This is a genomic window from Sciscionella sediminilitoris, assembly GCF_000737195.2.
GTDB classification, from domain to species: Bacteria; Actinomycetota; Actinomycetes; order Mycobacteriales; family Pseudonocardiaceae; genus Sciscionella; species Sciscionella sediminilitoris.
In genome coordinates this window covers 1-45,728 of record NZ_JALM01000099.1, presented here as the reverse complement: position 1 = coordinate 45,728, position 45,728 = coordinate 1, and the positions used below count along the sequence as shown (strand labels likewise).

The 45,728-nt window shown below is 67.8% G+C and carries 37 protein-coding genes, 2 tRNA genes and 1 other RNA gene; 23 read left to right on the top strand and 17 right to left on the bottom strand.

Features of this window, described 5'->3' with window-relative positions:
* Nucleotides 1-59 precede the first annotated feature (59 nt).
* A complete protein-coding gene (locus AD72_RS30025) occupies nucleotides 60-548 on the top strand; it encodes an FxsA family protein (RefSeq protein ID WP_031470000.1) in 489 nt (162 codons plus the stop codon).
* 5 nt (nucleotides 549-553) lie between these two features.
* Here AD72_RS30025 and AD72_RS30020 read toward each other — a convergent pair whose 3' ends face one another.
* On the bottom strand, nucleotides 554-1,231 hold the full coding sequence (locus AD72_RS30020; RefSeq protein WP_031469999.1) for an SCP2 sterol-binding domain-containing protein: 678 nt from the start codon (nucleotides 1,229-1,231) through the stop codon (nucleotides 554-556).
* A gap of 93 nt (nucleotides 1,232-1,324) precedes the next feature.
* On the opposite strand from AD72_RS30020, the gene AD72_RS30015 reads away from it, so the two are divergent.
* The 3 genes from AD72_RS30015 (at nucleotide 1,325) to AD72_RS30005 (ending at nucleotide 4,261) form a co-directional block, all read left to right on the top strand.
* Nucleotides 1,325-2,002: a TetR/AcrR family transcriptional regulator gene (locus AD72_RS30015; RefSeq protein WP_031469998.1), complete on the top strand. Its 678-nt coding sequence runs from the start codon at nucleotides 1,325-1,327 to the stop codon at nucleotides 2,000-2,002.
* Nucleotides 2,003-2,217: 215 nt separating this feature from the next.
* Nucleotides 2,218-2,421: a cold-shock protein gene (locus AD72_RS30010; protein WP_020499410.1), complete on the top strand. Its 204-nt coding sequence runs from the start codon at nucleotides 2,218-2,220 to the stop codon at nucleotides 2,419-2,421.
* Between the two features lie 13 nt (nucleotides 2,422-2,434).
* Nucleotides 2,435-4,261, top strand: a complete 1,827-nt coding sequence (locus AD72_RS30005; RefSeq protein ID WP_031469997.1) for an endonuclease/exonuclease/phosphatase family protein — start codon at nucleotides 2,435-2,437, stop codon at nucleotides 4,259-4,261.
* On the opposite strand, the gene AD72_RS30000 is transcribed toward AD72_RS30005, so the two are convergent.
* The gene (locus AD72_RS30000; protein WP_031469996.1) at nucleotides 4,258-5,046 is read right to left on the bottom strand and encodes a VOC family protein; all 789 of its coding nucleotides are present in this window, start codon (nucleotides 5,044-5,046) and stop codon (nucleotides 4,258-4,260) included. The genes AD72_RS30005 and AD72_RS30000 overlap by 4 nt on opposite strands.
* Nucleotides 5,047-5,205: 159 nt before the next feature.
* Nucleotides 5,206-5,290, bottom strand: a tRNA-Ser gene (locus AD72_RS29995).
* Between the two features lie 71 nt (nucleotides 5,291-5,361).
* Between AD72_RS29995 and ffs the strand changes: the two genes are divergently transcribed.
* The 3 genes from ffs (at nucleotide 5,362) to AD72_RS29985 (ending at nucleotide 8,982) form a co-directional block, all read left to right on the top strand.
* Nucleotides 5,362-5,456, top strand: an RNA gene (gene ffs / locus AD72_RS35295) — signal recognition particle sRNA small type.
* A gap of 24 nt (nucleotides 5,457-5,480) precedes the next feature.
* Nucleotides 5,481-6,890, top strand: a complete 1,410-nt coding sequence (locus tag AD72_RS29990; protein WP_031469995.1) for an aminopeptidase P family protein — start codon at nucleotides 5,481-5,483, stop codon at nucleotides 6,888-6,890.
* 10 nt (nucleotides 6,891-6,900) lie between these two features.
* A complete protein-coding gene (locus AD72_RS29985) occupies nucleotides 6,901-8,982 on the top strand; it encodes a DNA polymerase III subunit gamma and tau (protein WP_156365425.1) in 2,082 nt (693 codons plus the stop codon).
* A 4-nt stretch (nucleotides 8,983-8,986) separates the two neighbouring features.
* On the opposite strand, the gene AD72_RS29980 is transcribed toward AD72_RS29985, so the two are convergent.
* Nucleotides 8,987-10,171 carry an ROK family transcriptional regulator gene (locus AD72_RS29980; RefSeq protein WP_031469993.1) on the bottom strand — a complete coding sequence of 395 codons (1,185 nt, stop codon included), beginning with the start codon at nucleotides 10,169-10,171 and terminating at the stop codon, nucleotides 8,987-8,989.
* A 155-nt stretch (nucleotides 10,172-10,326) separates the two neighbouring features.
* On the opposite strand from AD72_RS29980, the gene AD72_RS29975 reads away from it, so the two are divergent.
* Genes AD72_RS29975 through AD72_RS29965 form a run of 3 tightly spaced genes read left to right on the top strand, consistent with a single transcriptional unit; the run spans nucleotide 10,327 to nucleotide 13,498 of the window.
* Nucleotides 10,327-11,364, top strand: coding sequence for a Gfo/Idh/MocA family protein (locus tag AD72_RS29975; protein WP_082469229.1), 1,038 nt, complete (start codon nucleotides 10,327-10,329; stop codon nucleotides 11,362-11,364).
* The gene (locus AD72_RS29970; RefSeq protein ID WP_082469228.1) at nucleotides 11,357-12,742 is read left to right on the top strand and encodes a sugar porter family MFS transporter; all 1,386 of its coding nucleotides are present in this window, start codon (nucleotides 11,357-11,359) and stop codon (nucleotides 12,740-12,742) included. The genes AD72_RS29975 and AD72_RS29970 overlap by 8 nt, the downstream gene beginning before the upstream one ends.
* Nucleotides 12,743-12,793: 51 nt before the next feature.
* A complete protein-coding gene (locus AD72_RS29965) occupies nucleotides 12,794-13,498 on the top strand; it encodes a TetR/AcrR family transcriptional regulator (protein ID WP_031469990.1) in 705 nt (234 codons plus the stop codon).
* Between the two features lie 6 nt (nucleotides 13,499-13,504).
* On the opposite strand, the gene AD72_RS29960 is transcribed toward AD72_RS29965, so the two are convergent.
* From AD72_RS29960 to msrA, 5 genes are all read right to left on the bottom strand, one after another.
* On the bottom strand, nucleotides 13,505-13,939 hold the full coding sequence (locus AD72_RS29960; RefSeq protein WP_156365424.1) for a signal peptidase II: 435 nt from the start codon (nucleotides 13,937-13,939) through the stop codon (nucleotides 13,505-13,507).
* Nucleotides 13,940-13,996: 57 nt separating this feature from the next.
* Nucleotides 13,997-14,899: a hypothetical protein gene (locus AD72_RS29955; protein ID WP_231645036.1), complete on the bottom strand. Its 903-nt coding sequence runs from the start codon at nucleotides 14,897-14,899 to the stop codon at nucleotides 13,997-13,999.
* Between the two features lie 393 nt (nucleotides 14,900-15,292).
* The gene (locus AD72_RS36015) at nucleotides 15,293-15,904 is read right to left on the bottom strand and encodes an LppA family lipoprotein (protein WP_156365423.1); all 612 of its coding nucleotides are present in this window, start codon (nucleotides 15,902-15,904) and stop codon (nucleotides 15,293-15,295) included.
* Nucleotides 15,885-17,594, bottom strand: a complete 1,710-nt coding sequence (locus AD72_RS29950; protein WP_031469987.1) for an alpha/beta hydrolase — start codon at nucleotides 17,592-17,594, stop codon at nucleotides 15,885-15,887. The genes AD72_RS36015 and AD72_RS29950 overlap by 20 nt, the downstream gene beginning before the upstream one ends.
* A gap of 607 nt (nucleotides 17,595-18,201) precedes the next feature.
* A complete protein-coding gene (gene msrA / locus AD72_RS29945) occupies nucleotides 18,202-18,879 on the bottom strand; it encodes a peptide-methionine (S)-S-oxide reductase MsrA (RefSeq protein WP_031469986.1) in 678 nt (225 codons plus the stop codon).
* 24 nt (nucleotides 18,880-18,903) lie between these two features.
* On the opposite strand from msrA, the gene AD72_RS29940 reads away from it, so the two are divergent.
* From AD72_RS29940 to AD72_RS29920, 5 genes are all read left to right on the top strand, one after another.
* Complete coding sequence (locus AD72_RS29940) at nucleotides 18,904-19,965, top strand: class I SAM-dependent methyltransferase (RefSeq protein ID WP_051899156.1); 1,062 nt, start codon at nucleotides 18,904-18,906, stop codon at nucleotides 19,963-19,965.
* 40 nt (nucleotides 19,966-20,005) lie between these two features.
* Nucleotides 20,006-21,124: a hypothetical protein gene (locus AD72_RS29935; protein WP_037347828.1), complete on the top strand. Its 1,119-nt coding sequence runs from the start codon at nucleotides 20,006-20,008 to the stop codon at nucleotides 21,122-21,124.
* Nucleotides 21,125-21,212: 88 nt separating this feature from the next.
* Nucleotides 21,213-22,307: a hypothetical protein gene (locus AD72_RS29930; RefSeq protein ID WP_051899155.1), complete on the top strand. Its 1,095-nt coding sequence runs from the start codon at nucleotides 21,213-21,215 to the stop codon at nucleotides 22,305-22,307.
* On the top strand, nucleotides 22,300-26,010 hold the full coding sequence (locus AD72_RS29925; protein WP_031469983.1) for an FkbM family methyltransferase: 3,711 nt from the start codon (nucleotides 22,300-22,302) through the stop codon (nucleotides 26,008-26,010). Before AD72_RS29930 ends, AD72_RS29925 begins: the two co-directional genes overlap by 8 nt.
* Nucleotides 26,007-26,561: a sugar O-acetyltransferase gene (locus tag AD72_RS29920; protein WP_031469982.1), complete on the top strand. Its 555-nt coding sequence runs from the start codon at nucleotides 26,007-26,009 to the stop codon at nucleotides 26,559-26,561. Before AD72_RS29925 ends, AD72_RS29920 begins: the two co-directional genes overlap by 4 nt.
* Before the next feature lie 2 nt (nucleotides 26,562-26,563).
* Here the strand turns inward: AD72_RS29920 and AD72_RS29915 are convergent, their stop codons facing one another.
* The gene (locus AD72_RS29915; protein WP_156365422.1) at nucleotides 26,564-27,886 is read right to left on the bottom strand and encodes an alginate O-acetyltransferase AlgX-related protein; all 1,323 of its coding nucleotides are present in this window, start codon (nucleotides 27,884-27,886) and stop codon (nucleotides 26,564-26,566) included.
* A gap of 120 nt (nucleotides 27,887-28,006) precedes the next feature.
* Here AD72_RS29915 and AD72_RS29910 point away from each other — a divergent pair, with 120 nt between their 5' ends.
* On the top strand, nucleotides 28,007-28,840 hold the full coding sequence (locus tag AD72_RS29910; RefSeq protein ID WP_031469980.1) for a phosphoribosylaminoimidazolesuccinocarboxamide synthase: 834 nt from the start codon (nucleotides 28,007-28,009) through the stop codon (nucleotides 28,838-28,840).
* Here the strand turns inward: AD72_RS29910 and AD72_RS29905 are convergent.
* The 7 genes from AD72_RS29905 to AD72_RS29875 all read right to left on the bottom strand — a co-directional run bounded on the left by AD72_RS29905 (nucleotide 28,837) and on the right by AD72_RS29875 (nucleotide 35,817).
* The gene (locus AD72_RS29905) at nucleotides 28,837-30,102 is read right to left on the bottom strand and encodes a hypothetical protein (RefSeq protein ID WP_051899154.1); all 1,266 of its coding nucleotides are present in this window, start codon (nucleotides 30,100-30,102) and stop codon (nucleotides 28,837-28,839) included. The genes AD72_RS29910 and AD72_RS29905 overlap by 4 nt on opposite strands.
* Nucleotides 30,099-31,241 carry an AAA family ATPase gene (locus AD72_RS29900; protein ID WP_051899153.1) on the bottom strand — a complete coding sequence of 381 codons (1,143 nt, stop codon included), beginning with the start codon at nucleotides 31,239-31,241 and terminating at the stop codon, nucleotides 30,099-30,101. Before AD72_RS29900 ends, AD72_RS29905 begins: the two co-directional genes overlap by 4 nt.
* On the bottom strand, nucleotides 31,234-31,971 hold the full coding sequence (locus AD72_RS29895) for a hypothetical protein (RefSeq protein WP_031469977.1): 738 nt from the start codon (nucleotides 31,969-31,971) through the stop codon (nucleotides 31,234-31,236). The genes AD72_RS29900 and AD72_RS29895 overlap by 8 nt, the downstream gene beginning before the upstream one ends.
* The gene (locus AD72_RS29890) at nucleotides 31,925-33,304 is read right to left on the bottom strand and encodes a DNA adenine methylase (protein WP_082469226.1); all 1,380 of its coding nucleotides are present in this window, start codon (nucleotides 33,302-33,304) and stop codon (nucleotides 31,925-31,927) included. The genes AD72_RS29895 and AD72_RS29890 overlap by 47 nt, the downstream gene beginning before the upstream one ends.
* Nucleotides 33,240-34,544 (bottom strand): DNA adenine methylase, encoded by a 1,305-nt coding sequence (locus AD72_RS29885; RefSeq protein WP_082469225.1) that lies wholly within the window; start codon nucleotides 34,542-34,544, stop codon nucleotides 33,240-33,242. The genes AD72_RS29890 and AD72_RS29885 overlap by 65 nt, the downstream gene beginning before the upstream one ends.
* Nucleotides 34,545-34,722: 178 nt before the next feature.
* Complete coding sequence (locus AD72_RS29880) at nucleotides 34,723-35,469, bottom strand: DUF3800 domain-containing protein (protein ID WP_031469974.1); 747 nt, start codon at nucleotides 35,467-35,469, stop codon at nucleotides 34,723-34,725.
* Nucleotides 35,470-35,734: 265 nt separating this feature from the next.
* Nucleotides 35,735-35,817, bottom strand: a tRNA-Leu gene (locus AD72_RS29875).
* 110 nt (nucleotides 35,818-35,927) lie between these two features.
* On the opposite strand from AD72_RS29875, the gene AD72_RS29870 reads away from it, so the two are divergent.
* The 7 genes from AD72_RS29870 (at nucleotide 35,928) to pknB (ending at nucleotide 45,686) form a co-directional block, all read left to right on the top strand.
* Nucleotides 35,928-37,253, top strand: coding sequence for an FhaA domain-containing protein (locus AD72_RS29870; RefSeq protein WP_031469973.1), 1,326 nt, complete (start codon nucleotides 35,928-35,930; stop codon nucleotides 37,251-37,253).
* 128 nt (nucleotides 37,254-37,381) lie between these two features.
* Entirely contained in the window at nucleotides 37,382-37,855 is a 474-nt protein-coding gene (locus tag AD72_RS29865; RefSeq protein WP_020499435.1) for an FHA domain-containing protein FhaB/FipA, read from the top strand.
* Complete coding sequence (locus AD72_RS29860) at nucleotides 37,852-39,180, top strand: PP2C family protein-serine/threonine phosphatase (protein ID WP_031469972.1); 1,329 nt, start codon at nucleotides 37,852-37,854, stop codon at nucleotides 39,178-39,180. The genes AD72_RS29865 and AD72_RS29860 overlap by 4 nt, the downstream gene beginning before the upstream one ends.
* Nucleotides 39,181-40,650 (top strand): FtsW/RodA/SpoVE family cell cycle protein, encoded by a 1,470-nt coding sequence (locus tag AD72_RS29855; RefSeq protein WP_037347824.1) that lies wholly within the window; start codon nucleotides 39,181-39,183, stop codon nucleotides 40,648-40,650.
* Nucleotides 40,647-42,128 (top strand): peptidoglycan D,D-transpeptidase FtsI family protein, encoded by a 1,482-nt coding sequence (locus AD72_RS29850; protein WP_031469970.1) that lies wholly within the window; start codon nucleotides 40,647-40,649, stop codon nucleotides 42,126-42,128. The genes AD72_RS29855 and AD72_RS29850 overlap by 4 nt, the downstream gene beginning before the upstream one ends.
* Nucleotides 42,128-43,582: a serine/threonine-protein kinase gene (locus AD72_RS29845; protein ID WP_031469969.1), complete on the top strand. Its 1,455-nt coding sequence runs from the start codon at nucleotides 42,128-42,130 to the stop codon at nucleotides 43,580-43,582. Before AD72_RS29850 ends, AD72_RS29845 begins: the two co-directional genes overlap by 1 nt.
* A gap of 46 nt (nucleotides 43,583-43,628) precedes the next feature.
* The gene (gene pknB, locus AD72_RS29840) at nucleotides 43,629-45,686 is read left to right on the top strand and encodes a Stk1 family PASTA domain-containing Ser/Thr kinase (protein ID WP_037347821.1); all 2,058 of its coding nucleotides are present in this window, start codon (nucleotides 43,629-43,631) and stop codon (nucleotides 45,684-45,686) included.
* Nucleotides 45,687-45,728 lie beyond the last annotated feature (42 nt).

The following is a 45,728-nucleotide window of genomic DNA, read 5'->3' as shown; positions in this document are numbered from 1 at the left end:
CAACACAACCACTCACAAGGTCTCGGGAGCGATTTGGCCGGTTCGTTCGTTGACCGGATGTGGCCGTATTTCTGCTTGTCTATGTGGTGCTCGAACTGGCCGCGATCGCGGCGGTGAGCTGGGCGATCGGGTTCTGGTGGATGCTGCTCGCCCTGATCGTGGGCGCGCTGCTCGGTTCGTGGCTGGCCCGCCGGGAGGGGCGAAGGGCGTTCGCGGCGCTCGGCGCGGCGACCCGTTCGGGTGGCACGGGGCATGAGGAGCTGACCGATGGCGTGCTGATCGCGATCGGCGGGGTGGCGATCATGCTGCCCGGTTTCCTCAGCGATCTGCTCGGCTTCGCGTTCCTGCTGCCGCCGACCCGCAAGCTGCTGCGCGGGTACTGGCTGCGGCGGCTGGAACGGCGCTCCCCCGGTCTGCGCACCGCACGGATGCGGGGCACCGGGACCGTGGTGGACGGGGAGGTCGTGGACATGCCCGCGGACACTCCTGGCGAACGGAAGGACCGGCCCGCGGACAAGCACACGGTGATCGAGCTGCCGCCGAGCTGACCGGGTCAGTCGGCCTTGGGCAGGTCGAAAAGGCCCATCATCCCCGCCGCGAACGCGAGGTCGCCCTTGACCTTGAGCTTGCCGGTCACGAACAGCAGCGGGGCGGAGGCCTTCCCGGTGATCAGCTGGAGGAAGTCGGCGGGCGTGAGCGTGATGCTCACCCGCGGTGTCGCCCCCTTCCCGTGCGCATTCGGCGATTTCGTGACCGCACAGCTGCCGTTCTCGATGACCGTCTCGTACCTGTCGTAGCCGCCCTCTCCGGATCCGCCGGTGAAGCGCCAGTGCACGACGGCCCGGGTGTCCGCCGCCCGATCGGCCCGCAGGTGTTCACCCATTCGGCGGAAAATCTCGTCGAGGATGACCGTGCGAAGGCGCGGCTTTCCGAGTACGTCGGCCAGCTGGCCTTTACTTGCCCGGCCGATGAGCCTGGCAAAGGTGGCCGGCTGTACCTGGGTGACGTCCACGTTCCCGCCGCCGGAGCTCAGCCGGTCGATGGCGAGCAGCAGCCGGGTGAGGTCGCCTTTGCCCAGCGTGTTGGGGTCGATGTTGGCCGCGACGGCCTCGGTGTCGAGCGCAGCGAGCTCCGGGCTCTCCGGTCCGAGCGTGTCCAGAAGGTCGAGTAGCTGCTTCGTGCGCAGCGACGCGGGGTTCGCCAGCGCCTCGGCACGGTCGTTGTTCGCCATGCCAATAAACTTACTGTCGAGTAGGTACGGCTTTCAAGGCGGTAAAGTACCGTGTTCACGCATCGGCCTGTGCAACTTGCGAGGGGTTGAGGAATGGAGCTGGTCAACGAGGAGGCCTCGGGGCGTCCGAAGCGGTTGCCGAGAGAGGTTCGGGAGCGCCAGATCCTCGACGCCGCGGTGAGTGTGTTCTCCGCGCATGGCTACCACGCGGCCTCGATGGACGAGGTGTCCGCGACCGCGGGGATCTCGAAGCCGATGATCTACTCCTACCTCGGTTCGAAGGAGGACCTGTTCGCCGCGTGCATCCGCCGCGAACTCGATCGCCTGCTCGTGGCGATCGCGGACCGGGCCAAGCCGGGACTGCCCGCCGATCAGCAACTCTGGTACGGGGTGCTGGCCTTCTTCGAGTTCATCGGGGCGAACAAGGACTCCTGGTCGGTGCTGCACCGGCAGGCGAGCGAGCACGGTGGCCCGTTCGCCGCGGAGCACCGCCTGCTGCGCACCAGGGCGATCGAGCTCGTCGCGGCACTGGTGATCAGTGCCGCCGGGCGTTCGGAGCACAGCGAGATCGGCGCGGCGGCACAGCGCACGGGTGAGTCGCTGGCGGCCGCGGTCGTCGGCGCGGGTGAGTCGCTCGCCGACTGGTGGCTGGACAATCCGCAGGAGTCGGCGCGGCATCTGGCCGAGCGCATGATGAATGTCGTCTGGGCCGGGTTCGGGAACCTGATGGACGGCAAGGTGTGGGCGCCCCCGCCGGAGGCGGATGAGTGAGCTCAGGGCGTGGCGAAACCCGCTGGCTCATGGTTAGATGGCCTTGGTCGTATCGGATCGCCGTGCACGCCATGTGCGGGGGTCCGAAAATATTGTGGTAAGTCGTAGCTTTCCTCCAGATGTCAATTCGGAGAAGTCGCGGTTTGACACTCCGACCAGGAAGCCGTAACCCTCGGCTTCTTATTGTTTCGCCGGCATGTTGTGAGGAGACAACAGTGGCACAGGGCACCGTGAAGTGGTTCAACGCGGAAAAGGGCTACGGCTTCATTTCCCCGGAGGGCGGCGGCTCGGACGTATTCGTGCACTACTCGGAGATCCAGGGCAGCGGCTTCCGCACCCTCGAGGAGAACCAGCGCGTTGAGTTCGAGGTCGGTCAGGGCCAGAAGGGTCCGCAGGCGCAGAACGTTCGCGCCCTCTGATACCGAACTTCGCATGATGAGAAACCCCCGGCGGATTCCGATTCGCCGGGGGTTTTTCGTGTGCGCCCTGCTGCTCGCCGGCACGGTGACCGCGGCACCTTCGGCGGTGGCGAGCGAGGCGCCGAGTATCCAGCAGATCCACGGCACGACCTTCCGTTCGCCCTATGACGGGCAGCGGGTCGCGAACGTGCGCGGAGTTGTGACTTCGGTCACCACACAGGGAAAGGCGCGGGGGTTCACCTTCGCGAACCCCGCCCGCGCCGCGCGGTCGAGCTCCGCGCTGTTCGTTCTCACCGGTGCGCAGACTCCTCGGGTGCGGACCGGGGACGTGGTCAGCGTGTCCGGCACGGTCACCGACTACTTCGCCGATGCGGCCCCGGAACGCAGCCTCGATCTGCCGCTCACCGAGATCACCGCGGCCTCCTGGACGGTGACCGGGAGCGCTCCGGTTCCTCCCCCGGTCCTGCTCGATCAGCACACGGTGCCCCGTGCGTTCACCGCGTCCGCCGGTGGCCGCAGCATCGAATACCACCAGCTGCGCCCCGATCGGTACGCGCTCGATTTCTACAAGGCGCACGAGAGCGAACTCGTCGCGGTGCGCGATGCGCGGGTGGTCGGGCCGACCAACTCACACGGCGAGTTGTGGGTGACCGCGCGCGAACGGGACAACCCGACCCCGCGCGGGGGTACCCGTTACGGGTCCTATGCGCGGCCCAATTCGGGACGGCTGCTGGTGAGCCCGCTCCCCGGAACCGCACCCTTGCCCGCGGCCGATATCGGTGACCGGCTCGGTGGCCTGACCGTCGGCCCGCTCGGCTACTCGCAGTTCGGCGGCTACGAGCTGCGCGCGGCACGGCTCGGCGCCTTACGGCACGGCGGCCTGGCGCGGGAGACGACCCGGGCGCAGGGCAGCGATGAGCTCGCGGTCGCCACCTACAACGTGGAAAACCTTTCCCCGCAAGATGATCCGGCCAAGTTCGACCGGCTGGCCGAGGGGATCGCAGGCAACCTCGCTGGGCCGGACATCGTCTCGCTCGAGGAGATCCAGGACGACGACGGACCGACCGATGACGGGGTCACCTCCGCCGGAGTCACCCTGGACAAGTTCACCGAGGCGATCGCGGCCGCCGGCGGCCCGCGCTACCGGTGGCGCCAGATCGATCCGGCCGACGGAGCCGATGGCGGCCAGCCGGGCGGGAACATCCGCAATGTGTTCCTCTACAACCCCGCGCGAGTGTCCTTTGTGGACCGTCCGGGTGGTTCGGCGACCGAACCCGTGCGGGTGCTCGGCAAGCCCGGAAGGCCGGAGCTCTCCGCTTCTCCCGGCCGGATCGCGCCGCGCGACTCGGCCTGGCTGGACAGCAGGAAACCGCTCGCCGGTGAGTTCCTCTTCCGCGGTCGACGCGTGTTCGTCGTCGGCAACCACTTCAACTCCAAGGGCGGCGACCAGCCGCTCGCCGGTCGCTACCAACCACCCCAGCGGTCCTCCGAATCGCAACGGCTCGCCCAGGCCGGGCTCGTGCGCGGGTTCGTCGGTGAGCTCGAGGCCAAGGATCCGCTCGCGAACATCGTCGTGCTCGGCGACCTGAACGACTACCAGTTCTCACCGGCCGTGCGCACCCTCACCACCGGCGGCGCCCTGACCGACCTGGTCGACACGCTGCCGCCCGCGCAGCGGTATTCCTATGTGTACCAAGGGAATTCGCAGGTCCTCGATCACATCCTCACCAGTCCGGGCCTTGGCAGGCCGGATTACGACATCGTGCACCTCAACGCGGAGTTCGCCGATCAGGTCTCCGATCACGATCCCCAGGTGGCCCGCCTGCGGCCGCGGCGCTAAGTGGTGGTCGCCCTGCTGGGATCGATGAGCCGGAACGCGGCGCCGGTCGGGTCGGCCACATCGGCGAGCCTGCCGTGCGGGCTGTCCGCGGCGGCGCTGAGCACCGTCCCGCCGAGCTCGGGAACCCGGGCCAGTGCGCCGTCCACGTCCTCGATGCCGAAGTAGTTCAGCCACCGCGAGGTGCGCGGATCGGGTTCCATGGTGCGCAGATCCGCCATACCCGCCACGATGTTCTCGCCGATACGCATGGTCGAGTAGCGGAACTCCTCGCTGTCGGCCATCGACTCGAACACGCCCCCGAGTACCTGGGCGTAGAAGTCCACGGACCGCTGGAAATCGGCGCTGTGGTACTCCGTCCACACCACCGACTGGTTCTCCGCCACCTTCTCGAAACCGTTGAAACTCCCCGGTTCCCAGAGGCCGAACGCCGCGCCGAGCGGATCGGTGAGCACCGCCATCTTGCCGAGGTCGCCGACCGGCATCGGTTCGACGGTCACCGTCGCCCCGTGCTCGCTCGCGGCCGCGGCGGACGCCCCGATGTCCGCGGTCGCGAAGTAGGTGCTCCAGGAGTCCGGGATACCGTCGCTGGGATCGTGCCCCATCAGACCGGCGACCTGAGCCCCGTCCGCGCGGGCGCTCGAGTACCCGCCGAACTCCTCGTTGTCCGGGTCCACCGCCCAGCCGAGCAGGCCCTCGTAGAACTGTCTCGCCCGTTGCTTGTCCGAGGTGAACAGGTCGATCCAACAGGGTGTCCCCGGTGCGAATACACGTTCGCCGATGGTCATCTTCTCGCTCCGTTGCGATACGCGCCCGGCTGCTCGCCGCCGGGCTGGTGTGTCGAAGATAGACCCGGGCACCGACGAAAACCGGCCGGTGAAGCAAGGGATGACTTTGGTCCCGGCCGGAAGGGCCCGGTGCTCGAGCACCGGGCCCTCGGCTCAGGGCGGAGGATGCGGGATTTGAACCCGCGAGGGTGTTAACCCAACACGCGTTCCAAGCGTGCGCCCTAGGCCACTAGGCGAATCCTCCGCGAAGAAGTATACGCGCCGGGTTTCGCGCACCCACATGGGCATCGACAGCCGATGGTGACTACACTTGATGGCGGACCTCGTGCGGCGTCCATCCTGTGAACCTCCCCAGGGCCGGAAGGCAGCAAGGATAAGCGGGCTCTGGCGGGTGCACGGGGTCCCCTTTTTTTGCCTACACACAGGGGGCACAGGTGAACCGTCCAGCACGCCGGGATCCGAGCAAGCTGACCGAGGCGGATGGGTTCCGCGAGTTCGTCGCGGGTGGCTGGGGCGCCGCCGACCGGACGCCGAGCGTGCTCGACGGGCAGGCCGCTGCGGCGGCCGAGCACCGGGCGCGCCTGTCCCACGAATTCGCCGGGCAGCGGATCGCGGTCGCGGCAGGGCGGGCGCCGGTCCGGGCGAACGACACCGACTTCGACTTCCGGCCGGACTCGGACTTCGTGTGGCTCACCGGCTGCCGCGCCGAGGGATCCGTGCTGGTCATGCACCCGAGCGGGGACCGCCACGACGCGGTGCTCTACCTGCGTGCCCCGGCGGGCCCGAGCGAGGCGGACTTCTTCGCCAGCGCCCGGGACGGCGAGCTGTGGATCGGTGCGGTTCCCGGGCTCGCCGAATGGGAACAGGCACTCGGCATCACCTGCCGCCCCATCGAGGAGCTGCCGAACGCGCTGCGCGGCAACTACCCGCCGGTGCTCGCGACCAGGGGCATCGAGCCGCTGCTGGACGCGCTGGTGCTCGGGGACGGCGCGGAGCTGCGCCAGGTGCTCGCCGAACTGCGCCGCATCAAGGACGACTGGGAGATCGGCCAGTTGCAGGCCGCCGTGGACGCGACCAATCTCGCGTTCGCGGATGTCGCCCGCGCGATCCCGGAGGCGCTGCGGCACGGCGGGGAGCGCTGGCTGCAGGGCACCTTCGACCGCAGGGCGCGCACCGAGGGCAACGGCGTCGGGTACGCCTCGATCGTCGCCGCCGGACCGCACGCGCCGGTGCTGCACTGGGTGCGCAACGACGGCGCGCTCACCGAGGACGCCGCGGTGCTGCTGGACGCCGGGGTGGAGATGAACTCCTTCTACACCGCCGATGTGACCCGCACCTTCCCCGTTTCCGGGACGTTCAGCGAGGCCCAGCGCAAGGTCTACGAACTCGTGCACGAGGCGCACGTGGCCGCGATGGCCGAGGTGAAACCGGGCGCGGAGTACCGGGCGTTCCAGCGCAAGGCCATGGAGGTGCTCGCCACCGGGCTGCACGACTGGGGATTGCTTCCGGTCAGCGTCGCCGAATCGCTCGAGGCGAAGGGGCAGCAGCACCGCCGCTACATCGTGTGCGGGGTCGGCCACTTCCTCGGCATCGACGTGCACGACTGCGCCCGCTCCAGCGCCGAGGCGTACCACGACGGCAAGCTCGAGGCCGGGATGGCGCTGACCGTGGAACCGGGGCTGTACTTCCACCCGAACGACCTCACCGTCCCCGAGGAACTGCGCGGGATCGGGGTGCGCATCGAGGACGACCTCGTGGTGACCGGGACCGGCAACCGGGTGCTCTCCGACGGGCTGCCGATTACCGCGAACGGCATCGAGGACTGGGTCAGCGGGCTTCGGTAGGCTCGCTGACGTGGTTCTGGCTCTCTACCGTAAGTATCGCCCGGCAACTTTCGCCCAGGTTGTCGGTCAGGAGCACGTCACCGAACCGCTGCGGGCCTCGCTGCGTGCCGGGCGGATCAATCACGCCTACCTGTTCTCCGGCCCGCGCGGCTGCGGGAAGACCTCGAGCGCGCGCATCCTCGCCCGCTCGCTGAACTGTGCGGCGGGCCCGACCGACGAGCCGTGCGGGGAGTGCAATTCCTGTATCGCGCTCGCCCCGAACGGTCCCGGTTCGGTGGATGTGGTCGAGCTCGACGCGGCCTCGCACGGCGGTGTGGACGATGCGCGCGAACTGCGGGACAAGGCTTTCTACGCGCCCGCCGAATCGCGCTACCGGGTGTTCGTCGTCGACGAGGCGCACATGGTCACCACGCAGGGATTCAACGCCCTGCTCAAGATCGTCGAGGAACCGCCGGAACACCTGATCTTCATCTTCGCGACCACCGAACCGGACAAGGTGCTCCCGACCATCCGTTCGCGGACGCACCACTATCCGTTCCGGCTGATCCCGCCGAAGCCGATGCGGGCGCTGCTCGAAAAGAACTGCGAGGCCGAGGGGATTCCGGTCGAACCGGCCGTGTACCCGCTGGTGATCCGCGCGGGCGGGGGCTCGGCACGGGACACCCAGTCGGTGCTCGACCAGCTGCTCGCCGGTGCCGGTCCGGACGGGGTCACCTACGAGCGCGCGGTCGCGCTGCTCGGGGTCACCGATGTCACGCTGCTCGACTCGCTGGTCGACGGGCTCGCCGCGACCGATGGTTCGAGCGTGTTCGGCACCGTGGAACGGGTCGTGGAGGCGGGGCACGATCCGCGCCGGTTCGCCTCCGATCTGCTCGACCGGTTCCGTGATCTGTTGCTGCTGCAGGCGGTGCCCGGTGCCGCGGAGCGCGGTCTGGTCGCGGTGCCCGAGGACCAGCTGGCCACCATGGACAAGCAGGCGCGTGACCTCGGGCAGGCCACCCTGACCAGGTACGCCGAGATCCTGCACACCGGGCTCACCGAGATGCGCGGGGCCACCGCTCCCCGGCTGCTGCTCGAGCTGCTGTGCTCACGGATGTTGCTGCCCTCCTCCAGTGACACGGAATCCGCTGTGCTGCAACGGGTCGAGCGTCTGGAGCGACGGGTCGCCGCCGGGGTTCCGGCCGCGGCGGCACAGCCGGGACAGGCGCAGGAGCAGGCCCCGCCGGAACGGCCCAAGTATCAGCGCCCGAGTGAGCGGGCGGCCGCGGCCCCCGCTCCGGAACCGGCTGCTGCTCCGGCGGCACCGGAACCTCCGGCACCGGAACCCGCGCCCGAACCCGCAGTATCCGAACCCGCCCCCGAGCCCGCAGCCCCAGAGTCCGCAGCGCCGGAACCCGCGGTGCCGCAGCCCGAGCCGGTGGCGGCGAGCACACCCGAGCCCGCCCCGGAGCCGCAACCCGAACCCGCACCACGCCCCGAACCCGCACCGGAACCCGAGCCGGTCCGGGCGCCCGATCCGGAACCGGTCGCCGGTCAGGTCCCGCCGACGAGCACCGGGACCATGGACGCGGCCGGGGTGCGCAGCGTGTGGTCCGAGGTGACCTCCGCGCTCCGTGAACGCAGCCGCCCCGTGCAGGCGATGCTCGCCGCGGCAACCGTGCAGTCCGTCGAGGGCAACACGATCGTGCTCGCCCATCCGGCGGCGCCGCTCGTACGACGGCTGTCCGAACCGCACAACGTGGAGGTCGTCGCCGCCGCGCTCACCGACGCGCTCGGCGGAACCTGGCAGGTGCGCTGGGTGCACGGTGATGCCGCGGCACCGGCTCAGCAGGCGGCGCCGCCGAAGCAGAAGCCGAGCTTCGAACCGCCCAAGCGCACCCAGCGCCGGGAACCCGATCCGGAACCCCCGCCGCCGGAGCCCGAGCCGGAACCGCCCGAGCCACCCGAACCGATGGACGACGAGTCCATGCTCGCCGAGGCCGCGCGCCCGATGACCGATGAGGAACGGGCGAACCAGCGGACCCCGGAGGACGAGGCGATCGATCTGCTCACCGAACATCTCGGCGCGCGCAAGATCGGCGGGGACGAATAAGCGCTCAGATCGCGATGTGCAGCGTGTGCGAGAGCACGAGCCCGGCCGCGCCGAGGAGCGTGGCGTGGTCATCGAGATTGGTGAACGCGACCTGAGGCGGTCCTGCCGGATGCGGCGGAATGCCGCGGTGCAGATGGTGCTCGATGCGACCGCGCAGGGTTTCGCCCGCGGCCACGGCGTCCCCGTGCAGGATGAACAGTCCCGGGGCGAAGGTCTGATGGAGATTCGCCATGCCGATGGCGAGATTGCGGGCGTACTCGTCGAGAAGTTCGGCGGCGTGCGGATGATCGCGTGCCGCGAGGCGGGCGAGCGGTCCCGCGGTGAGGGTGGCGGCTCCGGGCAGCCCCTTTTCCAGGGCCTCGGTGCGTAGCCAGGTGTGCGTGGCGATGGTCTCCCAACAGCCGGTTCGTCCGCAGTGGCACGGTTTCCCGTGCAGATCGACGGTGGTGTGGCCGACCTCGCCGCCCGTTCCGCCCGGTCCGCGGTGCACGCTGCCGCCAATGACCAGGCCGACGCCGAGTGCCTCGCCGGTGTAGAGGGAGGCGAAACCGGACCGGCCGCGTCCCTGGCCGAACCAGCGGTCCCCGAGCGCCTGTACCCGGGGATGCACGTCGATCCAGGTGGGCAGTCCAAGCGTGGTGCGCAGATGCTCGGCGACGGGCAGCCCGTCGAGCGCGGGAGCCAGCGCGATGTGCACGATGCTGCCGCTGTCGGTGTCGACCATGCCGCCGATCGCGACCCCGATCCCCATCGGTTCCGTGCTACCCGCCGCGCGGATCTCGGTGAGCGCCTCGGTGAGCGCTTCGAGCGCGGGCGTGCCGCCGGGAACCCGAACGTCGTACTCGCGCCGGGTGTGAGCGAGCAGGGTGCCCCCGGCGCTGATGAGCGCGGCCTCGACGGTGCCGGGCAACAGGTGTGCGCTCGCGATCGGCGGGGCGTTCTCGGCGAACCAGAGCGGCCGTGAGGGCTTGCCGCCCGCCGCGCTGCTCGGCCGGCTCTCCCCCTCGGCGAGCAAGCCGTTGTCGATCAGTTGCCCGGTGATACTGCCGATCGTGGCGCGGGAGACCCCGGTCAGCCGGGCGAGTTCGGCGCGGGAGAGCGGTCCGGTGTCGTAGAGGGCCTGCATGATCCGCGCCCGGTTGACCTCGCTGGCCACCGTGGGCGAGATCAACGGTGCCTCGGCTGCCATTCGACCCCTCGCCTCGCTGGTTTTGTTCCGTATTCAACATACAACGTAGCGAATTGGCTGGCCAGAGTCATTGTGAGTGAGCTCTTGACCTAGGTTAGTTCAGAGAGTAAACATACTGGGATCCAAGGCAATGTGGCTGTAGCGAGGTGGCTGTGATGAGGTTCGGCATCGTCGGAAGCGGGATTCGTGGCCGGATGTACGCCCGTTCGCTGGGTGAGGCACCCGGGGTCCGGGTGGCCGCGGTGTGCGACCTCGACGAGTCCAGCGCACGGCAGCTCGGCGAGGAGTTCGGCGCGGCCGCGTTCACCGATCATCGGCGGATGCTCGCGGACTCCGAACTGGACGCGGTGATCGTGGCGACTCCGGACTTCGCGCACCGGGATGTGGCGGTGGACAGCGCGCAGGCCGGTGCGCACCTGCTGATCGAGAAACCGCTCGCCACCACCCGCGAGGACATTCGCGCGATCCACGAGGCGGTGGAGGCGGCGGGCGTGCAGTGCCTCGTCGGGTTCGAGAACCGGTGGAACCCGGCGATCCGGCGGCTGCGCGAGCTCTCCGCTGCGGGGCGGTTCGGCGAGGTGCTCACCCAGAACATCCTGTTGTCCAATACCTATTACGTGCCAAGGGAAATGCTGTCCTGGGCGGCGAAGTCCTCGCCCGCGTGGTTCCTGATGAGCCACACCGTGGATGCCGCGGGCTGGGTCGCGGACAAGGCGATCACCTCGGTGGTCGCCCGTGGTTCGCGCGGCCGACTGGCCTCGCTCGGTATCGACACCTGGGATGTCATCCACGCCTTGCTGACCTTCGCCGACGGCACCACCGCGAACCTCACCTCGACCTGGGTGCTGCCCGATTCCGAACCGTCCATTGTGGACTTCAAGTACCAGGTCGTCGGCACCGAGGCCGCTGTGGATGTGGACCTGCAGGACCAGAGTGTGCGCCTGGCCGCCGAGGACTACAGCTGGCCGGGGCTGCTCGGCGGGGAACTCGACGGGCGGTTGCAGGGCCCGCCGACCTGGATGGTCCAGTCCTTCGCCGCGCGATTGCTGGATGGCGCTCCCGTCGGACCGGGGATTGCCGACGGCGCGATGGTGACCGACGTGGTGCTCGCGATCCTCGAATCGCTCGAAACCGGTGCGCCGACACCGATCACCCCGAGCCTGGCCGGAACGAGCGCGGTGTCCCATGCCTGAGATGCTCGCCGGAAACTCCCGCACCACAACGCGGCTGGGCACCCGGGTGGCGCTCATCGCCGCGGTCATCGGCGTGATCTACGGCTACGACAGCGGTTCCATCGGTGGTGCGCTTGTCGTGCTCAAGCAGCAGTACCAGCTGAGCACGCTGTGGGTTTCGGTGATCACCTCGATCGTCGTGGTGGGCAGCCTGTTCGGCGCGATCATCGGGCCACGTATGGCGAATTCGCTCGGCCGTAAACACACCATGGTCGTGATCACCATCGGGTTCGCCCTGTTCGCCGCGCTCAGTGCGGTGCCGTGGGGCATCGTGTGGCTGACCGTCGTGCGCCTGTTCCTCGGTGTCACGATCGGACTGTCCACTGTGGTCGCCCCGATCTTCATCTCCGAATTCGCCCAGGAACATCAGCGCGGCAAACTCGGTACCTCGTACCAGTTCTTCACCTCGGCGGGTGTGGTGATCTCGCTGCTCGTCGACTGGGGGCTGGCGGACAGCGGTTCCTGGGAGCTCATGCTCGGCCTCTCCGCGATTCCCGCGGTCGCCGTGCTCGCCGCGATCATCCGGTTCCCGGACAGCCCGCGCTGGTATGCCATGCGGGGCCGGTTCGAGGACGCGCTCGACACCTTGCGCCGCATCGATCCGGATGTCGCCGAGCAGCGCCTCGCCGATATCCGCGCCGATGTGGCGGGTGGGGAGACCGGGCGGTTCCGGGAGATCTTCACCCGTCAGTATGCGCGGGCAACCCTGTTCGTCATCGGTTTCGGTTTCTTCGTGCAGATCACCGGCACCAATACGATCCTGTACTACAGCCCGCTGATCTTCCAGCAGGCCGGAATCAGCAGCGCATCGAACTCCATCCTGGTGTCCGCGATCGTGCAGGTGTTCTCCATCGTCGGTGTCGTGCTTTCCATGCTCGTCGTCGATCGCTGGGGCCGCCGCAGGCCCCTGCTGCTCGGCGGCGCGGGCATGATCATCGGGCACGCGGTGATGATGATCGTGTTCGCCAGCGGACCGTCGGGGGCGATGGGATACGTTGCGGTGGGCGCGATCGGCCTGTTCTACGTCGGTTTCTACTTCGGTATCGGTTCGCTGATCTGGGTCTACTGCGGTGAGGCTTTCCCCGCCAAACTCCGCAGTGTCGGCGCCGCGGCACTGCTGATCACCGACTTCATCGCCAACCTCATCGCCACTTTCGCCTTCCCCGGAATGCTCGACGCGCTCGGTGGCGCCTGGGCGTTCGGTGTCTTCATGGTGCTCTCGGTCGCCGCGTGGATCTTCATGCACCGGATGGCACCGGAAACCAAACACCGCACCCTGGAGGAAATCCGCGACTACTGGAACAACAACGGGCAGTGGCCGAGCGCCGTGCAGCGCTGAGCCGTGTTCCGCCTGGTTGGAACGACGCTCCAGGTGTGTCAGACTGGTTGCATGGCAACGCGGGCGGGCCGGACGCAGCGGCGCACCGAAGCGCTCTCGCGCGAGCGCATCATCGAGGTCGCCGTCGAACTGCTCGATTCGGCAGGCGATGGCGGGCTGACCTTCCGGGCACTGACCGAGCGCCTCGCCACCGGTCCGGGGGCGATCTACTGGCATGTGGCGAACAAAGGCGAACTGCTCGAAGCCGCCACCGATGGGGTCATCACCGCCGCGCTTGCCGCGGAACCCGCTGAGCAGGCGGATTCACCGCGGGACCGGATCCGCGCCATCGCGCTCGGCCTGTTCGAGGCCATCGACCGGCACCCCTGGCTGGCCCCCCAGCTCGCCGCCCAGTTCTCCCGCAAACCATGGGGACCCGTCACCCCGCGAATCTTCGAAAGCATCGGCAGGCAAGTGCGGGAACTCGGTGTGCCCAAGGAAAACTGGTTCACCGCGACATCCGGGCTCGTGCACTACATACTCGGCGCCGCCGGACAGAACGCCGCCAACGCCGCAAGCGTCCGCCTCCTTCGAACCGAGGACGAACGCGCCGAATTCGTCGAAGCCGTAGCCAAGGCATGGGAAGAACTCGACCCCGAGGAATACCCCTTCACCCGCGCCGTCGCCGATCAGGCCCGCGAACACGACGACCGCGAACAGTTCCTCGCCGGAATCGATCTCGTGCTCGCCGGAATCACCGCTGTGCAGGGTCAATAAAGCGGGCTATCGGGTTCGGTATCGGCAGGCGTCACGGACATGACGATCGGACAGCGTGCCGAGGGTCGAGCCGAGAACCAGGTTGAGGATCAACGATGGCCATGCTCCTGCCTTCAAGCTCTGATACAGGGAAGCGATGGAGAGCAACGCCAGGATCCATAGCAGGATTCGGGCCCAGTTCGCGTGGGTGCGGTGCAACACGATCGCCGCGGGAATGGCCAGAACTGTTTGCACCGCGCTGATCCCCACCAGGATCCCGGTCAACGTGGCGTCCTGGATCAGGAGCGCACCGACGACAGCGGAGGTGAGGCCGATCACCGAGCCGACAATCCACACGATGGCGCTGTAGGTGATGTACTTGCGGACTCGATTAACGTCCCAGGCAACTTCGGCGGCATTCCCCATCCGGTTGCCGTGTTCCCTGCCATCCGGATTCGACATGTGGCTCTCCCCTGCGCGTTCGTCTGCGTATCCGCACGATAACCCGCCGAGGCCTGATTAGCTATTCAGTCGATCCAGGCCTTGCAACAGTGTGAAAAGCTCCGCGCTGCCGCGTGATTCGTCCGCGAGCAGTTCGGCCAAGGCAGCGTGGTCGCGGGCCGAACAGAGCTGGAGTCCGGTCGCTTCCCGGTTGGTTTGCAAGGCATTCCCGTATTGGCCCCAGAACTCCGGATCGTGAATCGCGGCGAGGGCGGTGAATTCGTAGTTTCCGTTGACGAGATCGATCCCGAAGCCGGTGCGTTCGATGTGCGGGGCACCGTGTTCGATCGGCCGGCGTATCGGTTCGGGGAGGTGATTCGGGTGCGCCAGCTGCTCTTCGAACTCGCGGCGTACCGTCTCCTCGATCGCGAAAGCGGCGTGCGGGTCGATCATCGGGCGGTGGAAACCGTTCGGGAGCACGAGCACATGGTCCGGTTCGGCCCGGCGCCGGGCGAACGCATACAGGGTTGCCACTCTGCCCACGCACGGACGGCCGCTGAGGTCGAGCACGGTCGCCAGGTCCGGAAGCCATCGATCCCGTAACGGCATATTCTCGTTGCGCGTCACACAATCCGCGAGCTCGGCCGCCAAGAGACCACTCGCGACCGCATACTCCGTGAGACGAGACGGACCGAAAACCGCCCTGTCTTGGGTGTCGAGCACGATTCCTTCGGCGAGCCGCTCGATGACCGCCTGCGTCGCGGCATCATCCAACTCGATCCCGCGAACATCTTCCGGCGCAACGAACATTGTCGCGTCCGGCGGGCCGCTGAGCCATTCCGGCCCGGTCGTGATCGTGGTGGCGACACTCTTCTCGCCGAAACGAACCCGGTGGAGCGCCTCGCTTCCGTAGTACTCGCCGAGCGTCCGCGCCATTGCCTCGCGGCTGATTCCCGCGCGGCGCGTGTTGCGTTCATGCACCGTCTGCACGTCCAGTCGCGACCACCGATCAGCGACCCTCGCCCGCGCCGTTCCCGGTGCCCAACCGGCCTGGGTATCGACCCATGCGCAGGTCGCCATCAATCCGGACAACGGCCCCGCGGACCGGCTCACCCCGGCGCCCCGGCCCTGCGGTGCTCGGCGAGTATGTGCCAATCAGATAACGACATGTCTAGACGATAACAGATGGGGCGACTCGGTGAAACGCCGACCATCGCGCGTGCGTCCTGTGCTGTGCTGGCTACCACGTCTTGCCGCCAGTGCGCTGCGGGTCCGCTATGCAGCGGAGTCGCCGGTGAAGGCCGTATCCCACAAGCTGCTGGTTCTGCTGCTCCATCAAGGTGTCCGCCCTTGGGGCGCGATCGTGTGAGGGGGTTACGATTCTCGCGGCTGGCCGCGCTTTTTGGCGTCGACCGTCAGGTGACACCCTACCTTGACTTGTACAACAACACGTTTACTCGCCGCGAAGAAGACTGAGCTGGAATCGGCTGGGTTCTGGAATGAGGTGAAGTGCTTGCCCGGCGAATTCCGAAATTGAGTGGGTTTCTCGTTGAATCCGTATTGCTTCACGACTTCGCCGACCGCTTTGACAGCCTGTTCGAACTGCTGATCGGGTAACTGCACGCGAACGATTTGATTCGACAGGTTGTGCGTCTCGCCATCACCATTCAGGCATCCCGCCCGACCCACACTGTCGTGGGTGTCTTCCCAATTGGCGAGGCTCGGTATCGATTGCGTCAGCTGCTGCTTGATCGCTTGTTCCATCTGCTCGTAACGTTGTACTGCCTCGTCAATAGTCGGCATCTTCGAGAGCCGGTCGTGCTCTGCGCTTGGATTGTTCATGTCGACCCCCTCCGAAGCTGGCTGATCGGTTACAGCACCGCACGCAGACACGGACAGCATCGCTGCGGCGGATACGGTAGCCAAGGAAATTTTTGTTGTTTTCATGGTTTTGTTGTTTTCATGGTTACGGTGTTCCAAACGCAAGTCCGGGTATGAAATAGCTGCCGTCGCGTATCGCTCGATCAGCCTGTGTGTCGGGCATGGCAAGATCAGGGTGGCCAGATCCAACGGCCGCGATATTGTATTGGCTGGTGGTCCCGTCGTGTAGATATTCGCTATGACCAAACGCGGGGGCCAACGGATCTCCTCCAGTCGGACTGCCTTTGATGTTGGTGCTCAGGTGTTGAATATTGGGATCACTATAGGTGTCAGGTCCAAGTGGCCCACCGTGGCCTGTGGGCAACTGGAACAGATCTGATGTCCGGCCGGCTGCGGGTACGTAGTCGGTTGCAGCCTCTTCGCTGTAGATATGTCCACCGTTGACATGGGGCTTATTCCAGCCTTCGCCAGGTGATCCGAAGAGGACGGAATCGTTGACGGGTGTGTTGTGGCCGAGCGCTTCGCCGGTCGTGGTGGATCCATACGAGTGTCCTAGCGCAGTGAGGTGTAGTGGTGCGTTGTTGGTTTCGTGTGCCGCGCCCACTCCGTTGAGGAACCCTGCAAGCTTGTCGCCGCCGTGCTGTGCCGCTTGCGGAAGCGCCACTGACTGACTGCTCGCGATCTCATCGACTTGGGGCGCTTGATACCCGATCCAGGTTACGGCCGCGTTCGTACTGTCGTCTCCGACAGCCTGGTTGATGCTGTTCTCCTTCTGCACGAGATCCGCCATGTTGGCGTCATATCCCTCAAGGGAGCCGTCGACTGTGGTGGTAAAACCGGGGGCGAAGACGTTGACGTTCTTCGCGCCGTCAATGTCGCCGATTCCGATCGCTGCTTCCATTCGCGGATGGGTGTCATCGAGCACAAGCAGCGATCGGTTGCCACGGTGCATGGTTTCTTTGATCTTGTCGAGCGACTTGAGCTTTGCCTCGATGTTTTTGATCTCGTCAACGCTGCCACTGTTCTTGAGTTGCTGCAACAGCCGTGCTCGCATCGCCGGGATACGGTTCATGTTTGCCTTCGAACGTGCGGCGGCGGGAAGCCCGTTCAGGTTTCCGATCTTGTCCGGGGTCGCTCCGATGACCGCGCCCTGCTCGGCTTTGGACAAGGTGCCCCACCACGCGGCGTTCTGAGTTGCCGTGCCACCTGCTGGCGGATCGGGAGTAGTGAGCGCCATTGCGGCGGTACCCGCAGCGGCGGCGGTGGTGAGGTTCCCCGTTTGCCCGACTCCGTATTGACCTGCGCCCGCCTTGCCGAACACACCCGCCAGATCGGCATCGATATCGGTTGCGGTGCGCACGACTTGCTCGAGCTTGGCGGTGATCTCCTGCTTGGCGCCTTCGCGGTCTTCGGGGTGCATGTCCGGCGGGAGTGGTTTCCCGGCGAAGGTGTCGGTGACTTCGCCGTTCTCGCCGACCTCGAAGCCGTATTTGCGACCGAACTCTTCGGCTTCGTTGATCTGTCGTGGCAGCGGCCTCACCGCATCGGATGCCTGCGCCAGGCCTTTGACGATCGCGGCCAGCCCTGCCGCGTGGCGGTCCCCTTGTTGGACGAGTTTGTCGTGCACGGCCATCGCGCTGGCGGAACTCTTGCCGGTCCAGTCGCCTTCGCTGATTTTCGCCCCGGCGAAGTCATCGCCCTCGCTGGTCAGTATTTGAAGTTCGCGCTGGACTTCGCTGCGGGCCTGTTCGAGTTGGTCGGCGTTCCACTTCCGGATATCGCTGATGGAAACCATGTTTCAGCGACCCCCGTGCTTGAACCGGTCGCTGCTGTCGAGTTCGTTCGCCGAATAGCTGGCGTCTGCGGCGCCCACCTTCGTCCCCTGGGTAGCAATCGCCTTGCCCCACGCGGGTACGTCCTGCGTCAGCGAACACCCTGATGCGGCGGCGCCAGCGGTGCCACGGGCAACGCGGACCCGACCTTGCCGAACCCACTGGCCAGATCGATACCGCCGATCTTCCCGCCAGCCGCGCTCGCTCGTTGCGCATATGCGCGCATCGCAGGTGAGACCACCCCAAGGTCACCAGGCATATTTCCCTCCACGCAATTCCGACCACCCACTGCCGAGGGTAAACGATCGAATGCGCAGAAGACATGAGTAGAACTACTCAACCGAGGGCAGAAATATGCGCAACACCCGTGCGCGGGACACCGGGACAGGCCGCACTGCCCCGATCGGAAACACCTGAATTCCGGCCCATTTCCGTGGCTGGGACACCCTGGCCCGACCGGAGAAGTTGGGGTTTCAGCAGGTCACAGCGAGTATTGCGGCGTCCGGCAAGATGCCCCATTACCGGGACAGTTGGGCCACCTGGGACAGCGCCGCGTACCTGGCTGTCCCGCTACCCGCCCTCGCTGCTCGGTGCATCCACAGCAAGGCCCACCGGGCAGCTCACCCCGGTGCCGCCGATTCCGCAGTACCCGTTCGGCACCTTGTGCAGATACTGCTGGTGGTACTCCTCGGCGTAATAGAACTGGGCCAGCGGCGCGATTTCGGTGCTGATCTCGCCCTTGCCCGCGGCGCGCAGGGCTTCGCCGTAGCGGGCGGCGCTGTTCTCGGCGGCGGCGCGCTGCTGCTCGCCGACGTAGTAGATGGCGGAACGGTATTGGGTGCCGATGTCGTTGCCCTGGCGCATGCCCTGGGTGGGGTCGTGGCTTTCCCAGAAGATGCGCAGTAGTTCGGCGTAGTCGATGTCCCCGGGCCGGTAGGCGACGAGTACGGCTTCGGTGTGGCCGGTGAGCCCGCTGCACACTTCTTCGTAGCTGGGGTTGGGGGTGTATCCGCCGGCGTACCCGACCGCGGTGGAGTAGACGCCGTCGAGGCGCCAGAAGATCCGTTCGGCGCCCCAGAAGCAGCCCATTCCGAACACGGCGGTGCGTGTGTCTTCGGGGAATGGGGGCAGGATGCGCCGATCGGGGTGGACGGCGTGCGCCGGCGGTATCCGCATGGGCTCGTCCCTGCCGGGCAGTGCCTCGGCTGCGGTTACAGTTTTGGTCTTGTCACGTCCGAACAGCGCCATAGGTCAAGGTTAGGGGCAAGTGGGGTGAGCGTCGAGCGGCTGCGTGCGGTCTGGGAGGCGATGGGCACCCGTGACCCGCTGTGGGCGGTGTTCAGTGAACCGGACCGGCGCAACGGTGGCTGGGACCTCGAGGAGTTCATGGCGACCGGGGTGCGCAATGCGGCGTGGCTGCACCGCAAGCTGGCGGACAACGGTCTGGAACTGGGTGAGCGGCTGCTCGATTTCGGTTGTGGGGTGGGCCGCCTTTCCTGTGCGCTGGCCGAACGCGGGCATCGGGTGACCGGGGCGGACATCTCGCGCAGCATGGTGGCGCTCGCGCGGCGCTACAACCGGGTCGGTGCGCGTGCGGAGTTCCACGCCTACGACGGGCGCACGCTCCCGTTCGAGGACGGCGCGTTCGATGGTGCGGTCAGTCTCGTGGTGCTCCAGCACTTACCGCCGCCGATCCAGGTCACCGCGCTGTTGGAGATGCTGCGGGTGGTGGCTTCCGGCGGTCTGGTCGTGGTGCAGGTGCCGATCGCGCCCCGGGTCCCCGGCCCGCTCGCGGAGTCGGCGAGCCGGGCGCAGTTGCGGGTGCTCGCCGCGCCGGAACGCATCTTGGCTGGTCAGACTGCGATGCTCCGGGTGGAGGTGACCAATCGGGGCGATGCCGTCTGGCCAACGGAATCCGGGATCCTGCTCGGTAACCATTGGCGCAGCGGGCAGCGGATGCTCGTGCGGGACGATGGCCGCGCGGGTCTGCGGCACGCGGTGGAACCGGGTGCGGTGACGGTGCTCGAGCTCGAGGTCACCGCGCCGGAGCGGCCGGGGAATTACGTCCTGGAACTGGATCTGGTGCAGGAACTGGTGCGCTGGTTCGCGGAAGCGGGTTCCCCGGTGGCGCGGCTCGATGTCGAGGTCTCCGAGGGAGCCCCGGACCCGGTCGAGCGCCCCGCGGATCCCGACGGCGGGATCGAGATGCACCCGATGCCGGATTCCCTCGTGCGTGAACTGGTGCAACACTGCGGTGCACGAGTGCTGTGCGCGGTACAGGACAATTTCGCGGGCGAGCCGTGGCACAGCCGCACGTACCTCATCCGCCGATAAGAGCCGACAAGCGCCGATAAGACTGGGATCCGAGACGACGATGAGCTGGCAGGACGAGCTCGAGCAGCTGGACAACGAACTGGCCGAGGGCAAGATCGACGCCGGTGAGCACCGCCGCCGCGCGGACGATCTGCTCGCGGGCGCTTCCGGGCCGACCGCGGGTCCGGCGGCGGGCTGGCGTTCGCAGTCGCCGAGCCGCAACGCCGAACGGGACACCCAGCAGCTGCGCCCGCCGTGGGAACGCGGTCCTGCGGTCGGGAAAACGGAGGCGGAACCGGAGAAGAAACCGGTACCGGAACAGACTCCGCAGGAGTTGACCAATCCGATCCCGCCGGTTCCCCCGGTCGAACCGCAGAAGGAACCCGCGAAGGAGCCGACGTTCCCTCCGGTGCCCCAGCCCGCGGTGCCCCAGGCCGTGCAGCAGCCGCCGTGGCAGCGCCAGCAGAGACAGCCCTCCGCGCCGGTCCCCGAACTGCCGGAACCGAAGCAACCGCGCCGCAAGCTCTCCCAGTCCGGCAAGCTCCTGCTCGCCGGGGTCGGCGGGGTGCTCGTGCTCGCGCTCATCGCACTGCTCGTGTGGCTGCTCGCGTTCCGGAACGTGTCCGAGTCCGCGCCGCAGCGCCAGGCTCCGCCCCCGTCCCCGGCGAGCACCGAGGCAACCGGTCCCGCCGTGCTCCCCTCCGGGCTCGCCGAACGCCTGCCGAAGCTGCCGGGGGTTCCGCTGAAGGCCCCGGACATGCAGCCGATCGACTCGATCGTGAAGGCCGGGTACTACACCGAGCAGATCGCGCAGAACATCCAGAAGGCCGGCCCGAAATCGATGCTGGTGCGCCAGTCGGTGCGGTCCGGTACCGAGGTCTACCTGCTCGCGGTCATCCCGAGCACCAGTCAGCGCAACTGCCAGCTCACGGCTGCCGGGCTCAACGACTTCCAGCGCTCGCTCGGATTCACCGACACCCACGACGGGATGCTCGGCGCGAACACCAGCACGCTGAACCTCTCGAACAAGCAGGGCGTGTACTACCGCGGCGCGTACTGCTCGGACCGGATGACCGTGCTCGTCGCCTCCGCCACCGCGAAACTGGACAAGGCGGACAGCCTCAAGTCCGGCTACGCGGGCTTCGGTAAGTCCGTGGCCAAGGCTTTACCACCCAATTGAGCTGAGTCGGCCCGCTCGATCACTCGATCGTGGCGCGGTGCACAATGAGTCGAACACGCTCACGGATTTTTTCGCAAAGGGGGCCGCGATGACCTGGCAGGACGAGCTGCGCAGGTTAGAGGATGACCTGGTGAACGGCCGGGTTTCGGCTGAGGACTACCGCATCCGTCGCGACCAGCTGCTCAGCTCGGCGAACGCGTCCCCGCCGCCGGACACCTCGATGGACAGCACCCAGTTCATCCCGCCGATCACGGACACCGGAGCGGACGCCACCCAGGTCGTCGGGCGCCAGCCGCAGCAGCAACCACCCCAGCAGCCCCAGCAACAACAATGGCAGCCCGGCCAGCAGCCGCAGGCCTACCAGCAGGGCTATCAACAGGGTTACCAGCAACCTCAGCAGCCGCAGCAGGGCATGTTCGATCAGCCGCCGCAGGAGGACAACGACCCGCCGTGGGCAGGTGACGAGTTCCCGCCATTGGCCGCGGGCAGCTCCGAGTGGGTCAAGCAGGGACCGGAAACCGGTGAGCAGAACAAGGGTGCCCGCGGCAAGGTCATCGGCATCGTCGCCGGGGTCGTGCTGATCGTGGTGCTCGCCGTCGGCGCCTGGCTGCTGTTCGGCCAGAGCTCGGGCTCGCAGCCGCCGCAGGCGGGCGGGGACAAGAACAACGCCCAGGGCCAGGGCGGCGGGGAACAGCCGAAGCCGAAACCGAAGCCCGATCAGCTCGGCCTGATCGATCCGCCCGGCCAGCCCGAGGACCACGCGAACGTGAAGGACCTGCAGAGCCTTTCCGGCGCGAACTACCTCAACCCGCAGGAACAGCAGGCCTATACGAACGCGGTGGTCGGCAAGACCGTGTTCAAGGTCAGCCACCAGGGCGAGAACACCTTCGCACTGGTCGCGGCGAAAGCGAGCACCCCGCAGGGTGCGACCGAAGCGGTGAAGGAGCTCAACGACGCCGAGCTGTCCAACGGCATGAAGAAGCTCGACGGTCAGCCGAAGGGCGTCGCCGCGGCACAGGTCCAGCCGAACAAGGCGGGCGAGAACAGCGAGATCCGCGCGCATTACGCGCATGGCACGGAGATCGTGCGGGTGCACGTCTACGGTCCGGACTTCGCCACCGTGCAGCAGCAGTTCACCAAGGTGCTGCAGGACCAGCTGAAGGCCGTTCCCGCCGATGGCTGAGGCGGCGCGGCGAACGGCGTGCACCGTCGTCGCGGCCAACTATCTGCCCGCGGCACGCGTGCTCGCCGCCAGCTATCTCGCCACTCACCCCGGTGACGAGTTCTGGATCACGGTCATCGACGCACCCGCCGAGCGCGACGAGTACGAGGCGGGCGCGCGCATTCTCGGGCCCGCGGCCTTCGGCATCGAGCCAGACGAATACCTGCGCATGGCGACCGCCTACTCGGTGACCGAACTGGCCACCGCGGTGAAGCCGTTTCTGCTGCGGGTGCTGCTCGAACACAGCACGGTCGCGGTGTTCCTGGACCCGGACATCACGGTGTACGCGCCGATGCCCGAACTCACCGAGCTCGCGATCGAGCACGATCTGGTGCTCACCCCGCACGTGCTCGGCCCGATGCCGCGCGATGGCAAGGAACCGGGTGAGGGCGTGATCATGGGAACCGGGATCTTCAACCTCGGTTTCCTCGCCTGCGGACCGGGAGCGGGACCGTTCCTGGATTTCTGGGCGGAACGGCTGCGCACGGACGCGATCGCGGCCCCCGAGGAGCAGCTGTTCACCGATCAGCGCTGGGTCGACCAGGTTCCCGCGTTGTTCCGGCACACGGTGCTGCGCGACCCCGGCTTCAACATCGCCTACTGGAACGCGCACGAGCGCGAGCTGGAGAAGGGCCTGGACGGCGCGATCCTGGCGAACGGCGCTCCGCTGCGGTTCTTCCACTTCAGCGGGTACCGCCCGGAGCGGCCCTGGCAGCTGAGCTATCACTGCGCGCGCGAGCCTCGGGTGGTGCTCTCGGCGAACCCGATCCTGCGCGAGCTCTGCGATTCCTATGGTGCGGCGCTGAAAGCCAATGGCTACGCGGAAACCCTCGAGGCGATCCCCTATGGATTCGCACGGCTGGCCGACGGCACTCCGATCACCTCGGCTATGCGCAGGCTGTTCCGCGGCGCGTGGATCGAGGCGGAGCGCCCGGATTCCGCGCGGCGTTCCCGAACCGTGGAACCCGTGCCACCGCACGCTTTCGACGGCACCGACGCCTTCGCGCGCTGGCTCGCGGGACCCGCGGACCGGGCACAGGAACGCAGCGGGCTGAACCGGCTGCTGATGTCGGTGTGGAGCGGTCGGCCCGATCTGCGCCGTGCCTTCCCGCGCCCCTACGCGCAGGACAACGCCGGATTCCGGTACTGGTGCGGGCAATCCGGGGTGGCCGAGTTCGGCCTGCCCTCCTGGGCCCTTCCCGCGCACTCCGAAGCCCGGACCGTCGCGGTGGACAAGCGGCCCGGGGTGAACATGCTCGGTTACCTCACCGCGGAGCTCGGACTCGGGGAAATGGCGCGGTTGCTGCACGATGCGGTCGCCGCCTCGGGGATTCCGATCAGTTCGGTCGTCGAGGAGAAGGCGGTCTCCAACCGCACCGCGCTCGCCCGCCCGGAGACCGAGGGCGCGGCGCGCTACGGGGTGAGCCTGCTGTGCGTGAACGCGGACCAGACCCAGGTGATGGCCGAGGCGCATCCCGAGGTGTTCGCCGACCGCTACCGCATCGGGTTCTGGGCCTGGGAGCTCGAGGAGTTCCCGGAGTGGCTGCATCCGGCCTTCGAACTGGTGGACGAGATCTGGACGGTCAGCGAGTTCTGCGCGCGGGCGATCCGCCGGCACACCACGCTGCCGGTGAAGGTCTTCCCCGCCCCGGTGCGCGAGATCGCCTCCGTGGAGCCGAAAACCAAGGGATACACCCAATTCCTGTTCGCCTTCGACTTCAACTCGGTCGGCGAGCGCAAAAACCCTTGGGGCGCGGTGGATGCGTTCCGGCAGGCCTTCGGGGACCGCGAGGACGTGCGGCTGGTGCTCAAGGCGATCAATCCGGATCTGCATCCGATCGCGGCGGAGCGGCTGCGGATGGCCGTGCTCGGGGACGAGCGGATCACGCTGCTCGAGCGCTACCTCTCCCCGGAAGACCTGCAGGCGCTGTACGCGGACAGCGATGCCTATGTCTCGCTGCACCGCAGTGAGGGCTTCGGGCTCACCGTTGCGCAGGCGATGGTCATGGGAATCCCTGTCGTGTCAACGGATTACTCTTCGACGACCGAGTTCGTGGACGATAAGACCGGGTGGCCGATCCCCTATTCGCTGGTTCCGGTCGGCAAGGACTGCTTCCCGTACCACGAGGACGCGTTGTGGGCGCAGCCGGACATCCGCGCCGCCGCCGAGGCGATGCGCCGGATCGCCGACGACCCGGCCGAGGCCGCGCGCCGGGCCCGGGCCGCGCGGGAGTACATGCTGCGCGAGCACTCCATGACCGCGGCCGCCACCTGGGTCGGCGAACAGCTGCGCGCCGCGCACGCCGCCTGGCTGGCCAGGCGGGAGCCCGTGCCGGAGCCGGAACCGATCCCGGATCCCTTGGCGCCACTGGATTCCGCGCGTGCCGCGCTGGACTGGCGCGCCGAACCAGGGACGAGCGCGCGCAATCCGCTCGCCCCCGCCGTGCGCAAGGCGATGCTGCGGCTGCTCGATCACTACGACGTGCACCAGCGTGCCGTGCTCGGCGAACTCACCAGTGGTGGCCAGGACACCGCACGGCGGCTGCTGCAACGCATCGAGTGGCTCGAGGCGACGGTGGATTCCTTGCGTGCGAAGGCGGATGAGACCGGATCGAACACCGACCGGCTGACCGCGCTCACCGATGATCTGCACACCGGCTACCGGGAACTGCGTGCCGAGGCGCCGGGGAATGCCGTGCGGATCGGCAATCTGGAACGCGATCTCGATGAACTGCGCACCGGATTCGCGGGCAATGCCGAGGAAGTCGGGGCCACCTTCGCGGATATCAACCGGCAGTTCGCCGAACGCGATGCGCGCTCGGACAACGACGAGTACCAGATCGCCGAACTCAACCGGCGGCTCACCGCGGCGGACGAGGCCGCACGGCTGCGCCACGCCCCGCTTCCGGACGGCACCGAGGTCGTGCGCTGTGACGCCGGTGATCTGCTCGTGCCACGGGATGCGGTGATCCTGCCCTGGTTGCGGTACCACCGCAGCTGGGAGACCGCCGAAGCGAAACTGATGGCCGAGCTGATGGGCGAGGGTGCTTTCCTCGATATCGGCGCGCACGTCGGATACCACAGTCTCGCGCTCGTACGCAGGCGCGGAGCGGTGCGGCGCATCGTGGCCGTCGAGGCCGATCCGCTGAATGCCTTGCTGCTGCGGCGAAATCTCGCGGTTAACCTGCCCGCGGAGGCGGCCAGCGCGGTCGAGGTACTGGAACTCGCCGCTTGGGACACCGAGACGAGTGTGCGGATCGATCGCGTCGAGGCCGAGAACAGCGGCGACATCCGGGTGCACACCGGAGAAGGCGGCACCCGGGTTTCCGCGGTTCGCCTCGACGCTCAGTCCCGCGTGCTCGCCGGACGGGTCGACGTGATCAAGACCGATCTGCAGGGCAGGGACCACCGTGCCTTCGCCGGGCTCGCCGGGCTCATCCAGCGCGACCGCCCGCAGCTGGTGGTCGAGTTCAGCCCCGAGGCCATCGAGGAACTCGGCGATGACCCGCGCGCCGCGCTGCACGGTTACCGGGAAGCGGGCTATGCGGCCATTCCGGTCACCGAGAGCGGCCCGGAAACCGAGGCCGGTGATCCGGATGCGCTCGTCGCGCGCGCCAGGGCGAGCGAACCGGGGCTGCTCACCCTGTGGCTGCGGCCGAGTTGAGCAGCCAGAAGGAACGCATGCTCGCCGGTGAGCCCTATCTCGCCGAGGATCCCGAGCTCGCCGCCGATCGGGCCCGCGCGGAACTGCTGAGCGAGCGGTTCAACACCTGCCCGGCGGGGAATCCCGGGGAACGCCAGACCGTTCTCCGCGAACTGCTCGGTTTTCTCGGCGAGGATGCGGAGATCCGGGCACCGCTCTATGTGGACTACGGCTACCGGATCAGCATCGGCGCGCGCACCTTCGTCAATTTCGGCGCGACCTTCCTCGATGTCGCGAAGATCAATATCGGCGCGGATGTGCAGATCGGGCCCGGGGTACAGCTGCTCACGCCGACCCATCCGCTCGATCCGGCGCAGCGCCGCGCCAAATGGGAAGCCGGGGAACCGATCACCATCGGCGACAACGCCTGGCTCAGTGGCGGGGTCATCGTCTGCCCCGGGGTGCGCATCGGGGAGAACGCCGTGGTCGGTGCGGGATCGGTGGTCACCAAGGACCTACCGGCCAATGTGCTCGCGGTCGGCAACCCGGCCCGCATCATTCGCGAACTCTGAACCTATTTCGGGTGTTGCTTGAGCATCTGCTCGAGTTTGTCGAGCTGTTTCGGGCGCAGCAGCGGGGCTTCCCCGGTCGCCATGCCACGCTCGAGCATTTCGAGCACGACGACCTTGGAATTCACGATCATGTTCTGAATCTGGGTCAGCCCGCCGTCCATATCGTCATAGGCGCCGAAGGAGACATTGCTGAAGATGTTCGAGGCGTATTTGTCGAGCGGGAGGCTGAACGAGTCGCCGAGCACGACCGCGGGCTCGTCGATCATGCCCTTGGCCGGTTGGTTCCGCACGGTGGTCACGGAGCGCAGGCTCGTGGGTTGTTCCGGTGTGCCACCGGAAACCCCGTCCGGGCTGAGCCGGTACTGCGGCCATGGCTCGGTCTGGTCGCTGCCGAGCAGCCGGGCGAGATCACCGGTACGGGTCGTCGATGTGACCTTGTCGGCCTTCCAGGTCCTGCTGACCCCGGGCTGGATCCGTTCGCAGACGGCACGCAGCGCGGCGATCGCGCTCATGTCCTCCCAGTGCGTGTCGTTCTTGAAATAGATCTCGTCCGGGTCCACCTTGCGCAGATCGGTGAGCGTTTTGCGGACGTCGAGAATATGGTCCTGTTTTTCGATCTTGGGCCAGAATTTATCGCGGTACCCGGTCATGCATTTCTTGCCCGCGTACTGATCCGGCATGTACTGGTTCAGAATGGTCGACTTGTCCGGTGGGACGAGCACGACCGGGGTGCGCCCGGAATCGCGGAGGATCTTCTCGAAACGGGCGACCGAGGCGATCACGTCGTTCATCGAGCGCACCGTCACGCATTTCATGCTGACGTCCATGCCGTAGAACAGCCAGCCGTCCTTGCCGCGGATCACCTCGGGGTACTGGTTGCGCTTGGCGGCGACCTCGGCCTCCGGGGTGACCGAACTGGCGCCACCCGTGGAGGGGCCGAACGGGGAACCACCGGAACCCTCGCCCTTGGGCGGCAGCTCGCCGAAGATGCCCTGGCTGATCGCGTCCTCGGCGCGCACCCCGCCCTCACGCAGCGGAAGGTTGTCCGTTGCCCACTTGTCCAGGCCGGTGAACATGCCGAAGCCACGGTCCGGACCGGGAAGGGCGGCCAGCTTGTGGTTCTCGAACTCGGTCGGGCGGATGCCGATCGCGTATGCGATGGCGGGGAGTAACAGGAAGGCGACCGCGCAGATCAGCGACACCCGCTGGGTACGTCCGTGCCGCGGCCGGTGCAGCGGATGCTTGGGCGGCAGCCACGACTCGTATACCGCGATCGGTACCGTCGTCTCGTCCGGTGCACCGTGGACGGGCCTGCGTCGACTCACCGGGACACCCTAAATCATTGCCCTCTGACCTGCACAAATGGGTCTTGTGAGTGCTTGTGTTGGTTCTAACCAACACAAGCACTCACAACACCCCTGACCCGGTGGCTTAGGCTTGGGCACGTGCAGCACAGCTACTCGGGCAAGGTCCGTGACCTGTACACGGACGGTGACGATCTGATCATGGTCGCGAGCGATCGGGTGTCGATCTACGACGTGGTGCTCCCGACGCCGATCCCGGACAAGGGCAAGCTGCTCAATCAGCTCGCCGCGTGGTGGTTCGGGAGGACCGAGCACATCGTGGGCAACCACGTGATCTCCACCGAGGATGTGCCCGAGGAGTTCCGTGGCCGGGCGGTGCGCTGCAAGCGGCTGGAGATGCTGCGGGTGGAGTGCATCGTGCGCGGTTACCTGACCGGGCTCGGCCTGCGCGAGTATCAGCGCGATGGGGCGATCTCCGGGGTACGTCTCCCGGACGGGCTGGTCGAGGGCGATCAGCTGCCGGAACCGATCTTCACCCCGACCACGAAGGCCGAGCAGGGTCACGACGAGTTCATCACCTTCGCGGATGTGGCCGACCAGATCGGTGCGGAGCTCGCGAACCGGCTGCGTGACTACTCGATCCAGGTGTACACCGAGGGCGCCGCGTACGCGAAGGAGCGCGGGGTGCTGATCGCGGACACGAAGTTCGAGTTCGGGCTGGACGCGGACGGGAACGTGCTGCTCGCGGACGAGATCCTGACCCCGGACTCCTCGCGGTTCTGGAACGTGGACGAGTGGCAGCCGGGTGGACCGCAGCGCTCCTACGACAAGCAGCTGGTCCGCGACTGGGCCTCGGGAACGGGCTGGGACAAGACCGCCCCAGGGCCGGAGATCCCCGCCGACATCGCCGAGTCAACCAGCGCCCGGTACCGCGAGGTCTACGAACGCATCACCGGAACCACCTGGAACCCTTAGCCGAGAATGACCTGCGCCAGCGGGACGAGCGCGGTGCCCGACTCGCGCGGGCGTGCCGGGTCGACGCCGATGGCGAACAGTGCTCCTTCGCCGTCCTCGGGCGCGTACCGGTACTCGCGCAGGGGTTCCGGAACGGGTGCGTAGTAGAGGATCGCCCCGCACGGCCGTTCGGTGAGCCGGAAGTTCTCGAAGTAGCCGAGGATCTTGTACAGCTCCTCGGTCGGCGGACCGGTCCGCCTGCGCAGTTTCGGGTCGATCAGGCTGATCCGCTCGCCGTGCCGCGCGACGATATCGGGCACCCCGCCGAGCGCCCGCCCGCTCCCGGTGCGCAGCCAGCGTGCCGCGCGGCCGGGAATCGAGCGCTGGAAGGACAGCTCGACCTCGCCGAGCAGATAGGCGGGATCCCCGGTGCGCCAACCCGTTTCCGGGTCCGGCTCCGGAATCCCGAGTGCGCGCGCGAGGACCGTGGCGAGCAGCCGGAGGCACCACAGCTCGAACAGCTTGGTGTCGAAACGTTCCCCGTAGAACGACCATTCGAGCTCGCCCGCGCTCGCGACCGGTTCCCCGCCGATGACCCGCTCGATCCAGTCGGCGAGCTCGGCATACGGTGCCCCGCTGGCGATCTCGCGCCGCCGCAGCCTGCGCCGCACGGTGCCGAGCAGCGCGCGCTCGCCGTGTTTGCGCCGCACCCGTGCGGCTTCGGGGACGCAGGCGGCGAATTCGGGCAGCCGCAGCAGTGCGCCGAGCGCGCGCATCGCGGAGCGGGCGGCCGCGTGTTCCGGTCCGGCTTCGGCGGCCGCGCTGGCGGCGAGCGCGGTGCGCAGTTCGTTCGTCAGCCACCGCGCGGCATAGGCGGCGAGAATGTTCTCCGGGGTGTGCGCGCTGCGATGCACCTCGAGCACCGGGAAGCTGCCGTGCCCGCCGGTGCCGAGCTGGGCGAGATAACGGTTCACGTCGAGCTGCCCGGTGATCGCCCCGGTCCGATCCAGGGTGCGCAACCGGTAGCGGAAGCTGCTGTCCGCGGCGATCCGGTCGAGCAGTTCGCGCAACCGGTGCGCGGCGGCGAGCGCGACCCGCAGGCGCAGTCCGGCGAGCAGCTCGGTCAGTTCGGTGTCCCCGCCCCGGTCCCGGGAACCGAGCGCGGCGCGCTGTTCGAGCGGCTGGGTGCCGGAGGCGAAATACCGGCCGAGCAGCGGCAGGCTGGCCCCGATCGCGGCCAGCCTGCCCTCCTCGGTCAGGGTGGCGCCCGGCTCCACGGTCACGGTGCGCCGATGAGATGCCGGAGTTCGCGGGCCGCTGTGGCCAGTCCGTGGGCGGTGAACACCTCGAGGAAGGAGCTCGCCTGTTCATCGTCGATCCCGGCCATCTGCGGCACCATCCGGTCCGCGATCGCCTCGTCCACCCCGGGCCACACCTGCGCCCCGCTTGCCAACCGCAGCAGGACCACCCGCAGCACATCCACCACCTGCGCGGTGCCGACCGGCCAGCTCGCCCCGTTCTCCGGGTGGCGCAGCCGGTCCACGACGGACTGCAGCCGGGCCAGCCATTCGGTGTCCGCGGGCACCTCGAGCGCGTAGGTACGGGTCAGCCAGTCGTGCGCGTTCGCGTAGGCCTGCCGGAATTCCTCGGTGACCGGTTGTTCCGCGGTCCCGGTCTCCTCGGGCACCCCGACCGTGACGAACTGGAACCTGCGGGTGAGCCCCTGCGAGATCCGGTTCACGAAGTAGGTGTCCAGGTCGTTCATGGACGCGATGATCCGGAACCGCGCGGGAATCCAGAGTTTGCGGGCCGCGGGCTCGGCCTCGAACCACAGCTCCACCGGGGTTTTCCGGAGATGATCCGCATCGCAGCTGGCGAGGACGGTGAACAGGGAGCCGATCGCTTTGTCGATATCCGCCCGGTTGAACTCGTCGATCAGTAACCAGTTCGCCTGGGTCTCGCCCCCGGCCTGCACTAATTCGGCGCAGCGCAGTGCCGCCGCCACGACGTGCCCGTGCGAGGCGCTGAATCCGCCGCCGCTGTCCGGGCGCAGGCCGCCGACCACGTGGAACGGGGTCCAGTCACTGGTCGCGGTCGATTCGCTGAGCTCGGCGCGGAATCCGGCGGCGAGCGCGCGGGCGAAGGTGGTCTTCCCGGTTCCCGGCGGTCCCTGCAGCACCAGGTGCCCGACCAGTAGCGCGTGCACGCAGCGGCGCACGAGGTTGTCCGCGTCCGGCAGCACCACGTGCCCGCGGGCCAGTTCCTCGTGCACCCGCGCGGTCACCGTGTCCAGATCGGGGAACCGCAACGCGGGCTCGACGACCTCCCTGGTCCAGCCGTGATCGGGCGGCGGTGCCCAGTCGACGGCCGCAGCGGTGCGGGCGGCGGCCCCGGAAAGGCGCATCTCGAGCTGTTCAGGCATGCGGAATTCCCCATTCGGCGAGTTTCCCCGGCAGCGCGCGTGGTTCGGTCCGGGCGATCCGGTAGGCCTCCATGCCCTGGCAGAACGCCCGCCGTCCGCCGGGGCGGGCCTTCTCGATCCGGTTCACGAAGGCGGCGAGGTTCGCGTCCCGCTCGGATTCGGCCCAGTCGCGCCAATCCTGTTCGCTGCCCAGTTCCCCGCCGGTCGCCGCGATGAGTACGCGGAACGGGTTGTACCCGCTCGGATCGGACTGGTCGAGATAGGAGGGCAGGTAGAGGCTGAACACGTCCGCGAGCCAGTGTTCCGCGGGCCGGATGGCGGTGAGTTCGCACCAGAATCCGTACATGTCAAGGTATTCGCCGACACCGAGCCGGGCTGCCTGGCCGAAAAGGGCCGCACAGCGCGCGATCTCGTCGTCCCGAGATTCGTTGTCCACGCCCAGTTCCCGCCAGCGCGCCAGGGTCGCGGAGCCCAGCGCGGTGAGCCGGTGGCGCGGGTATTCGCCGAGCACCAGGTGCATGGCGCGCATATCGGCGACCGCCTGGACCCGGTCGGTGACCGTCAGGGCCTCGCCGCGTTCGGTCTGGCCGAGCCAGGGCACCAGGCGCGCACTGTTGCGCAGCGAGGTGCCGAACGGTTCGAGCCTGCGCCCCGTCCGCACCCGCGAACCTTGCACGATGTGCTCAAGCCAGTTGGCGAAGCCGTCGCGCAGCGCGTTTCGTGGTTCCACGTTCCTCGCCTTGCTTCTTCTCGGCGACCAGCAGCAGTTCGTGCACGGTGCGCGCGGTGTAGCCGCCGTAGCTGGCGTAGTTGCGCCGCGGCACCTCGAGCACCGAGAGGCTGCCCGGTTCGAACAGGTCCCCGCTGAGCAGTTCGCTGAGCAGTTCCCTTCCGGTGTCGTTCGGTCCGGTGTCGAACGAGCTCCAGTGGTTGGCCCCGGTGAAATAGCTGATGACCACGGTCCGGCAGGCCGCGCGCTCGATGAGCTCGTGCATGTCCGCGATGAACCGTTTCGGTTTGCAGAACGTCGAGGTGAAATCGTCCTCCGGATTCTGCCCGCGAACATAGCGCACATTGGCGAAGTATTCGTCGACATCGTCCATTTCCGGGTACCGGCACAGCACGTTCGGCAGGAAATAATAGGCGGTGTACTGCCGGAAATTGTACGGCGGATCGATGTAGAGCACCGAATGCCCGTCCACCTCGCCGATGAAATCGAGGGTGTCGCGCTCCACGCCGACGGTGTGCCCGCCGACGCCGCCCAGATACGGATCGAGCGCGGGCGGATCGAAACGCAGCGGCCGAAGCGCCCGGGAATCCCAGCGGTCGCGCGGAAAATCGTGGTAGGTGCCCTGGGTGTTGGAGACCTTCTCCACGGCGCGCATCAGGTTCGCCAGCAGCAGCGCGTAGGTCTGCCGGTCGATCCGGTCCGCGCGCCGCCAGGCCCGCAGCTGGTTCACCGCCAGATCGATGCGGTGCGCGTTCTCCGGGGTGAAGAACCGCCGGTGACCTTTCGCGCCGCGCGAGCTCTCGTAGGCGGAATTGCTGCCGAGCTCGCAGTAGGTGTCGAAGAAATGCGTCTTGCGGTGCCGCGCGGGCAATTGTCCAGGGGTGAGGTTCGCCAGATGCGTCTGCACGGTGAGGTAATTCTCGTAGCGGGCGCGCCATTCCGGTTCACCGAGGAAGGCGTAGCCGGGTTCGCCGGACAATTCCTTGGTGATCCGGCGTGCCACCGGCAGGTATTCCTTCACCCGGCGGGCGGGCAGCAGCGCGTGCGCGTCCGTCTCCGGTGGTTCGGCGGGCAGCAGGTACGCCTCGGCGAGTACCGCGGAGAACAGGTTGATGTCGTTCGCGGTCACCCGGTAGCCGGCCTGTTTGAGCCCGAGCGAGACCGCGAGGCTTCCGGAGAAGGCGTCCACCACGTGCGCACCGGGCTCGGCGTGCTGCTCCACGGTGGCCAGCAGCTCGGGCATGATGGCCTGCTTGCTCCCGAGGTATCTAGCAAGCACTGGCCCTCCCGAGCACGAGGTATTCCGGGTCGTTGCGGCCGGTGACCTCGGCATCGGTCCGGTTGAACTGGCGGTAGCGCAGTTCCAGTGGCCGCACCGTCACGTTATCCGCCCCGAACACCTCCTCGACGCGCCGGACCAGTTCGGGCAGGGTGACCGAACGCGCGTTGCCGGTGCTCGGGCCGCCGCGGGTGGAGTAGCTGAGCAGCAGGTGCGCCCCCGCTTTCGCCGTGGTGCGGGCGAGTTCGCTGATCGCGCCGGGCGCCTTGGTGCGCGAGCAGTACGGCGAGAGGTACCGGCCCTCCGGGTAGAGACCGCGGGTCACCTGCCCGTTCTTGGTCTGCAGCTTCGGCGGGACGGCGGTGACCAGGGTCTCCAGCAGGTGGTAGAAGCGGCTGTACTGCTGCGCGGTATACGGCGGGTCCGCGTAGACCACGCGCACCCCCCAGGCACGCAGCTCGTCCGCGGTGACCTCCTCGACCCGGGCCTGATGCGCGCGGTGCCCTTCGGTGCCCGTGGCGGCCACCTGCTCCAGGGTGCGTGCCGCGTCCAGGAACCGTGCGCCGATGTCCACGCTCCGGTCGGCGAGCGCCCGTTTCGCGTGGAACCCCAGGTTCTTGCCCTCCCGGATGCGGTGCGGCTGGGCGAAGTGCTTGCCCGGCGAGAACACGGCGGTGGACGCGGCGTGGCACAGCGCGGTGCACAGGCAGGAGTGCGCCCAGCCGCCGGGTTCGGTGACCTCGCCGATCGCCGCGCGCAGTGCTTCCAGGGCGAGTGCCTGGCGTAGCCCGAAGTAGGTGCCCGCGTAGGTGGCGCTCAGCAGCCCCGTTCCGGTGTGCTCGGCGTGTTCGGCGGCGGTGTCGATCCGGGTGAACAGGGCGGCGAGCGCGGAATCGGCGCCGGTGACCCGCCAGCGCTGGGGCAGCTCGGCGCCGATGCGCAGCAGCTCGGGCCCATCCTGGGCGGCGAGCGCCGAGTCCTCTCTGCTGAGCCAGCCCCCGAACTCCTCCGGGATCTGGACCGCCGCGAGGGCCTGTTCGGCGAGCGCACCGATCCGCGTGGTTCGTGTTCTGCCGACACCGAGCACCGCGGTCGCGAACAGCGAGCTCGACGCGAGGGCGTCCCCGGCCACCACCCGGTTGCCGTGCTGCGCGAGCGCCTGGGCGACCACCGTCGAGCCCGTGAACGGCTCCCAGACCGTCGTGGGCGCACCGAGCTCATCGACGGCCGCGGTGATGTGTTCGATCGTCCGCAGCTTGCTGCCGAGATACTGCACCGGCCGCCAAGCACCCACGCTGCCTCCTCCCGCACCGAGTCAGTGCCCACCCTATGGCCACCCACCGACAGAGCGAGGAACAGTCGCCGGTTGGTTGCCGCGCCGACAGGGTGCTGCTAGCCTAGACATGTACGGATGATCGTCTGCTGGTGGAAACATCAGCACCCGCGATTGCGGCACAGCCGGTCGACGTACGCTATAGAGCCGCCACCCACGGGTAGGCGGCTCTAGCCGTTTCATGCCAAGGGTGCATCTTCAGGCCGTACGAGGTGAGCGCATTCGCTCCCGCTCCGCGCCGATAGACGATCGACTGGAGCTCGTGAAGATAACGCTGTTCGGTGTAACCGAACCTGTCCCGATTGAACGCCGCACCGGTGGCGGATGCGATGGCATCGGCCAACTGCAGTTGTTCTACGCGGGATGGCTGGTCGAGGTGTCCGCCGCGTGGATCGAGGTGTGGCCAGGCGATCTGACACTCCTCCTCGGCGCGCAATTCCGCCTCGTACGCTCGGAGGCTGGAGGTCTTGAACCGCACTATGTGCGCCAGCGTGTAGCGGAGTAGCCGGCCTCGTTCGCGGGCTATCCACGACAATCGCTCCAACAGGTATCGAAGTGTCAACAGGTAGGCGGGGTCCTCGTCGAGCAGCGGGCCGTTCAGATGTCGCTTGCAGACGATCACCGAGGACACTGTCAGCCAGGGTTGGGCGGCGAGTGTTTTCGCCAGATGCAACCGTTGCGAGTGTCCTTGGATGTTCTTCCAGTGCAGCGTGTCGCCAGGATTGCGCCCCAGATCTTGCCGGAGCTCTGCGAGCAGGTCCTGTGATCTGGCGAGCTCTTCGTCGGGGATCACGACCGCGCTCATGACGAAGTGGTCACTGGATGCCGGTGTGTGTGCCCGCTGCCCGGATTCGTCGATGAACGCGTGCAGTATCGGCAAGGACACATAGCCAAGTTACGACACCTGATCGAGTGGGCGCGTCCGACAACCGGGCGAAAGCACCACTACCGAGCCGCGCACAACCTCAACGAACCCAAGGCAGCGCTGGCCCAACCTCAAAGAACCCCAAGCCGCGCTGGTCAAACCCCAACGAAACCACGCAGTCAAGAAGAGAAGCCCGCACCTAGGGGGCATGGGGGCTAGGCCCCCATAAACAATCACCAGCCGATGGTGGCCCACGTTTTCCGTGGGCACACCCCGGCCAATCGGGTGGGCGAGGGGGGAGTTGAACCCCCACGTCCTTTCGGACACACGGACCTGAACCGTGCGCGTCTGCCATTCCGCCACTCGCCCGAGCGACGAGGAAACAGTAGCACTAAGGGGGAACGCCGATGATCCCACCCCCACCCGGTTGGTCGGATCGTTAAAATCACGGATGGAGTGTCAGGTGAAGGGAGTGGGGCGTGGGGCGTGCGGACCGGTTCGAGAGACGGCTGGAGTCGGCCGTCGAGCAGGGCTTCGCGCGCGTGTTCGGCGGCAAGGTGGTTCCGACCGAGCTTCGGCAGCACCTTGAGCGTGAGGCGGAGAGTAAGGTGCAGCGGCTCGCGGGCGGCCACCTGCTCGCCCCGAACGTCTTCGCGGTCCAGCTCGGACCCGCCGACCACAAGCGCCTCGCGGGCGGTGACGAGGACGAACGACGGATCTGCATTGAGTTGGCCACGTATCTCGCGGAACATCTCGCGGAACGGGGCTATCAGACATACGGTGACGTCGTAGTCTCGATAGAGCGCTCAGAGACACTACACACCGGACAATTCCGTACGGAATCGTCCGTCGACCCCGACGCCGCGCCGCCGGGGGAACGGGCGGAACCATCCCGACGAGCAGAGGACCGATCCATGAGCCAGCCTCCCGGCCAGTATCCAGGCGACCCGTACGGTCAGCAGCCCGGCTATGACCCGTACGGGCAGCAGGGTCAGTACGGTTACGACCAGGGGTACGGTCAGCAGCCCGGCTACGACCCGTACGGCCAGCAGCAACCTCAGCAGGGCTACGACCAGGGCTACGGCCAGCAGCCCGGCTACGACCCGTACGGCGGCCAGCAGCCTCCCCAGGGCGGTGGCTACGACCCGTACGGCCAGCAGCCCCCGCAGGGCGGTTACGACCAGGGCTACGGCCAGCAGCCCGGTTACGACCCCTACGGCGGCCAGCAGGCCCCGCAGGGCTACGACCCCTACGGCCAGCAGCCACCCCAGGGCGGTGGGTACGACCCCTATGGCCAGCAGCCCCCGCAGGGCGGGTTCGACCCGTACGGCCAGCCCCCGCAGGGCGGTTACGACCAGGGCTACGGCCAGCCGCCGTCGGGACCGGTGCCGCAGCAGTACGGCACCCCGCCCGGTGGCCAGCCGGGGATGGACCCGAACCAGGCTTACGGCGCGCCGATGGGTGCCCCGCAGCAGCCGCCGGTGCAGCAGCCCCCGATGCCCGGTGGTCGCCCGCTCGCGGCATCGGTGCAGCTCACTGACGGTACGAATCGCAGTCACGCACTGCGTCAGGGCAGCAATGTCGTCGGCCGCGGCCAGGACGCGGACTTCCGGCTCCCGGACACCGGGGTGTCCAGGCGGCACCTGGAGATCAACTGGAATGGGCAGAGTGCCACACTTGACGACCTGAACTCGACCAACGGGACGACGGTGAACGACACACCGGTCCAGCAGGGATGGCAGTTGCAGGACGGCGATGTGATCCGCATCGGGCACTCATCGATGGTGTTCCACGTGCAAGGGTGACCACTCGCCAGGAGCAAGGCACGGCGGTGCGCCGCCGTGTCACGGGAGAAACGGCCCAGTGCGAGGCGGGTCGATGACGCGTCGCCCCGGGCCGCCGGGGACCGACGAGGCAGGAGCGGACGAGCCACGTGCCAGAGCTGGTGATGCAGTTGACCAGGGTGGGCTTTTTAGTCCTGCTCTGGCTGTTCGTGCTTGCCGCGTTGCGTGTTGTGCGTTCGGATCTGTACGCGGCCTCCGGTCTTCGGGTCTCGATCCCGAGTTTCCGGCGCGGCGGCGGCAAGAAGGACAAGACCGGCAAGCGGCCCGCGCGCTCGGCGCGGCACCTCGTGGTCACGCACGGCGCGCTCGCCGGAACCCGGATCTCCCTCGACGAGCGCCCGATCCTGATCGGCAGGGCGGACGACTCGACGCTGGTGCTCGACGACGACTACGCGTCGACCCGGCACGCCCGGCTATCCCTGCAGGGCAACGACTGGTATGTGGAAGACCTGGGCTCGACGAACGGTACTTACCTCGATCGGGCTAGAGTCACGGCACCGCTACGGGTGCCACTTGGCGTCCCGATCCGAATCGGCAAGACGGTGATCGAGCTGCGCTCATGACTCTGGTGCTGAACTACGTTGCCCGCAGTGACCGCGGCCTGGTGCGTTCCAATAACCAGGACTCGGTGTACGCGGGCCCACGACTGCTCGCTGTCGCGGACGGTATGGGTGGCCATGCCGCGGGCGAGGTGGCGAGCAAGGTGGTCATCGCCGCGCTCGCCCCGCTCGACGATGACGATCCGGGCGACGACCTGCTCGGTGAGCTTCGCGATGCCACCTTCGCCGGAAACGGCGCCATCTCCGAACTGGTCGCCAGCGATCCCGATATGGACGGGATGGGCACCACGCTGACCGCGGTGCTGTTCGCGGGCACCCGGCTGGGCCTGGTGCACGTCGGCGATTCGCGTGCCTACCTGTGCCGCAACGGCCAGCTCACGCAGATCACGCACGACGACTCCTTCGTGCAGTCCCTCGTCGACGAGGGACGGATCACCGAGGACGAGGCGCAGAACCATCCGCAGCGCTCGCTGCTGCTGCGCGCGCTGACCGGGCACGAGGTCGAGCCGAACCTCACCATCCGCACCACGCAGGCCGGGGACCGGTACCTGCTGTGCTCGGACGGCCTTTCCGGGTTCGTCTCGCACGAGACGCTCACCGAGACCATCAAGATGCCGGATCCGCAGGAGTGCGCGGATCGGATGATCGAGCTCGCCCTGCGCGCGGGCGGCCCGGACAACGTCACCGTGATCATCGCCGATGTGGTCGATGTGGAGTTCGGCGAGGACGCACCGATCGTGGGTGGCGCCGCGGGTGACGGCACCGACGACGCACCGCCGCCGAACTCCTCGGCCGCGCGGGCACAGGCGATCACCGCACCGCGCCCAGAGCCGCAGCGGGTGGAGCCGGAGCTGGACGGCCCGGACCCAAAAGCGAAGCGCCGTAAACGGTTTCGGCTGCTGGCGATACTCGTCGTGGTACTGCTCGTGCTCGGCGCCGGGGTGGTGCTCACCCGCTGGCTGGTGCTGCAGCAGTACTACGTCGGCGCGGATCCGCAGAGCGGGGAGATCTCGGTGTACCAGGGAGTGCGCGGGGAATTCCTCGGCATCTCGCTGCACCAGAAGGTCCAGGGCACCTGTGAACAGGGCACCGGCAACTGCGAGCGCCGGTTCCTCAACGACTTCAAGCTCGGTGCCCGGGACCAGCTCCGGCAGGGCATTCCGGTGCAGGGCGGCCTGCAGGCGGCGCAACGCAAGATCGTCGACCTCAATCAGGACCAGCTCCTCCCCGCGTGTAGCCAGCCAGGCCAGCAACCCCAGCAGCCGGCCCCGGGAGGCGACGCGCAACACGGGCAACGGCCAGGTGTGGACTGTCGAAAGGGGCAATAGGTGTCGACCCCCTCGGGCCAGTCCGAGCAGTCGAGCGTCGGTGACCTCGCCGCCGCTCCACCGAACAAGGTGCCGACCAAGCGCGGCGTAGAGCTGATGCTGCTCGTGTTCGCCACGGTCCTGGTGACCGGTGCGTTCATCCTCGTGCAGGGCAATCAGGCCCAGGAGCTCAAGCCGGAGATCCTGTTCTACGCGCTCGCCTACCTGGCGATGTTCGGGATCGCGCACGTGGTGGTGCGCAAGTTCGCGCCGTACGCGGATCCGCTGATCCTGCCCTGTGTCGCCCTGCTCAACGGGCTCGGGCTGGTGATGATCTACCGCATCGACCTGGCGAAGGCCGCCGCGGCCGCGCGCGCCTCCAGCGCGTTCTCCGGATCCGCGCCGAGCCAGGTCATGTTCACCGCGATCGGGATCATCCTGTTCTCGGTGTTCCTGTACTTCCTGCGGGATCACCGGATGCTGTCCCGCTACGGCTACACGCTCGGCCTGGTCGGGCTCGCGCTGCTGATCCTGCCCGGCATCCTGCCCGCGAGCATCTCCGGAGCGGGCGGGGCGAAGGTCTGGGTCCGCATCCCCGGGCTCATCGGGCTGCAGCCCGGTGAGTTCGCCAAGATCATGCTGTTCATCTTCTTCGCCTCGTTCCTGGTGGCGAAGCGGGACCTGTTCATGAACGCGGGCCGCACCTTCCTCGGGCTCGAGCTGCCGAGGTTGCGCGATCTGGGGCCGCTGCTGTTCGCGCTCGCCGCCTCGGTCGGGGTGCTCGCGCTGGAGAAGGACCTGGGTAACTCGCTGCTGATCTTCGGTGTGGTGCTGGTGCTGCTCTACATCGCGACCGAGCGGTTCGCCTGGGTGCTGATCGGGCTGATCCCGTTCATCGCGGCCTGTGTGGTGGCGTACAAGCTGCTCACCCACGTCCAGCAGCGGGTGACCAACTGGATCGACCCGTTCTCGAACTACTCCGGGGCCGGTGGCGGATATCAGCTGGCCCAGTCGCTTTTCGGGCTCGGCACCGGTGGGATCTTCGGTACCGGGCTCGGTGCGGGCCGCCCGGAACTCGTGCCCGAGGCGAACAGCGACTTCATCGTCTCCGGTATCGGTGAGGAACTGGGCTTCATCGGGCTCGCCGCGCTGCTGCTGATCTACCTGGTACTGACCATGCGCGGGATGCGCAGCGCGGTCGCCGTGCGGGACACCTTCGGCAAGCTGCTCGGCGGCGCGCTGGCCTTCTCGCTGGCCTGGCAGGTGTTCGTGGTCGTGGGCGGGGCGACCAAACTCATCCCGGAGACGGGTCTGACCACACCGTTCATGTCTGCTGGAGGGTCTTCACTGCTGGCGAACTACATTCTCGTCGCCATCCTGTTGCGCATCTCGGATGCGGCACGGCGGCCCAAGTCGACACCGTCGCGCCCGGGGATGCAGAACACCCCGATCAGCCAGGCGCACACCGTCATGGTGGAGCGGTCCTCATGAACAAGTCGATCCGCCGCGTCGGCATGGCGATGCTCGTGATGGTGTTCCTGCTGCTGGCGAACGCCACGTACGTGCAGGTCATCAAGGCCGATGAGTACCGCAACGATTCGCGCAACCAGCGCACCCTGCTCGACGAGTACTCGCGTCCGCGCGGGATGATCCTGGACTCGAGCGGGAATGTGAAGATCGCCTCTGCCAAGGCCACCGAGGACCGGTACAAGTACCTGCGCACCTACGCGGACGGGCCGACCTATGCCCCGGTCACCGGGTTCTACTCGATGAACTACGGCTCGACCGGACTGGAGCGTTCGCAGAACACGATCCTGAACGGGACCGATGACCGGCTGTTCGTGCGGCGCCTCTCCGATCTGATCACCGGGCGCAATCCGGCCGGGGGCAACGTGCAGACAACGATCGACGCAAAGGTGCAGAGCGCGCTGTACCACGCGCTCGCCGATCGCGGTTACACCGGCGCGGCCGTCGCGATCAAGCCGTCCACCGGCGAGGTGCTCGGCATGGTGTCCACTCCCTCGTTCGATCCGAGCCCGTTCGCCTCGCACGTCACCAAGGACCAGACCCAGGCCTGGCAGAAGGACAGCAAGGACAAGTCGCAGCCGATGCTCAACCGGGCGATGCGGGACCCGCTTGCGCCCGGTTCCACCTTCAAGCTGATCGATGCCGCGGCCGCGCTCGGTTCCGGGAAGTTCAACCCGGACAGCAAGCTGACCGCCGAGTCCAGGATCACCCTGCCCGGGACCAAGACGACCCTGGAGAACTACGACGGTTCGCACTGCGGCAGCGGCGGGGACCAGGTCACCATGACCGAGGCGCTGGCCCGTTCGTGCAACACCGCATTCGCCTCGCTGGCCGGGGCGGTCGGTAAGGACGCGCTGATCGAGCAGGCCAAGAAGTTCGGAGTCGAGGAGAAGCAGGACGTCTCCGGTATCTCGGCGACCGCCTCCACCCTCGGCGACATTCCCTCGACCGCGGCGCTCTACCAGACCGGGATCGGTCAGCGGAACGTGCAGTTCACCCCGTTGCAGAGCGCGGAGATCACCGCCGCGATCGCGAACAAGGGTGTCCGGATGCAGCCGCAGCTGGTCAAGAAGATCCTGGGTTCCGATCTGACCTCGATCTCCGACTACGACCCCAAGGAGCTCGGCGAGGCGACCAGCCCGGATGTGGCCAGCCAGATCATCGGGATGATGAAGCAGTCCGAGAAGATGTCGCACTTCTCCGACGGGGTCGGGGACAAGTTCGACGTGGCCTCCAAGACCGGTACCGCCGAGCACGGCATCAACTCCAAGGCCACCGTTCCCTACGGCTGGTACACCGCCATGGCCCCGGCCAACAACCCGCAGATCGCGGTCTCGGTGATGGTGAGCAACGGCAGCCCGTACGGCCAGAGCACCGTCGGCGCCAAGCTGGGCGGTCCGGTCGGGCATGCGGCGATCAAGGCGTACCTCGGGGGCGGATGATGCTCGCTGACGGTCAGTTGCTCGCCGATCGCTACCGGCTGACGAGGCGTATCGCCGTCGGCGGGATGGGCGAGGTCTGGGAAGCCCAGGACACCCGGCTGGACCGCAAGGTGGCGCTGAAGGTGCTCAAGGCGGAGTTGTCCGGGGACGCGGAGTTCGTGCACCGGTTCCGCACCGAGGCCCGCACCACGGCCTCGCTCAACCACAAGGGCGTCGCCGCGGTGCACGACTACGGCGAGACCGCGTCCACGGCAGGCGGCCCGGACGACACCGCCTACCTGGTGATGGAGCTGGTGGACGGCGAGCCGATGGCCGCGCTGCTTGCCAACTACGGCCGCCTCTCGGTGGACTTCACCCTGGATGTGCTCGAGCAGTCCGCGCACGCGCTGCAGTCCGCGCACGAGAGCGGGCTGGTGCACCGGGATGTGAAACCCGGCAACATCATGATCGCGAGCAGGCCCGGTGGCGAGATCTCGGTCAAGCTCACCGATTTCGGTATCGCGAAGGCCGCGCACGCCGCCCCGGTGACCCGGTCCGGGATGGTCATGGGCACCGCGCACTACATCGCCCCGGAGCAGGCCACCGGTTCCGAGGCCAGCCCGGCATCGGATGTGTACTCGCTCGCCGTGTGCGGCTACGAATGCCTCGCCGGGCGGCGCCCCTTCCTCTCCGACCACGCGGTCACCGTGGCCATGCAGCACATCCGGGACGCCCCGCCGCCGCTGCCCCCGGACATTCCCGCGCAGGTGCGGGTGCTGATCGAGATCGGCATGGCCAAGGACCCGCGGCAGCGGTACGCGACCGGTGGCGAGTTCGCCGCGGCCATCGCGCTGGTGCGCACCGGCCAGATGCCGCCGCCCCCGCGCGGGTATCAGCAGCCGCAGACGGCGATGCTGCCCGGCCCGCCGATGCCGACCCAGGCGATGCCCGCCAGCGCCCAGTACCCGCCGACCGGGGCGGGTTACGCGCAGCCGCCCGCCCAGCGCGGTTCGAAGACCTGGGCCTGGGTACTCGGCACGATCGCGCTGGTCGCGGTCGCGGTGCTGGCCGCCTTCCTGCTGTTCGGGAACAAGGGCTCGGGCAACGGGGTCATCGCGCCGTCGAACGCGCCGACGCCGACCCCGGATCGCACCACGAAGCCCGAGCGCACCACGACGCAGCAGCGCACCCACGAGACGCGGACCACAACGAGGACCGAAGAGGAAACGACGACACCCGATCGGACGACATCGGTTCAGGTGCCGAATGACCAGTTCAAGGGCTTTCCGGCGGGGGCGGCGGTCCATGAGCTGCGCAAGGAGGGGCTCCGGCCGATGCGGGTCGCCAGGGGCGGGGGTTCGTCAGATCGTGGTGGTTGTCGCGTCACATCCATAATCCCGAACGGTGAGGTTCCGTCCGGTTCGCATGTCATCGTGTTGTGCGCACCCGGCGGGGACGAGGACGGCGAGCAATGAACAGATGCGAACGCAGCATTGAGGCGGGTATGACTGGAGGGCAGCAATGAGTACGCCGCAACTGCTTTCCGACCGCTACGAGCTCGCCGAGACGCTCGGTTATGGCGGCATGTCCGAGGTGCACCGCGGCCATGACGTGCGGCTCGGGCGTGAGGTCGCGGTGAAGATCCTGCGTGCCGACCTGGCGCGGGATCCGCAGTTCCAGGAGCGGTTCCGGCGTGAGGCGCAGAACGCGGCCGCGCTGAACCACCCGGCGATCGTCGCCGTGTACGACACCGGGGAGACCGAGACCGACTTCGGTCCGCTGCCCTACATCGTCATGGAGTACGTGGACGGGCGGACGCTGCGGGACATCGTCAAGGGCGACGGCCCGGTCGAGGGCAAGCGCGCCATGGAGATCATGGCGGACGTCTCGGCCGCGCTCGACTTCTCCCACCGGCACGGGATCGTGCACCGGGACGTCAAGCCGGCGAACGTGATGATCGCCAAGGGCGGCGCGGTCAAGGTCATGGACTTCGGCATCGCCCGGGCGCTCGCCGACGGGCAGGCCGCGATGACCCAGACCGCGGCCGTGATCGGCACCGCGCAGTACCTCTCCCCGGAGCAGGCGCGCGGCGAGGCCGTGGACGCCCGTTCGGATGTGTACTCCGCGGGCTGCGTGCTCTACGAACTGCTCACCGGGCAGCCGCCGTTCACCGGTGACTCGCCCGTGGCCGTGGCCTACCAGCACGTCCGGGAGGACCCGAACCCGCCGTCCTCGGTGTACCCCGAGGTCACCCCGGAGCTGGACGCGATCGTGCTCAAGGCGCTCGCGAAGAACCCGGCCAACCGGTACCAGACGGCCGCCGAGATGCGTTCCGACCTGGTCAAGGTGCTCTCCGGGAAGGCGCCGGACGCGCCGATGGTGATGACCGATGCGGATCGCACCTCGATCATCGCCGGTGAGGGCGCCACCACGGCCATGGCCGCAGGGCAGACCGAGTTCTTCGACGACGCGCGGCCCTACGACGACGAGTACGACGACTACGACGAGGCCGCCGAGCTCGAGCGGCAGCGCAGGCGGCGCAAGGGCTGGAAACGGGTCGGCATCGTGGCGCTGTGCCTGATCGTGCTCGCCGGTGCCGCGTGGCTGACCACCTATCTGCTCGGCGGGGACGACGGCAACAAGGTCGCCGTGCCCAACCTCGTCGGCCAGAAGCAGGACGCCGCGGTCCGCCAGCTCAGCGAGAAGAACATGCAGTACACGATCACCGACGTGTTCTGCGAGCCGCAGCCGAACGGCGCACCAGGACCGTGCGGACCCGATCAGATCGGCAATGTGGTCAACACCGATCCGGCGGCGGGCGCCAAGATCGATCCGCTCAGCACCAAGATCAAGGTCGGTATCGGGAAGGCCCCGCGCGAGGAGCAGGTGCCCCAGGTCAAGGGCTCGACCCAGGACCAGGCGCGGCAGAAGCTCAACGGAGCCGGGTTCCAGGTCGCCGATCAGACCCAGGAACGCGAGGTGGACGACGACTCGCTCGCGGGCAAGGTCGTGGCCACCGATCCCAAGGCGGGCAGCGATCTGACCCGCGGCTCCAAGGTCACGCTGATCATCGGCAAGCCCACGGAGAAGGTCAGCCTCTCCGACTTCACCGGCCAGCAGTACGACCTCGCGGCGAGCAACCTGCGCAATATGGGCCTGAACCCCTCGCGCCAGGATGTGGACAGCGACCAGCAGGAAGGCACGGTGATCGGCCAGTCCCCGCGCAGTGGCCAGGTGCCGAAGGGGACCACGGTCACCCTGAAGGTGTCCAAGGGCAACCAGTTCACCATGCCCAATCTGACCGGCCAGACCCAGAGCGAGGCACAGAGCACCCTGGCCGGGAAGCAGTGGCAGGGCAGCTTCAACGTGGTCGAGAAGCCGACGACGGATCAGAGCCAGGACGGCAAGATCCAGCAGTCCAACCCGAGTGCGGGCTCCAAGGCCAGCACCAGTGACACGATCACCATCGTGGTCGGCAAGTACCAGGCCGGTGGTGGCGGACAGCCCACGCCGCCGACGCCGACCCCGCCGGGCGGCGGTGGTGGCGGCGGGGGCGGAGGCTTCCCCTTCGGCGGCTGACCCCCTCCGGGCCGGTTCGCTCAGCTGTGGAAAAGGTCGTGC

Bases quoted from the DNA above. Each gene is read 5' to 3' on its own strand.
- AD72_RS29930 (WP_051899155.1), top strand. From the start codon at position 21,213: ATGACCTGGCAGGACGAGCTGCGCAGGTTAGAGGATGACCTGGTGAAC.
- AD72_RS29925 (WP_031469983.1), top strand. From the start codon at position 22,300: ATGGCTGAGGCGGCGCGGCGAACGGCGTGCACCGTCGTCGCGGCCAAC.
- AD72_RS29860 (WP_031469972.1), top strand. From the start codon at position 37,852: ATGACTCTGGTGCTGAACTACGTTGCCCGCAGTGACCGCGGCCTGGTG.
- AD72_RS29845 (WP_031469969.1), top strand. From the start codon at position 42,128: ATGCTCGCTGACGGTCAGTTGCTCGCCGATCGCTACCGGCTGACGAGG.
- AD72_RS30015 (WP_031469998.1), top strand. From the start codon at position 1,325: ATGGAGCTGGTCAACGAGGAGGCCTCGGGGCGTCCGAAGCGGTTGCCG.
- AD72_RS29970 (WP_082469228.1), top strand. From the start codon at position 11,357: ATGCCTGAGATGCTCGCCGGAAACTCCCGCACCACAACGCGGCTGGGC.
- AD72_RS29960 (WP_156365424.1), bottom strand. From the start codon at position 13,939: ATGTCGAATCCGGATGGCAGGGAACACGGCAACCGGATGGGGAATGCC.
- AD72_RS30020 (WP_031469999.1), bottom strand. From the start codon at position 1,231: ATGGCGAACAACGACCGTGCCGAGGCGCTGGCGAACCCCGCGTCGCTG.
- AD72_RS30000 (WP_031469996.1), bottom strand. From the start codon at position 5,046: ATGACCATCGGCGAACGTGTATTCGCACCGGGGACACCCTGTTGGATC.
- AD72_RS29980 (WP_031469993.1), bottom strand. From the start codon at position 10,171: ATGGCAGCCGAGGCACCGTTGATCTCGCCCACGGTGGCCAGCGAGGTC.
- AD72_RS29900 (WP_051899153.1), bottom strand. From the start codon at position 31,241: ATGCCTGAACAGCTCGAGATGCGCCTTTCCGGGGCCGCCGCCCGCACC.
- AD72_RS29950 (WP_031469987.1), bottom strand. From the start codon at position 17,594: ATGGTTTCCATCAGCGATATCCGGAAGTGGAACGCCGACCAACTCGAA.
- AD72_RS29850 (WP_031469970.1), top strand. From the start codon at position 40,647: ATGAACAAGTCGATCCGCCGCGTCGGCATGGCGATGCTCGTGATGGTG.
- AD72_RS30005 (WP_031469997.1), top strand. From the start codon at position 2,435: ATGATGAGAAACCCCCGGCGGATTCCGATTCGCCGGGGGTTTTTCGTG.
- AD72_RS29975 (WP_082469229.1), top strand. From the start codon at position 10,327: ATGAGGTTCGGCATCGTCGGAAGCGGGATTCGTGGCCGGATGTACGCC.
- AD72_RS29890 (WP_082469226.1), bottom strand. From the start codon at position 33,304: ATGCCGAGGTCACCGGCCGCAACGACCCGGAATACCTCGTGCTCGGGA.
- pknB (WP_037347821.1), top strand. From the start codon at position 43,629: ATGAGTACGCCGCAACTGCTTTCCGACCGCTACGAGCTCGCCGAGACG.
- AD72_RS29965 (WP_031469990.1), top strand. From the start codon at position 12,794: ATGGCAACGCGGGCGGGCCGGACGCAGCGGCGCACCGAAGCGCTCTCG.
- AD72_RS29935 (WP_037347828.1), top strand. From the start codon at position 20,006: ATGAGCTGGCAGGACGAGCTCGAGCAGCTGGACAACGAACTGGCCGAG.
- msrA (WP_031469986.1), bottom strand. From the start codon at position 18,879: ATGGCGCTGTTCGGACGTGACAAGACCAAAACTGTAACCGCAGCCGAG.